Source organism: Gemmatimonadaceae bacterium (assembly GCA_035533015.1).
Taxonomy (GTDB): Bacteria; Gemmatimonadota; Gemmatimonadetes; order Gemmatimonadales; family Gemmatimonadaceae; genus JAGWRI01.
Window position 1 is genome coordinate 1 of record DATLUQ010000001.1, and the last position, 42875, is coordinate 42875.

A 42875-nucleotide genomic window follows, 5' to 3' on the forward strand; every position below is an offset into this window, starting at 1 on the left:
TCCCCGCCGTTGTTCACGCGGCGCGACGCTTGGATGGCGCTCGGCTTCACGGCCGCGACCGCCGCGGCGCTGCCTTTCGACCAGATGGTCGCGGGCAACCTCCAGCTTCCGGCCAACCAGAACGAGCCGGGTCTCGTTCGCTCGTCGGCGCTGTTTCGCAACCTGGCCGATCCGGGCACCGTGTACATCAGCGGCGGGCTGTTCGCGGTCGGGAAGATGTTCGGCAACGCGACCCTTACGGAAATGGGGCTCCATGCGAGCGAGGCACTGGTCGTGGCCTCGGTCGCCGGCTTTGTGCTCAAGGGTGCGGTCGGACGGCCGCTGCCACGCCAGCACAGCGCCGACGCTGACAGCTACAAGTTCGGCCGCGGCATTCGCGTGGACGGCAACTGGCAGGCCTTCCCGTCGGGGCACACGCTGGCCGCATTCTCGGTTGCCTCCGCCATCACCGCCGAGGCGCAGTGGCGGTGGCCGGCCGCAGCCGGGTTCGTCGGGGCCCTCACCTACGGTACGGCAGCCGCCGCCGGGATTTCGCGCCTATACAACAATGCGCATTGGGTGAGCGACATCATTTTCGGCGCCGGGATCGGGGTGTTCTCGGGCGTCAAGACCGTCGAGTACGCGCGGACGCATCCGAACAACTGGTTCGACCGCGTGCTCGCGCACGCCGGCGTATCGCCGGCGCCTGGGCGGGGAATGACCGTGGGGCTGCATTTCTCGACGTCAGGTGGCGCGAATCGCTGATCGCGGGCACTGACGGCCGTCGTCGTGCTACGGCCCTGACCGGCGCCGGTCGTTCATGCCGGCGAAGTCCGTAGAACTGTGCGCTGTGGCGGCGCGGCGCGGGTGGCCGGCCGCCAATTCCAGCGCCTCGCGATTCTCGAGCGTGATGCCCCGATGCGCCACACTGATCACGCCCTGACCCACCAGGTCGCCCAGCGCGCGAGACACTGACTCGCGGGTGGATCCTACCATCTGGCCAATGAGTTGGTGCGTGGGCGGCTTGGGGATGTGTACGCCATCTCCCTGATCGGCGAGTTGGAGCAGGAGGTGGCATACGCGCCCCGGCACGTCGAGCAGGATGAGCCCGCCGATCTTGTGGTCGGCTTCCTGGAGGCGGTTGCACAGCGAACGGAGCAACCCGAGCGCCACTCCCGGCATGGCCATCACGATGCGGTAGAGATCCTCGCGGCGTAGCGTGAGTAGCCGCGAGTCTTCCATGGCGATCACCGTCGTCGCCGGCGCGTCGGCCTCGAACAGCGCCATCTCGCCGAAGAACTCGCCGGCCTGGCGAATGGAGAGGATCACTTCACGGCCATCCTCGGCGATGAGCATGGACTTCACCTGGCCGGAGACGATCACGTAGAAGGTGTCCAGCGGGTCATGGCCGGAGACGATCAGGGCGTTCTTGGGATAGTCGCGCGGACGCGCCACACGTCCCAGCTCCTCGAGGTCGTTCTCGCGGAGTTGGCCGAACAGCGGGATGGTGCGGAGGTAACTGGTGACGGTCATTGGGGGAGGGCTCGTTCCATGGTTCGACGAAACGCAACCCGGGCCGGTCCCGGGCGCACGACGGCCACACCATGTGGACGCGGCGGCGCGCACGGCGTAACGTGGCCGCGCCGGTGCCCCCGATTAGGTTTCACCGTTCATGCTCCGTCCATCCGTTCGATGATCGTCGGCCACCTTGGCCTCGCCCTCGGCGCCCGCGCCGTGGACCCCGAGGCGCCGCTTGGCTGGCTCGTGGCCGCGACCATGGCGCCCGACATTCTGGACCTCACGATCGCCGCAGGCGGGTACTGCAATTCGGGCGGTGTCTACACCCATTCTCTCGTCGCCATTGCTGCAACCGCCTCCGTGCTCGGGGCGGCCGCGGCCTGGCAGACGCGCAGCGGCAAGACGGCGCTGGTTATTGCCGCTCTCGTCGTGTCGCACCTGCTCGCCGACTACATCGTCGGCCGCAAGGCGCTTTGGTTGGGAGGCCCGGTCTGGGGCTTCGATCTCTACCGCTGGCCGTGGGCGGATTTTCTGGTCGAAGCGACGACGATCGCCGGTGGCTGGTGGGCGGCGCGCCGGTGGGGCGATCTGCCGCGGTGGGCCAGTTCGAGAGTTGCCGTGGTGGTCCTCATATTGGCCCAGATGGGGGCCGACGCGGTGCAGAATGGCGGCGCGTCCCATGATGCGACGAGCTGTGCCAAGGCGTGGGTATTCGAGCGAGACCGCGTGGACCATCGGGAAGGCGAATACCGCCATCGGTGACAGCGGCCGGGCCGGCGAGTAAGATGAAGGGTCCCGTTCCCGCCTTCGAGCCCGATATCGTCATGCGTCCAATCGCTTCCGCGGTCGCGTTGCTGCTCGCGCTCGCCCCCGTCGCGCCCCTGCTTGCCCAGAGCGGGCCGCGGACGTACACCCACGCTGACACGCTGCGCGGGTCCAACGGCCCCGCGCGCGCCTGGTGGGACGTGACCTTCTACGATCTCAGCGTCCGCGTGGATCCCGCCGACAGCAGCATCAGCGGGTTCACGGGCATCACGTATCGCGTACTGCACCCCGACCAGGAAATGCAGATCGATCTGCAGGAGCCCATGCTGGTGGACAGCATGATCCAGAGCGGCCGCGCGCTCGCCTACCGGCGGGATGGCAACGCCTTCTTCGTCGCTCTCGTGGCGCCGCAGCGAACGGGGGCCGTGGACGCCATCACCGTCTATTTCCACGGCAAGCCGGTGGTGGCGAAGAATCCCCCGTGGGACGGCGGTTACATCTGGCAGCACGACAGCCTGGGCAATCGATGGGTGGCCACAGCCAACGAGGGGCTCGGCGCCAGCGCGTGGTGGCCCGACAAGGACTACCTGGCCGACGAGCCCGACAGCCAGCGGATCGCCGTCACCGTGCCCGATCCGATGATCGACGTTTCGAACGGGCGGCTGCGCAGCACCACGCACCATGCCGACGGCACGACGACCTATGAATGGTTCGTCCAGAACCCGATCAACAACTACGACGTCGAAGTGAACGCCGGCAGCTACGCGCATTACCGCGAGACCTATCAGGGCGAGGACGGTCCCCTGACGATGGACTTCTGGCCTCTCGCCTACCATCTGGACGCCGCCGAGCGCCAGTGGGCCCAGGCCGTGCCGATGATGAAGTGCTTCGAGCACTGGTTCGGGCCGTACCCGTGGTACGCGGACGGCTACAAGCTCATCGAAGCCCCGCACCTGGGCATGGAACATCAGAGCGGCGTGGCCTACGGCAATCATTTCGAAAATGGCTATCTGGGGCGAGATCTCTCGCACACGGGGCTCGGTCTGGCGTGGGATTTCATCATCGTGCACGAGAGCGCTCACGAATGGTGGGGCAACAACATCACCATGCGCGACCAGGCCGACATGTGGATCCACGAGGGCTTCGCCAACTACGCCGAGTCGATCTACGAGGAGTGCCAGGACGGAAAGGAAGCGGGGGCCCGGTACGTGATCGGCGTACGCCAGAACGTGCGCAACGACCGCCCGATCATTCCGGCCTACGGGGTGAACGCCGAGGGATCAGGCGACATGTACTACAAGGCGGGCAACATGCTGCACACCATCCGCCAGATCGTGAACGACGACGAGAAGTGGCGCGGCATCCTCCGTGGCCTGAACAGGACCTTCTGGCACCAGACCGTGACGGGGCAGCAGGTGGAGGACTATATCAGCCGGCAGGCCGGCATCGACCTCAGCAAGGTGTTCCAGGAGTACCTCACGACCACGATGATCCCCGTGCTCGAGTACCGAATTGCCGGCGATACGCTCTGGTCGCGCTGGTCGAACGTCGTTCCCGGATTCGACATGCCGGTGAAGGTCTGGTTCGGCGCCGGCCGGTCGGCATTCCTCCGGCCGTCGGAGCGCTGGGGCCCGGTCGCGCTCACGGGCGACCAGGCGCTCGCCCAGCCCGGCGATTTTGCGGTGGATGAGAACTTCTACGTGACGGCCAAGAACGTCGGCGCCGCCGCCGCGTCCCACCGGCCGTGACCGCGCGCCGAACGATCACCAACGGATTCCCGAACCCACGGAGTTGCGTTCATGTCTCGCCACGCTGACGGTCTGCGCGCCGCTATGGCGCTCGTGCTGGTCGCACTTGCCACGTCGTGTACCCTCAAGCAGGAGGCACCGTCCACCGGCGGCGCGCTGGCGCCGCTCAAGGTGGTCGACGTCGCCTACATGGACACGACGGTCAAGGCCTGCACCGACTTCTTCGAGTTCGCCAACGGCGCCTGGCTCAAGACCGACACGATCCCCGCGGCGTATTCGTCGTCCGGTGTGTTCAAGGACATGGCCGACCGCAACGAACTCGTGGTGCGTTCGGTGCTCGAGGATGCCGAAGCCGCGCGCGCCGCGCTGCCCGACACCAGCACGCAGCGCAAGCTCGGCACGTTCTACGCCACCTGCATGGACTCCACGGCCGCCGAGTCGGCCGGCATCGACCCGCTCAAGCCCACCCTCGCGGCGATCGACTCCATCAGCGGGCAGCCGTCGCTGCTCGCCACCGTGGCCCGTCTGCAGATGAACGGCGCCAACGTGCTGTTCAGCTATTACCCGTCGGTGAATGTCCACGATGCGGCGCACTACATCGCCGACGTCGATCGTGGCGGCCTGGGGTTGCCCGATCGCGACTATTACCTCAACCCTGCGGCGTCCGCCGACTCGATGCGCCGGGCATACGTGGCCCATGTCGCGCGGATGTTCTCGCTTGCCGGCGAAGACTCGATCGCCGCGGCCGCCGATGCCAAACGCGTGATGGCGGTGGAGACCGAGATGGCGAAGGCTCAGCTGTCCCGCGTGGCCCGCCGCGACCCCAAGGTGAGCGACCACCAGATGCCGCTGGCCGAGTTCGCGAAGCTCACGCCGAGCGTGCAGTGGGCGTCGTACTTCCGCGAGATCGGCGTCACCGCGCCGGTCGCCACGTTGAACGTCGACGAACCGGCGTACATGAAAGCCGTGAGCGCGCTGCTCGCGAGCCGCCCGCTCGCCGATTGGCGCGCCTATCTGCGTTACCATGCGGTGTCCAGCGCGGCGCCCTGGCTCTCGTCGCCGTTCGTCAACGAGAACTTCGCTTTCAGTTCGCGATTCACGGGCGCCAAGCAGCTGTTGCCGCGATGGAAGCGCTGCCTGCGCGCCACCGACGGGGAGATGGGCGAGGCGCTGGGCCAGGCGTACGTGGCCAAGACCTTCCCGCCCGAGGCCAAGGCCAAGGCCACGCAGGTCATCCACGACGTGCGCGCCGCATTCAAGGAGCGGCTCATGCACCTCACCTGGATGTCCGATTCCACCCGCGCGCATGCACTCGACAAGCTCGCCAAGATGCGTGAGAAGATCGGCTACCCCGACAAGTGGCGCGACTATTCCAAGCTGCAGGTGAGCGACCAGCCGTTCGTGCTCAACGTCATGGCAGCCGACCACTTCGAGTGGAGCCGGGTCGCCAACCGCCCCGGACAGCCGGTGGACACCACCGAATGGGACATCACCGTGCCGACGGTCAACGCGTACTACGACCCGACGAAGAACGAGATGGTGTTCCCGGCGGGCGCCCTCGTTCCCCAGACCTTCGACCCCAATGCCGACGACGGTGCCAACTACGGATCGCTGGGGGGCAGTTGGGCGGGGCACGAGCAGACCCACGGATTCGATGACGAGGGGCGCCATTACGACGCTCAGGGCAACCTCCGCGACTGGTGGACCGCCGCCGACGCCAAGCGCTTCAACGCCCAGGCCCAACTCGACGCCAAGCAATACGACGGGTACATCCAGGTCGATACGTTCCACGTGAACGGCGAATTGACGCTCGGCGAGAATATCGCCGACTACGGCGGTGCGCTCACCGGCTACGACGCGCTCGAGACCGCACTGGCGCGCGACGGCCGTCCGGCGTTGATCGACGGCTACACACCGGAACAGCGCTACTTCATCTCGTTCGCGCAGAGCTTCCGGTCGCATTCGCGCCCCGAGGAACTGCGCAGCCGCGTCACCGTCGACCCGCACTCGCCGGAGCGCTGGCGCGTGAACGGCCCGCTGTCCGACATGGAGGCGTTCGCCAAGGCGTTCGGCTGCAAGCCGGGCGATCCCATGGTGCGGCCGCGCGACCTCGTGCCGAACATCTGGTAGCCCTACACACTCCATCGCCCCGGTGGGGCCCTCTCCTCCCGGCATGCCACCGGCCGACCCACTTCACCTGGAATGTCCATGCGTATCTCGATTGCCACTGCCTGCCTCGTCCTCGTCGCTGCCACGGCGTCGGCGCAGACCAACACCGCGCTGATGGCGGTGGACCACTACGCCCGCTCGCACGACTACGACCTGATCCACCAGCGCATCGTCGTGTCCGATTTCAACTGGGACTCGACGTCGTTCAAGGGCGTGGTGACGACAACGCTCGTTGCCCGGCGTCCCGATCTCGATTCGGTCGTCGTCGACGAGGGCGCGCTGCTCCAGAACACCAAGGTCACGGGCCCCGACGGCCGGCTCATCCGCACGGCACGGCACGGCGACACCCTGGTCGTCTTCCCGCCCCACCCGGCGGCGTTCGGCGACACGGTGGTGTTCACGGTGGCGTACGACGGCAAGGTCGACAACGGGCGCGGCCTCACCTACATCACCCCCGACGGCCTCACGCATCGGCCCCGGCAGATCTGGAGCCAGGGGGAAGACATGAACAATCACTTCTGGTTCCCGACCTACGACTTCCCTAACGACAAGGCGTCGTGGGAAATCGTCGCGACGGTGGACAAGCGTGACGTGGCCGTGTCCAACGGCCGCCTTGTGTCGGACGTGGCGCACGGCGCAGTGCACACCATGACCTGGCGCGAGGATCTGCCGTCGGCGACGTATCTCGTGTCGCTCGTCATCGGCCCCTTTGCCAAGATCCACGACAACTGGAAGGGCGTTCCGGTGGACTACTACGTCTACCACGCCGACAGCGCGAAGGCGTGGCGGTTGTTCCACCACACCCCCGACATGATCGACACCTACTCGACGCTCACCGGCGTCAAGTATCCATGGTCCAAGTACGCCCAGACCACGGTGGCCGACTTCTTCGGCGGTATGGAGAACGTGAGCGCCACGACGCTCGTCGATTGGCTTCCCGACACGCGGGCGTACCTCGACCGCCCGTGGTACTTGTGGCTCCTCATCCCGCACGAGCTGGCCCACCAATGGTTCGGCGATTTCGTGACCACCGAGGACTGGGCCAACCTCTGGCTCAACGAAGGCTTCGCCGAGTTCATGCCCGGGCAGTACTGGGGCCGGAAACTCGGCGCGCACGCCGCCCAGGATTACTACAGCGACGAGTACCGCGATTTCATGACCATCGACGCTCGCCGGCCGATGGCGCTGGCGTCATATCAATCCGATAATATCTATCCCAAGGGCGCCCTCGTACTCCAGATGCTCGAGGACTATCTGGGGCCCCAGCGTTTTTGGGCGTCCGTCCATACCTACCTCACCGGACACGCGGCCGGCAACGCCACGTCGGACGACCTGCGCCAGGCGGTGTTGGCCGCCACTGGCGAGAACCTCGACTGGTTCTGGAGCGAATGGGTGTACGGCGCGGGCTATCCCAAGTTCGACGTCGCGGCCGCGTACGACAGCGTCGCCCACGCCGTCACCTTGCACGTGATGCAGACCCAACAGGACACCCTCAAGCCAGATCGTAACGGCGTCCAGTTCCACGTGGCCGACGTGTTCCAGATGCCGGTGACCGTGCGCGTCGGTACGGCGCACGGCGACGTGGTGGCGCATGCGCAGCTCGACGCGCGGGATCAGACGATCACCGTGCCGGGCGTGGAGAGCGCCCCCACGATGGTGGTGTTCGACGACGGCAATCACGTGCTCAAGGGGCTCACCTTCGACGAGCCCACGGCGTGGCTCGCCACCCAGCTCGCCCGCGATCCCAACCTCTGGAACCGCGAGTGGGCGATCGCGCAACTGGCCGAGCGCCCCGCCGATAGCGGCGCCGGTGAGGCGCTGCGCAATGCCGCTCTCCACGCCGACTACTTCCTCACCCGCGAGCAGGCGGTGACGGCCCTGGGCGCCTTTGGGGCCGGCGACGCGCTGGATGCGGTGGCGCAGGCGGCGCACGACACGTCGGCCGCCGTACGCGCCGCCGCCGTGTCGGCCCTCGGCCAATTGGGAGGCGAACACGCCATCGGATTGATCCGCGATGCGTTCGCGCACGATAGCAGCTACGGGGTGCGTGCCGCGGCCGTGTCGGCCCTGGCCCGCGCCGACTCCGCGGGTGCCCCGGCGGTGATCGCGCAGGCGCTCGCCACCCCGTCGTATCGGGAGGTGATCCGGCACGCGGCCCTTCAGGCGATCGCCCAACTCAACGACACGGCCCGCACGGCCGACGTCGAACGGATGCTGGACCTCGACGGCCTGCCGTCGCAGGTGCTCGGCGTGTTCGCGGCCCGCGGTGACGAGCGCGCGCTCGACATCCTGGTCCGCCATCTGAACGACGAACGAGCGGGAGTCCGCCGCTACGTGCTGCAGGGATTCCGGGTTGCGCTCTCGCGCCCCGACCACGCCGCCGTGTTGGCCCGGCTCGAGAGTGCCGTGGGCGGCCTGCGCTACGCCGATACCCGGAAAGCCGTGGAGGCGATGATCGCGGGCAAGTAACCGCCGGGGAGCGGCGGAGCCAAGGGGTTGTCAACCCGGGCGGGTGCCTACTGCCCGTCCGGGAGGCGGAAGATGGCCAGTTGAGGGCGTAGCGACGGGGTGAGCGCGCGCGAGCCGGGTGCCGAAAAGTGCAGTGTCACGGCGCTTGCCGATGCCGGCGTGTCGAGTCGGTAGAACGCGCCCGCGCCGGGCGGCATTCCGGCCGGCGTCGTGTCGCTGGTGATCGGCTTGAGCTGCAGCGGCATGGCATACGGAATCTCGGCCGACGCGCCCGAGGTCGTGAACAGCCGCGCCCACAGCTGGCGCAGATTGCGGGTGAGGAACCGGTCGGCGGAAGGCGCCGTGGCCCGCGGGAGCCCGGAGAGGCTGTCGGTGTAGAGTGCCAGTCCGAAGTCGGCGAACAGGATGGGGAACGACTGGCCCGAAGCCGCCTCGATGCCGGCCACGCCGACGGACGAGGAGTTCTCCAGCTTTCGGTAGATGCTCGTGCCGTACTGGTCGCCCAGCCAGTGCACGAGCGCCCAGTCGCCGCCTCTCCAGTCGAATCCGTTGTCGGCGTCACTGTGCAGCGTGACGCTCGCCGCGTCGGGCCCGAGCGCGTACTGGTACGAATCGTACACGAAGCCGTTCACGAAGCCCTGGGACGAGTCGGGGAACAACTGCGACGCATCGTGCCGGCACGCCGGCGGCGGGCACCTGTTCTCGTAATACAGCGAGCCCAGTTCTTCAGCCGCGATGCTCATCCCCTCGTCCAACCACCCCTGCTGCGGCGCCCCGCCGCCCAGGACGACGTGTCGCGAGAAGCTGATCAGATGCTGCAACTCGTGCAGGAAGGTGGCGGGCGTGCTGGCCATGACGTCGCCGACGGTGTGCGCGCAACTCACCTTGGCGCCCGGGTCGGGCACGATGGAATAGAACACCTCGCCGTGATTGGAATTCTCGTCCGACGAGCCGTCGAAATCCACCGGGTCGAAGAAGCCGAGCACATAGCCCAGGGTCACGCAGGACAGGCGCGGCGTATCGGCGTTGACCACCGGCGACATGAGCATGATCACGCGCCCGTTCTGATCCACGTCCGACGGCTGGCCGAAGGCCGCCGTATCGATCGGATAGAGCGTCTGGTCGAAATAGGCGCCGAACTGCTGCACCTGCGCGTCCGAGAGGCCCGGAAGCGGCGCGAGCGTGTCGATATACAGCAGCACGCTCCCGCCAACATGACGGAGCTGGGCGGCAACGGTCTTCCACGTGGCGCTCGCCGAGGAAAGCGATGACCGCACGTGGAAGGTGCGCACGCTGCCCACCGGGGGTGGCGCGACGCTCGCGGCGGCGCGAGCCGCGTTGGCGCGAACGGACGCGCTTCGAAACGCACCAGCGGCGGCCATCCGCGCCCCGTCCGCCCGGAGCGCGCCATCGAACGCCGCCTGCCGCGGGTTCGGATGCATCGAAGAGCGGGTGGCTCCATCCAGCGAGCCAGCGGGCGCGGGCGCGGCCGACGGCGTTGACGCGGCCGCGGCGGCATTGGCGGTCGAGAGCGTGTACGACACTGCGTAGTCGGCGCCCTGGTCGGTCGCGAACTGCGGGACCACGAGGTAGCTCGCCCCGGCGCCCGCCACCGTGACCGTCGTGCCGCCGTTGCTGCAGTCGACGCGCGCCGTCTGGGCAACTGCCAAGCGCAGGGTGTCGGCCACGGAACATCGGGCGATCGTCGCCTCCGCCGGTGGCGGCCTGGTCACGATGTCAGCGGTCGTGCCCCCGCCGCACCCCGCTGCCGCGGCGGCCAGGCCGACCGCGACGCGGCGGACACAGGCGGAGCACGTGCTGGAGGGGCAGGAGCGGGTCGTCAATGGCGAGGGCGGAGGCTGGGGGTGGGGCGGGCGATACCGCGTCGGCCTGGCGGAGCGTCTCGCGGCCATGCGAAAGTCAACGTAAGCATGTTCGGTGGGTTCCGCCACGAGAGCCGCGTGGGCGCGAAGGCGCCACCTCCCGGAGGCCGGTGGGCGACTCGGGCCCGCGCTCCGCGCGAACAATCTGTAGAGAACCGTCATGACGGAGGCACCTGGGGTATCGGGCCACTTGCGCCTGGCAATTCCTCGCGTAATCTCCGAGATTAGCGTGGGCGTTAATGACTCATCATCGAGGGCGATGGGGGACATGGATCCTTCCCGGGCACGGCGCCGCGACTCGGGCGGCATCGCTGGGCTGAGACGCTACAGTACGCTGTTCGGGGTCGCGTTGGCGGCGTTCGGCCTGGCCGAGGTCGGACTGTTTGCCCTGCAACGCTCGACCTCGCGATGGGCCGACCACAGTCGCGAGGTGGCCCGCCTCGCCCAGACGGGTTACGCCCTGGCTCTGGAGCGCGAGGAGATGGCCAACGCCTTCCTTCTCTCGGGTGGCCGCATGGTCCCGACGCCCGGCGAAGGCTCGCCCGCCCCCGTCGATTCCACGCTGGACTCTCTGGTCGTTCTCACGGCCGATAATCCTTCGCAGATGGCCCGCGCTCGTGAGATTGGTTCGACGTTTCGTGCCTGGGACACAGGCTTCGCTGCGCCCGCGCTTGCCGGCGCGCTCAGTCCCGCGGCGGCGGCCAATCTTGATAAGCCGTTGTTCGCGCCGCTGCGCACCGCATTCGCGGAATTCCTCACCGCCGAAGACGTCCTCCACGAAGACCGGGTGGGCCGCAGCCGCATTCTCGGTTGGCTCGCCCTCATCGCGATGTTGTTTCCGAGCGGCATTCTCGCCGCGCTGGTCGTGGCATCCGGCCGGCGGTTCGCGGGGCAGGCCGACCAACTCGCGGTACAACAGGAACTGCTCGAAGAGCAAGCCGTCGAGTTGGAGCAGCAGGTGGAAGAGCTGGAGACTTCCAATACCGAATTGGCGGAGGCGGCCGAGTCAGCGAACCAGGCTCGGGAGCGGGCCGAGCACGAGGCACACGGTCGCCAGCGGAACGCCGCGCTCCTCGACGCTGCGCTGGTCAGCTCGCCGATCGGGCTCTCGTTGCTCGATACCGATCTGAGGTACATCAGGGTGAATCCAGCGATCGCGGCGATTACCGGACTGGCACCCGAGGCCCACGTGGGGCGCACGCTCCGTGATGTGAATCCGGCGCTCAGTCGCGACATCGAGGCGCAGCTCCGTCAGGTGGTCGAGACGGACGAGCCGATCCAGAATCTGGAGATGGTGCGGCCCGGACCGCGCCCCGAAGCCCGGATCCGGTATCTGTTGCTCAACGTATATCCCATGAAATCCGAGGCCGGCGAAACGCTCGGCCTCGCGGTGGCGGCCCTCGATACCACCGAGCAACGGGAACTGCTGGAGCAGTTCCACCACGCGCAGAAGCTCGAAGCGGTGGGCCGGTTGGCAGCCGGTATCGCCCACGACTTCAACAATCTGCTCACCGTCATCCGCAGCTACTGTGACCTGGCGTTGCTCGAAATGGCGGACGGTGCCGCGGGACGGGATGAGATCGTGCAGATCCGGTTGGCGGCCGAGCGGGCCGCAGCGCTGTCGCGCCAGATGCTCGCCATGAGCCGCAAGCAGGCGATCATCCCGCGACCCCTGGCCGTCAAGGAGCTCGTCACCGAGATCGAACCGATGCTCCTGCGGGTGACGGGCGAGACCGTGTCCCTCGACATACGCTGTCAGCTGTCGGTGGGTCTGGTGCACATCGACCCCACGCACCTGGAGCAGGTGCTCATGAATCTCGTCATCAACGCCGTCGACGCGATGCCCAATGGCGGACGGCTGGTGATCGACGTGCAAGACACGGTGCTCGACGCAGAGGCCGTGAAGCGGTTCGTCGGGCTCAAACCCGGCGGCTACGTTTCACTCGCCGTGCGCGACAGCGGCACCGGGATCGACGACGAAACGCTGAGACGAATCTTCGATCCCTTCTTCACGACGAAGCCGCAGGGCAAGGGCACGGGGCTCGGTCTCTCCACGGTCTACGGCATCGTCCGCGCGGCCGGCGGGCACGTGCACGTGCTGAGCGACGTCGGGGCGGGCACCACGTTCACCGTGTACCTGCCGGTCGGTGCGCCCCGCGATGGCGAGCCCGCGCATACCACCTCGCGGACGGCGCCCGCGGGACCCGTGGCCGGTGGACATGAGGTCGTGCTCGTGGTGGAGGATGACGATCTTCTGCGCACCTCGCTTGCGCGGGCGCTCCGGCGGCGTGGGTTCCAGGTGCTCGAAGCCGCGCACGGCGGTGAGGCGCTTCGCGTGGCGCTCGACCACGACGGTGCGATCGATCTCGTGCTCAGCGACGTCCACATGCCGGGCATGGGAGGCCGCGATCTCGTCGCGCGGTTGCTGGCCGCCCGGCCACGGCTCAAGGCGCTGTTCATGAGTGGTTCGTCCGGGGAGAACGCGAACGTGGCGGGCGAACCGCCGTCCCGCGATGCGTTCATCGCGAAGCCATTTTCGATCGACGATCTTGCCAGGCAGGTGCGCGCGGCGTTGGACGCGTAGCGTCCGATCTTGGGACGGGCAATCCCATTTTCGACCATGCGGGTTCGATCCGGATTCACCGGGGAGTGTCCAAGCCTAGTGTCTGAAATGACTTAGAGAGATTGCGCCTCGGCATGGGCCTTGCTATCCCTGGGGGGTGTCTAACCACGAAACGTCCCGCGGAGATCCTCGATGCGCTCACCCTTTGTACGGCTCGCCGTCGTCGTCGCACTCGCCTTCCCGGCACTCGGCGCTGCTCAAGCCCCCGACGCCGGGCCTCAGGCCATCTCGCTGGACGACGCCGTGCGTCAGGCGCAGGCCAACTCATGGCAAACGGTGCAGGCAAGAAGCGCATCACGGGTGGCCGACGCGAACTTCAAGAGCGCGGTCGCGGCCTTCCTGCCCAGTTTGAGCGTCGGGCAGTCGGCCTACCACAGCGGAGGCGCGATCTTCCTTCAGGGGTCATTGATCCCCACGTCCAGCCAGTGGAGTTACAGCAAGGGGTATTCGGTGGGGCTCACGCTATTCGACGGGGGCGCGCGGTTCCTGAACTATGCGGCGGCCCGGGCGAACCTTGCGGCCGCCGATCAGAATCAAGTCATCCAGCGCTACGCGATCGCGCTGAACGTGAAGGAGGCGTACTTCGCGGTTCTCGAGGCGCGCGAAGCAGAAGCGGCGGCCGATCAGCAACTCGCGGAGGCGAACGAGCAGCTGGCCGTCACGCAGGCCAAGGTTGCGGGCGGCTCGTTGTCACGGGCCGAATCACTCACCAGTGCCGTGGCCGCGGGGCAGGCCAAACTCGCCGTCATCACGGCTCAGGGCAGTCTCGTGACGGCCAACGCCGCGCTCTCGCGCCTGGTCGGCGGAACCCGCGAAGTGACGGCGATGCCGGCCGATACGGCCCTCGTGCCGACGATCAGCCTCGACAGCGCAACGCTGGAGAAACTCGTACTCGAAGGGCCGAGCGTGCGCCAGGCGGCGCGGCTGGTGGACGCCGATCGGTCCAGCCGCTGGGCGGCGATCACGCGGTACCTCCCGTCGTTCGGGGTGGGCTACTCCTACAGTCGCTACTACGCCAGCGACCATTTCATGATTGGCGGCGGGTCTCTCGTGAATAACCACACCCTCTACTACTTCGCCAACTACTCGCTATTCGACAATTTTCAGCGCGAAGCCAACGTCATAACGGCAAGCGCGAACGCCGACAACGCCAGGGCCCAACTTCGCGATGCCCGCCTCGCTGCCCGCGAGAATCTCGCCCAGTACCTGGCGCAGTTCCGCACCGCGCAGCAGACGATCGACCTCCAGCGGTTAACGATCGAGTCGGCCGAGGAGAACGTGGCCGCCGAGGACGCCAAGTACCGGGCCGGCGCAGCGGCGCTCGTCGACGTGCTCACGGCGCAGACGGCGCTCGCCACGGCGCGCCAGAACCTCATCCAGGCGCGGCTCAACGCCCGCACCGCCAAGGCCCAGATCGAGGCGATCATCGGGAAGGACCTCGAATAGCCCTGGGCGCTTGACGCCCTCCGGTACGCGGGCGTATTTCCCTCGACCGGCCGCGGCTCCTCCCTCCGCGGCGCCGTTTCGTGTAGTACGACCCTTCTCGTGACGCGCCCCCGGGGCGCGTCGGGAGTCCTCTGTGGCCAAGAAGCGTTCCCCCGCCGACTCGCTCGGCGCCACCGACGGCCGGCCGGCGGCACCGTCCGAAAGCCCCGAATCGTCAGTCTCGCGCCGCGACTTCCTCGTCCGCGCCGGCCAGTACGGTTGGACGCTGTCCCTCGCCGCGCCGTTTCTGGGCCGCTCGCTGCTCCCGCGCGCGCTCGGGGCAGCGCCGCCGCGCTCCGCACCGCCGTTGGCGCGCGCCCTGGCCGATGGGATCGTCCGTACGGCGCCCGTCAGCGCGCCGGTCAATCCAGCGCTCTTCTCCGGGCTCAGGTGGCGCATGCTTGGCCCCTTCCGCGGCGGACGTACCGATGCGGTGACCGGTGTGCCGGGCCGGCCCAACGAGTTCTATTTCGGCGCGGTGAATGGCGGCCTCTGGAAATCCATCGACGCCGGGCGCGTGTGGGAACCGGTGTTCGACGACCAGCCGATGGCGTCCATCGGCGCCGTGGCCGTCGCCCCGTCGGCGCCCGACACGGTCTACGTGGGGAGCGGCGAATGCACTCTCCGCGACTCCGTGGGCTACGGCAACGGGATATACAAGTCCACTGATGGCGGACGATCGTGGACGCACCTCGGCCTCGCCGACACGCAGCACATCGGCAAGATCGCCGTGCACCCGCACAACCCGAACATCGTGTTCGTCGCGGCCATCGGACACTTCTACGCTCCGAATCCGGAACGCGGCGTCTTCCGCAGCAAGGACGGCGGCAAGACCTGGCAGAAGGTGCTGTTCAAGAACAACGACGTCGGCGCCATCGAGGTCCAGATCGATCCGTCCAATCCCGACGTCGTGTACGCCGGGCTCTGGAACACGCGCCGGCCCCCGTGGTTCGTGTATGCGCCCTCCAACGGACCGGGCGGTGGCATCTACAAATCCACCGACGGCGGCACGACCTGGAAGGAACTGACCAACGGGCTGCCCACCAAGGGCATGGGCAAGAGCGGCATCGCGATCTCGGCCAGCCATCCGAACCGCGTCTACGCCGTGATCGACAATCTCGAACTGCCACCCGGCGAGAAGCCGCCGGCGACCATCGGACCGTTCGGTGCCGGCGCATTGGGGCAGGGCGGGTTCTTCCGCTCGGACGACGGCGGGGCGCACTGGACCAAGATGTCCGGCGACCCCGCGCTCTGGGGCCGCGGCTGGTACTTCGAGCACGTGGTGTGCGATCCCCGGAACCCCGACATCGTGTACGTGTCCAACGTTGCCGTATCGCGCACCGAGGACGGCGGCAAGACCTGGGTCGCGCTGCGCGGCTCGCCGGGCGGCGACGACTACCATCAGGCGTGGGTCTCTCCCGACGACCCGGATACGATGGTCGTGGCCAGCGATCAGGGCACCATCATCACGCGCAACGCGCGCACCAGCGATCCGCGCGAGGTCACCTGGAGTTCGTGGCTCAACCAGCCCACCGCGCAGATGTACCACATCTCAGTGGATTATCGGTTCCCGTACTGGGTGACCGGCGCCCAGCAGGACAGCGGCGCCGTCGCGGTGTGCGTGCGCGGCAAGTTCGGCGAGATCTCCACCCGCGACTGGGAGCCGATCGGCGCCGGCGGCGAGAGCGGCTACACGGCCGGCGATCCGCTGCATCCGGGCATCATCTATGGCGGTACCGGAAACCGGTTCGACCTCGCGCTCAATCGCAACGTGCCGGGCACGACGGCGCCCGAGGTTCCCGACGGCGTCAAGGTCCGCACGGACTGGACGCAGCCGCTCGTGCTCTCCGAAGCCGATCCGCGCGCGCTGTATTACGCAAACCAGTATATCTTCAAGTCCACCGACTCGGCGCAGACGTGGACGCGCATCAGCGACGATCTCACGCGGCCGATCCCGAGCGTGCCGCCCACACTCGACGAGGCCGGCGCGGCGGACGTCGATCCCACGCGCGGCAACGGCGGCGTGATCTACACCGTCGCGCCCTCGCCGCTGCTCGTGCCGATGATCTGGATCGGGACCGACGACGGGCTGATCAAGGTCACGACCGACGACGGCAAGGAGTGGAGGGACGTCACGCCGCCCGCGCTCACCCCGTGGAGCCGCGTGACGATGATCGAAGCGTCGCACTTCGAGTTCAACACCGCCTACGCCAGCGTCGACCGGCACCAGCTCCAGGACTACGATCCGTACGTCTACCGGACGCGCGACATGGGTCATACCTGGGAGAAGATCACCGCGGGGCTGCCGGCGGGCGTGTACGTGCACACGGTGCGCGAGGACCCGGAGCGCCAGGGCCTGCTGTTCGCCGGCACCGAGCGCGGCGCGTTCGTCTCGTTCGACGACGGGGACCACTGGCAGTCGCTCCAACTGGGCCTGCCCACGACGTCGGTGCGCGACTTCGAGATCTATGCCGGCGACCTGATCGTCGGCACGCACGGTCGCGGCATCTGGGTGATCGACGACATCAGCACGCTCCGCCAGATCAACGACGCGGTGGCAGGTGCCGACGCGTATCTGTTCAAACCGGCCAACGCGTACAACTACGTGCAGGGCGGGGACAACGGTACCCCGCTGCAGAAGGACGAGCCGCAGACGCCCAATCCGCCGGTGGGCGCGTACATCGACTACTATCTGCGGTCCGACGCCCCCGGCGACGTGAAGATCGAGGTGTTGGACGAATCGGGCACGGTGCGCGCCACGTTCGGCAGCGGCGCCCCGGAAGCGCCGACCGGCGGCCGCGGTGGGCGCGGCGGGCGGGGCGGGGGCATCGCCAACGTGTCGCCGCTCTGGCAGCCGACCCCTGAGCCGTTCCAGACTTCGGCCGGCATGCACCGCGTGGTCTTCAACCCGATGGGCGGCGGACGTCGCGGCTTCGGCGGCGGTCGTGGTCGCGGCCGTGGCCGAGCGAGCGGGCCCACGCCGCCCATGACCGGCACGTTCACGGCCCGTCTGACCGTGAACGGCAAGACGTACGAACAGACGTTCGAGATGAAGGCGGATCCCCGGCAGATGGAGTAGCCGTCGCGCTGCCAACGGAATCTTTGCGTCACCACGGAATGCCCGCGGGCGCGGCTACCAACCGCACTTCGCGGGCATTACGTTGCAGTTGCACTGGGAGTTCGGGCATTGATCCACTCGCGAAATCTTCGTACATCCTTCGCCCTGCTGCTGGTCGCGCTCCTCGCGGCCTGCGGCGGACCGGCGCGCAACTCACAGGATCTGCACGGCGCCAGACTCCCCCATGCCATTGCGCGTCCGGACTTCCAACTCACCGATACCGACGGGCGTCCGTTCAATTTTGCGAAGGACACGAAGGGCACGCTGACGCTCCTCGCCTTCGGGTACACGCACTGCCCGGATGTCTGTCCCGTGCAAATGGCCAACATCGCCGCCGCCATGCGGCGCCTGTCGCGCACCGAGCAGCAGCGCATCCGCGTGGTGTTCGTGACCACCGACCCCCCGCGCGATTCCGCGCAACGCCTGCGTACCTGGCTCGACAGCTTCAATCCCGCCTTCGTCGGGCTCCGCGGCACGGAGGCGCAGATCGAGACCGCCGAGCACGCGGTGGGTGTCGCCATCGCCACCCGTGAGGCGAGCGCGCCCGGCGACACCAACTACACGGTGGGACACGCCGCGCAGGTCTACGCCTTCACGCCCGACGACAGCGCGCATCGCGCGTATCCCTTTGGCACCTTGCAGCAGGATTGGGCGCACGACCTGCCCGAACTGCTCCGCGGTGCTCACTGACCCTCTCTCCCGCGCGGGCCGTCTGACATGGTGACCAAGGTGCAATGGTGGTGTTCGGCCCAGGGCCTGCGTTGGAGCTGGAAGTGGCGCCCGTATCCGGGCATCTGGCTCGTCGTCCTTGCCATCGCATCCGGCTACTGGTCGCTCACGCGCCGTTCGCCAGACACGGCCGCGGCGCGGCGCCGCCGGTGGTTCGGGTGGGCCGGCGTGCTCATCGTCTGGCTGGCGCTCGATTGGCCGCTGGGCCCGTTGGCCGCGGGCTACCTGGCCAGCGCGCACGCCGTGCAATTCCTGGGGCTCACGATGATCGCCAGCCCGCTCCTCCTGCTCGGGCTCGAGCCGGCGTTGGCGGCAAGGCCGGAGCCGCGCGGCCCGTGGTGGCGCGTGCTCCGGTACGTCACGTCGCCGCTGGTGGCGGCGGTCGTGTTCAACGTCATCGCGGCCACCACGCACGTGCCGGGCGTCGTGGACGGGCTCATGGTGTCGCAGCTGGGCGCGTTCGTGTTCGATCTCGCGTGGCTGCTCGCCGGGATCGTGTTCTGGTGGCCGGTGGTCATGAGCGTGCCGCGGCGAGAGTTCCCGGCGCTGTTCAAGTTGGTCTACATCTTTCTCGGCACGCTCATCCACTCGGGCATCGCGATCGTGATGCTGCTTGCCCAATTCCCCATCTATGGCGTCTATCAGTTGGCGCCGCCCATGCACGGGGTGCCGCCGATGATGGATCTGCAGATCGCGGGCGCCATAATGGAATTGGGCGGCACGGCGATCGCGTTCAGCGTGATGACGGGGCTGTTCTTCACGTGGGTCAACCGCTCCGCGGCCGCCGACGAAGGCTAGCGCAGGTATCCGCCGTTCGAGTCAGCGTCCTGGCAACGCGGGGCCGCACGCCCGCTCGCAGCTGAACCAGGCCTCTGCATCCGGGTAGTCCAGAGTCATCGCCAGCCCCGCAAGCGCGTTTCCGCCGAGGGAGCCGTCGACTCGCGCGTCGGTCATCGCCGACATGAAGGTGTGAAAGTTGGCGTCGCTCCGCTCGGTGAACCAGACGGGGCCCACGGCGATGCCGGCAATCTCGAGGTGCGGCACGCGGATCATGCGGCTGTGCGTCACCACCTGCGCGCTGTCGATCACGGGCCAATCAGGGTGAGCAGCGTGCCATCGTTCGAAGACGGTGTGCGCGATCATGCTCGCGGCCCGGAACGCGGGCCCTCCATCGTGAACCGCGGCGAGCGCCGCCGGCGAGAGGAACGTCTCGGCACCGGTGTCGAGCAGCAGCGAGAGCGCGGCGCCGTCCACCCGCACCACGACCCGCGGGAAATTGAGATCGCGCCTCCCGAGCGCCAAGTGAAACCCGAGCGGCGTGGAATGGCCGGTGGCGGGGTGCCATCCGTTGGGACGGAGGGTCAGCGTGTGCGCGGGGTAGTCCCACGTCCACACGTGACCGGCAAACCACGCCTGCCCGACGATGCCGTCTCCCTGTGCCGGCCATCCCGGTATCTCGGAGACGTTCGTGACGACCGCCATCGGGACGGTGCCGGGAAACGGGGGCGCCGGCTCGCCCGCAGCCAGCGCGGGCGGATCTGCGATCCGCGCGCCCGGACCGAATTCGGCGGCCGCAGCGGAGTCGGGCGGACGTCGCACGCTGAGTCCGGCGCGGCGGGCGGCGTCCGCGGAAATGAGCATGCCGCCGCCCGTGTCCGTGTACAGCTCGAGCGCGGCGCCGTTCCGGGCGCGGACGATGACGTAGACGCGGTCGGCGTCGAAGCGCGTGCGAAGCACGCGGGACGGTTGCGCGATGCCAATCGGCCCCGGCGTCGGCGGTGCGAGAGACGGCGTCGTGACCGCGGCGAGCATGACGGACAGTAGATGGGCAATCGGGCGCATGGGGCTACCAGGCGATGCCGTAGTCCTCCCCGTGATTGCTCGATCCGCCCCACATCGTGTGATGCGCGAAGTCGAACATGATGGCGTTGATCGGCCCCGACGTCCGCTGCGTCGGCTCCAGCCTATAGCCCATCCGCTCGAGCGCCTGGCGCGTGGAGTCGGGCAGCGACGTGGCGATCATCATCCGCCCCGGCTCGTTCTCATGCATCCCGAACGACGACCGCATCTGATAACTGTTGATGTTCGGCGCCTCGGTGGCCTGCTGCACCGTCATCCCGAACTCCACCACGTTGAGGAAGAACTGGAGCAGATTCTGGTCCTGCGAGTCTCCGCCCTGAACCGCGAAGGCGAGATACGGCGTGCCGTCCTTGAGCGCGATCGTCGGGGTGAGCGTGACCCGCGGGCGCTGACCCGGCTGGATCACGTTGTACGGTCCGTCCTTGGCATACGTCACGAAGCTCTGCGCCCGCTGGCTCAACCCGATCCCCGTGTGACCCGCGATCACGGCTGGAACCCACCCGCCGCTCGGCGTCACGGATACGACCCACCCCTCCGCATCCGCCGCCTCGATCGACGTCGTGCCTGCGTAGAAGGCGTCGTCGAACGCCGAGTCCGCCGCCGTCGCGCGGTCGGGAAGAAACTCGGCGGCCCCCGACATGCGGCCAGGGCTCGTGTCCGGCTTCACCGGCGTCCGGTCCTGCTGTCCACTCCGCGGCTGCGCGGCCGTCGGCTCGAAGTCCAACGGGTTCCATTGCGCCAGCAGATCCTTGAACGGATTCGTGCCGCCCTCGTACGGATACGGGTCGCCGGGCTTCACCGTGGAGTCGTTGTGCGTCCAGTCGATCTGCGCGAACCGCGACTTCGCGTACGCTTTGGACAGCAGTCCCTTCACCGGCTCCACGGGGGCGAAGTACGGATCGCCGTAATAGAAGTCGCGGTCGGCGTACGCGTAGTTCATCACCTGATAGAGCGTGTGAATGTACTTCGGCGAGTTGTAGCCCATCGCCTTCACGTCGGTGTTCTCCAGCATGTTCAGCGCCTGAAGCATGACTGGGCCTTGCTGCCAGATCGGAAGCTTGTAGACCTCGATTCCCTTGTAGTTCGTGTGCAGCGGCTCCTCGATGTGCACCTTCCAGTTGGCGAGGTCGGCCATCGTGAACAGGCCGCCCTCCTCGCGCATGCCGCGCACCAGTTCGCGGGCGATGTCGCCCCTATAGAACCTGTCGTATGCCGCATAGATCGCTTGCTTGCGCGTCTTGCCCTGTTTGAGCGCCTGCTGCTCCGCATCCACGAGCTTGCGCCACGTCGCCGCCAGGTCCTTCTGCACGAAGATCTCACCCGGCTCGGGCCCCGGGTGCGCGGTCCCGGGGTGCGTGAACATCACGTCGCTGGCGTACTTCCATTGCGCGATCGTGTCCTTGTACTGCTGGATCGTGTTGCAGATCTGCGCCTCGATGGCGTAGCCGTCGGCCATCTGGATGGCCGGGGCCAGCACCTGCTTGAGCGACAGCTTGCCGTACTCGGCGAGCATCGTCAGCAGGCCGCCCACGGTGCCCGGGGTGACCGCCGCCAGCGGTCCGTACTCGGGCGGAAAGCGATAGCCCTTGCTGTGGTAGAACGCGGCCGTCGCTCCTGTCGGCGCCACGCCGAGCGCGTCCAGGCCTATCACTCTCTTGGTGTGAGGGTTGTAGATCAACGCCTGTGTTTCGCCGCCGCACGACAGCGTGTCCCACATCGTGCACCCCGCGGCGAGCATCGCCGCGGCGGCGTCCACCGCGTTTCCGCCCTCGGCGAAGATGAGCGCGCCGGCCGTGGCCGAGAGCGGTTTGCCGGTGATCGCCAGCCAGTGCGTGGCATGGAGCGGCGGCTTTTCGGTCTGTGAATACCGCGGGTCCTCGGCCTGGCGCGGTTGTGCCGGGCGGGGACGGCCGCTGCGCGCCTGCGCCTGGACCGACAGGGGTACGAGGGCGAGCGCGGCGGCCAGCGCAAACGACGGGCAGCGTCGAAGAACGGAAGACATCGGGCGCCTCACGGAATCGGTCTCGATTGGGCGGGCGGCACGATCACCATCGCCTTGCCGCCGAGCAGGGTGTTGAACCCGGCGACCTGGGCGCCGAGCAGGTTGTCGATGCGCGATTGAACGGCTGGCCACTGCGCTTCCAGGTCGGCGAGCCGCTGCTGAACGCCCGCCGTCACCGGCATGTACGAACCGTCGACGTTCCCGCCCAGGTACACCCACTGATCCACATAACCGTTGGGGAAGTTGATGATGTCCTGGCCGTTGGTGTGCTTGGTCTGTACGAGGTAGGTGCTGAGGGAGTCGAGCTGGCCGGCCAGTGCCTTGCCGACGGACGTTACGCTGTCGCTCTTCGGCAGATCCTTGGCGTGGGCCACGATGGCTCTGACTTGGTCGCGCACGTCGTCCAGCCGCTTGACGTCGTGGAAGATTCCATTCGCGCGCCGCTGGATGGCGGTGATCACCCGCTGTTCCTCGGCCACCTGGTCGGCGGTGAGGCTGACGCGCGGGTCCTGCTTCACCGTGAGCGCCGCGGTCATGGTCTTGCCACCGACGGTGAGGCGCACGGTGTACGGGCCCGGAGCCACGAGATGGCCGTTCGTGGAGCCGAAGAACGTCACGCCGTGCGGGGCGTCGAGCGGTGCCACCCGCAGGTCCCACACCGCGCGATGCATGCCCGGCGCGCCCGGAATGGCGCGTTCGCCCGGCTTCGGCTTGCTGTCGTAGGTGCGGAGGACAGTGTTGTTCGCGTCGAGAATATCGAGTTTGACCTTCGTGGAGTCGGTGCCCGCCGCGAGATCGTAATAGATGATCGCGCCGCTCGGGGGATTCGTGCCGACGTCGCCGCCCTGTCCTCCGAAGCCGCCGCCCCACTCGGTGAGGTACGCATCGCGAGGCGTGAACAGCTTGGAGTCGTTCGCCGGCACCCCGTCCGCACCCTGCTCCAGCGGACCGACGTCGTCCAGGATCCAGAACGCCCGACCTTCGGTGGAGGCCACGAGATCGCCGTTACGGAGCTGGAGATCCGTGACCGGCACCGCGGGCAGGTTGGCCTGCAGGCTCTGCCAGTGCTGTCCATCGTCGAAGGAGACGTAGGCGCCGGTCTCGGTGCCCGCGTAGAGCAGCCCGCGGCGCACCTTGTCGGCGCGCACCACGCGTACCTGGTCGCCGTCGCGGATGCCGTTCACGAGCCTGGTCCATGAGCGGCCGTAGTCGGTGGTCTTGTAGATCTGCGGGGACCGGTCGCCCCACTTGTAGCCGTCATAGGTGATGTACGCTGTGCCCGCGTCCCACGGCGAGACTTCGATGGCGTTCACGAAGCCACTGCCCAGCCCCTTGGGGGTGACGTTGCTCCAGTGCGTGCCGCCGTCGCGCGTGAGTTGCACGAGGCCGTCGTCGGTGCCGATCCAGATCGTGTTGCTGTCGTGGGGCGAGGGAGCGATGTAGTAGATCGTGTTGTAGACTTCGCCGCCGGCGCCTTCGTTGGTGATCGGCGCGCCGCCCCAGCCCTGGTGGGCCTTCTCGTTACGGGTGAGATCAGGGCTGATCGCCGTCCACGTCTGTCCCCTGTCGCTCGATCTGAACAGCACGTTGGCCCCGTCGTAGAGCACGTGCGCGTTCTCGGGCGACACGGCGAGGGGCGAACTCCAGTTGAACCGATACCGAATCGAATCGGACGGCTCATTCAGGTTCATCTGCGGATAGGCCATCACGCTGCGCGACAGGCGCGTCTGCCGGTCGAACTCCTCGAGCATGCCCTGATAGCAGTCGCCGTAGACGTAGCGCGGGTCGTTCGGATCGAACACGATGTGCGCGCTCTCGCAGCCGGCCACCGGATACCAATCGGCGCTCGTAATCCCGCCCGGTGCGGCGCTCGGGGTGGCGATCGATGTATTGTCCTGCTGGGCGCCATACACCCAGTAGGGATACTGGGCGTCGGTGTTCACGCGGTAGATCTGGCCCGTGGGCTGGTTGTCTTCGCTGGACCACGACGCGCCGCCGTCGAGCGAGACGATCGCACCGCCGTCGTTGCCATTGATCATGTCGAGGTGGTTGCGCGGGTTGATCCACAGATCGTGGTTGTCCCCGTGCTTCGCGGGGAGCACCTGGAAGGTCTTCCCGCCGTCGATCGACTTCATGATCTGCGCGTTCATCACGTAAACCGTGTTCTCATCCTGCGGGTCGGCCGTGACGCGGGTGTAGTACCAGGACCGCGAGCGGATGAGCCGCTCGGCGCTCAGGTGCTGCCACGTGTCGCCGTCGTCGTCGGAGCGGTAGAGTCCGCCGGTATCGGCGCTCGCTTCGATGATGGCGTACACCCGCTGCGGATTGGCCGGCGATACCGACACGCCGATGCGGCCCACGATTCCGGTGGGCAGCCCGTGCCCCGCGAGCCGGGTCCACGTCTCGCCCGCGTCGGTGCTCTTGTAGATGGCGCTGCCCGGACCTCCGCTCCGGATCTGCCACGGCAGCCGCTGGAAGTCCCAGATGGCCGCGAACAGGATGCGCGGGTTCGATGGATCGATCGTGAGGTCGATCGGGGAGACATCGTCGCTCGGATGCAGTACGAGCTTCCAGTGCCCCCCGCCATCGATGCTCTTGTAGACGCCGCGATCGGGTCCGTGCGTCCAGCGGTTGCCCTCGGCGGCGGCGTACACGACGTCGGCGTCCCGCGGATCGACCACGACTTGGGCGATCGACCTCGTGTTCTCGAGGCCCACCGACTTCCACGTCTTGCCGGCATCGGTCGACTTGTACATCCCGTCGCCCCATGTCGACGACTGCCCGCGCGGCTCGCGCTCGCCGGTGCCCGCGTACACGACGTTGGGATCGGCAGCGGCCACGGCCAACGAACCGATCGACCCCACCCGCAGTTGGCCGTCCGACACGTTGCGCCACGTCACGCCGGCGTCCGCCGTCTTCCAGATTCCGCCGCCCGTGGCCCCCATGTAGAACGTGAGCGGTTCGGATGGCACGCCCGCCACCGTGGTCACCCGCCCGCCGCGATACGGCCCGATACTGCGCCAGTGCAGGCCGCCGAACCGCGTGGAGTCGAACGTCGTGGCGCCGGTAAGCCGGTCTGACGGCGTCTGGGCACGCGCCGCGGCCGGCGCGGCGAGGAGGAGAAGGCCCGCACCGAGGGCGCAGACCGAGGAGCGGAAAGAGAGCATTCGCAGATCCGGTGGTAAAGAAGCGGTTCGCGGTGGCGTTGGAGGGAGGCCCGCGGGGGCGTGCAGAACATATCACGCGGCGGCACCCTGAGCGAGTCGCGCTGGCTACCAATCGCCGCGGTCGCACCCGCGGACGTACGCCGCGATCAATGAGAACGAGATGCCGCCGTAGCACACCAGCATGCTACTCCAGAAGGGAATCTGGGCCACGAGCGGATCGGTCATGTGGAACGACCACAGCATCAGAAACGCGCCGGCGCAACACCACCCGACGCACTCCCCGCACACGCGGATGAATTCCCACCGGTACAGACGCTCGATCTCGCGTTGCGCGGCGAGGCGCTCGGCGGCGATCCGTTCGAGTTCGGCCTGGAGTGGGGGGCGGCGGGCGAGAGCGGGCACGGGTCGAGGGGCGGGGGGAGGACCGCGGCTGGATCCGTCGTACCCGGTGCGGGCGCGGGGGTTCCGTTGCGCCGCCGCGCTACCCCGCGGGACCTGGCACGACGTCGTATACTATTTCCGTAAACATCGGCAGCCGCGCCGCCGAGATCACACGCACGAGGTCGGCCCGCTCGTGAAACTCCATGTTGTCGCGGTTGATGACGACGGTGTTCGAATCCCGGGCCGCCAGCCTGCGGAACTCCGCGTCGATGAGCCGGAACCGATGCACCATCATCGCGACGCTCTCGTGGGGCCGGTTCCGCTGCTTGATGTGCTTCTCGATGGTATCGGTGCTCGACGTCAGGCAGATCACCCGGTCGGGCTTCCACCAGTCGCCGATCGCGAGCACGGCGCGCAGTGCCGCGTGCTCCCCGGGCAGGTACTCCGCGATGTGGGCCTCGAGCGTGATCCGCGCGCCTTCGAAGAAGATCACGCGGCCCGCCCGGTCGTGCTCCATTGCGTCTCGGTAGTTGGCGTCGTACAACCGCGCGAAGTACGCCGTCACCCCCACGGCGTTCCGGCCCGCCTCGATGTCGGCCAGCAGGCGCGGATCCCACACGCCCTTCTCACCCTCGCCGTACGCCCCGTTGTGATACAGATCGGCCAATTGGCGGACGAGGGTGCTCTTGCCGATTCCGGGGCCACCCACGATTGCCACGCGCATGCTTGGTCTGTCCTCGATGGTTGGCGCATTCTAGCCCGCCGTCTTCGCTCTGGCAAAGGGGGAGCAGATGCGCGATCATCCTCGGACCATGCATCGTTACGCGATGGGGCTCGCCGTTGCCGTTGCGCTGGCCTCGGCGCCGGCCCGGGCCCGCGGCCAGGGCGATACTTTGAAGTACACCTTCCATTACGCGCGCGACGGCCAGGGGCCCCGCCTCGACGTGGACGTGGACTTCCGCGGGGACCGCAGCGGGGTCACCCGCCTGGAGATGCCGACGTCGTGGGGCGGCGAGGACAGCCTCTGGAAGGCGATCGTGGAATTCGACGCGGGCCCCGGCGTCACCCTCGGTCCGCTCATCGACGGCGTACGCATGGCGGGCCACCTGCCGGGCGCGCACGTGCACCTGCACTACGTGCTGCGGCAGGATTGGACGGGCCCCCTGCGCTATCCGCTGTACCACCGCGTAATCGTGGACAGCAGCCGCGTGATCTTCAATCAATCCAATGCGCTCGTGTTTCCGGACCGCACGTCGAGTGCCACGCCGGTGCTGCAGATCCGTTGGACCGGGCTGCCCCGGACCTGGCGTATCCTCACGAGCTTCGGCGCCAAGGCGATGTTCTCCGGGCCCGTCTCGTTGCGCGAGTTCTCCGGCGCGTCGTTCGCCGCCGGCGATTTCCGGCTCGTCAGCCCGCCCGACAGCGGCGGCGTGACCGTCGAAGCCCAGGGGCGTTGGCGCTTCTCCGATCCTGACTTCGCCCGGATGGTCCGCGCATTGTGGGGGGCCGAGACCGAATTCTGGGGCACGCCGGCGTTCGACAAGGCCTTCGTTCTCCTCCTGCCGATCACCGACCCCAACACGCTCGCCGGCACGGCATTCACGGCCGGATTCGTCGCCGCGGCCGACAGCACGGCCGACCTCGACCCCATGGGCCGGCTGCTCGCCCACGAACTGTTCCACCTCTGGAACGGACAGCGTCTCGCCGCCACACACGACGAGGCCCGGTACAAGTGGTTCACCGAAGGATTCACCGACTATTACGCCGACCGCATCTTCCGCGACCTCGGCCATTACTCCGATTCGGTGTACCGCGGCCGGGTGAACGCCGTGCTCCGTAACTACTACGGGTCACCGGCCCGTGGCGGTACGCGCGCCCAGGTGGCCGCCCGCTACTGGACCGACGAGCGGTGGAAGACCTACCCGTACGCGCAAGGCTACGCGCTGGCGCTCTATCTCCAGGCGAATCTCCCGCGCTGGTCGGGGTCGCCGTTCAACCTCGACAGCCTCATGGTCACGGCGTTCCATGCTGCTCACGGGCAGAACATCGAGGTCACCGATTCGCTGCTCGTGCGCCTCGTCCCGGCAACGGCGCGCGCCCCCTTCGACGACGCCATCGATCGGTACGTCGATCGGGGCGAGATGGTTCCCGCCGACTCCACCGCCCTTGGCCGGTGCGTCGCGGTGCGAAACGTGGCGGCGTTCACGTTCGACCTCGGATTCGACGCGCTCGCTACGGCGCGCGACCGCGTGGTGCGGGGTGTGCGGGCCGGCGGACCGGCAGCCCAGGCCGGGATCGCCGACGGCATGAAACTCCTGGGTTACCGGTGGGACGGTGGCGACCCGTCGAGCCCCGTGCTTCTCGAAATCGACGCCGACGGCGGCCCGCGGCTCGTGCGGTACGTTCCGCATGGCAATCAGGCGTTCGTGGCCCCGCAGTACGTGGCGACCCCCGGCGCGCCGGGGTGCCTGACGCTCGGCAACTAGCGCCGCTACTGCCGGGCGGGGCGCTCGGCGAGAAGCTTCGCGGCGAACCGCTGGCCCTCGCCGATGCGCTCGACTTCGACAGCGGTGGACTCGGCGATCTGCTCCAGCCGGGCGAGGCGCTCGGCGATTTCCGTGAGAGACTGAGCCTCGATCGCCGGATGCCCGCCGCGCCGCCGGTTGATCAGGGCGAGCGTCACCTTGGCCGAGGTGCCGAGCAGTGCCATGAGGCCCATGAAGGTCAGGAGGTCGATGAGCATGTTCTCGGTCACGGCGAATCCTCGGCTTGTGCGGTGTGAGCGGCCCTACGTTGCGGGCACGCGGCGTGTTTCCAGCGGCGCGGCGGGCTCACCGGCGGTCGGAGTAGCGCGTACGCGCGTCGACGATGTCGGTGCGCAACTCCCGCCGCGCGCCCCCGTAGACATTGGCGAACAGCCAGGCCATCTCGGCGGCCTGTTCATCGACCGGAAGTTCGCGGTGCCAAGCCTTGGGCCGGCCGTCGGTGCCGGGATTCCAACGGTAATGGCGTGCCTTGAGCAGGTCCTTGGTCTCGATCGGCGATCCTTCGGCCCAGATGCGCACCGTGCCGCGTCGCGCGCTGTCGAGCAGCAGGCGCATGGGGAGCGTGCCGTCGTCGAGTGGGCGAGCGAGCAGATGGACGACGGCCAGCGCGTCCTGGTCGGCGCGGTGAGCCCCGTAGAAGCAGCCGCAGCGCTTCATGAGCAGGTATTCGAGGCTCGACGACGACAGCCCCAGCTGGCGCCAGGGGACATCGCGCACCGAGCAGGCCCAGGCCTTGTCGCGGAACAACGCCAGGCGCCGTTCGGTGAACGGACGGTCGAATTCCGCGTTATGTGCAATAACTAATGATACGGACGCGAGGCACTCGGCCACTGCGGCCTCGTCGATGCGCTGGTCCGCCACGTCGGCGTCGGTGATGCCGGTGAGGGCCACGATCTCGGGGGGGATGGCACGGCCGGGGTCTTCGAAGAAATCGAGGACGCCGCCCACAGCAAAGATCTTGCCCGAGTCCGGGGCGTAGGTGAACGGCACGATCGAGAGTTGGATGATGGCGTCCGTCCGCCGGTCCATGCCGGTCGTCTCGACATCGATCGCGGCGGCCGTCTTCAAAGCGCCGTCGCCGGGCGATGGCGTGGCGTAGGCGCGGGGTGGTTCGAATCTCCTGAGTACCCGGTAGTCGGGGGAGGCGTCGAGCTGGGCCGCGAGATCGGCCAGCGAGGAGGAGGTCGGGTCGAGGGATTTGGGCACGGATGCCGTAGGGGCTCGGGGGTGGGGGCGGCCGGAGCGCCGCCGTGCTCCCTGTATTTGCCTCCGAACGGGCCGACGGGCAATCCCGCGCCTCCAGGTTGCGACGTGATGTCCGGACGCGCCATGCTTCCTGCATGCCATGCCACGTCATTGGCCGGGTCGCGGCCTGCTTGCTGCTCGCCGCGGGTGGGCTCCTGCCGGGAGCCGCCCGCGCCCAGTCGGCCGCCCAACTCGCCGTCTCCGATTCCTCGCCGTTCCGCCCGCTGGTGCTGCCCACCCCCACTGCCGTGCGCACGGGCAGCGGGCGGCCCGGCGCCGGCTACTGGCAGCAGAAAGTGGATTACAGGATCGCCGCCGCCCTCGATCCGCTGCGCGATCAGATCTCCGGCACCGAGACCATCCACTACCAGAACAACTCACCGGATTCCCTGCCGTATCTCTGGATGTTCCTGGAGCAGAATCTCTGCGCCCCCACGAGCATCACGAACGTGCTCGACCAGCCGCCGCTCAAGTTTCTCGACAGCGCATTCGATTTTTCCTGCCAGGGATTCGCCGGTGGGCTCACTCTGGACTACATCCGGGTGATGGGCCATGACGCCGCGCACGCCGTCTACGGCACCACGATGCGCGTGGACCTTGCCGCGCCCCTCGCACCGGGTGCGTCGATCGACCTCCAAGCCGCGTGGAGCTTCAAGGTGCCTGGGCAGGGCGGGGGCCGCATGGGGCACGACGGCCCGCTATATGAGATCGCACAATGGTACCCACGCATGGCAGTGTACGACGACGTCCACGGATGGAACCACGAGCCGTACATCGGCGCGGGCGAGTTCTACCTGGAATACGGCGATTTCGACGTCTCGCTCACCGTACCGTTCAGCTACATCGTGCGTGCCACGGGCGAACTGCGGAATCCGACCACCGTGCTCACCCCCACGGAGATCGCCCGCCTGGCGTTGGCCCGGAATTCCGACACCGCCGTCCACGTCATCACGAGCCTCGAGTTGAGCGACTTCGCCGCCATTCGCCCCGTGACCGAGGGCGTACTGACGTGGCACTTCACGGCGCACGACACCCGCGATTTCGCCTGGGCCGCCGGCCCCGACTTCCTCTGGGATGCCAGCGGATGGAACCACATTCTCATCGAGACGCTCTACCGCCGGAGCGCCGACAAGTGGCCCGAAGCCAACCGCATGGGCCGTGAGGCGATCAAGTACTTCAGCCAACAGTGGTACCCCTACCCCTACTCGCACGCCACGACGATCGAGGGGCCCATTCAAGGCATGGAATACCCGATGCTCACCTTCGTGCCCAACAGCCCCACCCGGGAGGACCAGCAGTGGGCGCTGGCGCACGAATTCGGCCACGAATGGTTCCCGATGATCGTGGGCAGCAACGAACGCCTGTACCCGTGGATGGATGAGGGGTTCAACACCTTCATCGATCTCCACAACGCCGCCCTCTATTTCGCCGGCACGGCCTACGGCGATACCATCGAGTCGCACCCGCTGCACCTCTACCCCGAGCATGCCCTGCCGGGCAACGAACAACCGCTCATCGAGAACCCCACGGAGGTGCGCGACCTGTTCTGGACCGGCTACGAGAAGCCGGCGCTGATGATGCAGACGCTGCGATTCGAAGTGCTGGGGCGCCAGCGGTTCGACGACGCGTTCCGCGCCTACATCAAGGCCTGGGCGTTCAAACACCCGACGCCCGCGGACTTCTTCCGCATCATGCGCGACGAATCGGGCATGGACCTCGACTGGTACTGGCGCGAATGGATCTACACCACGGCGCGCCTCGACCAGTCGGTGGACTCCGTGGTCAATTCTCCGGACGGCGCTCGGGTCTTCATCGGCAACCACGGGACCATGGTCATGCCGGTGGAACTGTCGCTGACCTTCGCCGACCGCGCCGTCACGACGGTGAGACTCCCCGTCGAGATGTGGAACCTGGGCCCCCAGTTCGTCTATCGCGTGTCCGGCGGGAAGGCGGTCGTCGCGGCCGAGGTCGATCCAGGGCGCGTCTTGCCCGACGTCAAACGGGACAACAACCGGTGGCAGGCGCGCTACTAGGCGCCGCGTCGTGCCTTCAGGACGGACCGGCGGCGCGCGGGTTCGCCGTTCCATTCGTTGCGCTGCACCTGTTCCCGTTTCGGGGGAACCGACTTCAATGCGGGGCTACGACGGGGTGCCCGACGCCTTCGTACGCCGTACGATCCGCGGGGCGGCGCTGAACGTTCCAATTTCGGCGGGGGCTACCCGAACAGCTCGATGCGCGCTAGACATCTATCGGGGAATGCGCATTCGAACGAGGCCGAGATGGCAGTTCAGAAAACACTGAATTTCCGCCCGATGCGGGTGGTGGGCATCCGCGCGCCCGGCGGGCCCGAGGTGCTGGAGGTCGGCGAACAACCGCGGCCCGGGCCCATCATGAGCGAGGTGCTGATCCGCGTAGCAGCGGCCGGCATCAACCGCCCCGACATCCTGCAGCGCAAGGGCGCCTACCCGGCGCCGCCCCGGGCGAGCGAGATTCCGGGACTCGAGGTGGCGGGCACGGTCGTCGACGTCGGACCAACGGTCACGGCGTGGAAGGTGGGCGACGAGGTCTGCGCCCTGCTTGCCGGCGGCGGATATGCCGAATACTGCCTCGCGCCCCAGGAACAGTGCTTGCCCGTGCCCAAGGGGCTGTCGATGGTCGAGGCCGCGTCGCTCCCCGAGACCTTCTTCACGGTATGGAGCAACGTCTTCGACCGCGGGCGGCTCGCCGCGGGCGAGGTGCTACTGGTCCAGGGCGGGGCGAGCGGCATCGGGGTGGCCGCCATACAGATGGCGAAGGCCATGGGCGCGCGCGTGTTCGCCACCGCCGGCACACCTGAGAAATGCGCTGCCTGCGTCTCCCTGGGCGCCGAGCGCGCCATCAACTACCACGCCGAAGACTTCGTGGAGGTGGTGCAGGCGTCCACCTACCGGCGCGGCGCCGACGTGATTCTGGACATGGTGGGCGGGGCCTACGTGGTGCGTGAACTGTCCCTGCTCGCCGACGACGGACGGCTGGTGTTCATCGCCACGTTGGGCGGTGCCCACGCGGAGTTCAATATCCGGCAGGTCATGGCCAAACGCCTGACGATCACCGGTTCGACGCTGCGCAACCGGTCGCCGGAGTTCAAAGGCGCCATCGCCGCCCAGCTTCGCGACAAGATCTGGCCGCTACTCGAATCCGGCGCCATCAAACCCGTGATCTACGCGACGTTTCCGTTTGACCAGGCGGCCGCGGCCCACGCGGAACTGGAAGCGGGCCATCACGTGGGGAAGATCGTGCTCGACTTGACGCGGTAGGACGCCAGACGCGCAGCGTGTTTTTCGCAGGCATCCCGCCTACCCAGCTACTGCTTCGCCCTCAAATACTGCTCCGGCCAGCGCACATCCACGCCAAGTTCCTTGGCCGCGTGGAGCGGAAAGTATGGATCGCGCAGCAGCTGCCGCGCCAGAATCGTCGCGTCGGCCTTGCCCTCGGCCACGATGGCGTTGGCCTGCTGCGCGGTCGTGATCATCCCCACGGCGCCCGTGGCGATACCGGCGTCGCGGCGGATCTGCTCGGCGAACGGAACCTGGTAGCCGGGCCCCACGGGAATCTTCGCGTGCGCCACATTGCCCCCGCTCGAGCAGTCGATGAGGTCCACGCCGATGTCGCGCAGAGCGGCGCTCAGCACCAAGGACTGCTCCAGATCCCACCCGCCTTCGCTCCAGTCGGTCGCCGAGATACGCACGAACAGTGGCAGCCGGTCGGGCCACACGTCGCGTACCGCGCGCGCCACCCGTAACGGATAGCGCATCCGGTTCTCCAGGCGCCCGCCGTACTCGTCATCACGACGATTGCTGAGCGGCGACAGGAACTGATGCATCAGATAGCCGTGCGCCATGTGGAGCTCGATCACGTCGAACTCCGCTTCGAGCGCCAACCGCGTGGCGGCCACCCACTGGCCCACCGTGTCGTCCACCTCGCGCGTCGAGAGCGCGCGCGGAACCGGGTAGTGGTCGGCGAATGGAATCGCGCTTGGCGCCACCGTCTGCCACCCGCCATCGGCGATCGCCACCTCGCCAGTGCCCTCCCACGGCACTCTCGTCGATGCCTTCCGGCCGGCGTGCGCCAGTTGCACGCCCGGCACGGCTCCCTGGCTGCGCACGAATCGCGTGATGCGCCGGAACGCGTCAGCGTGCGCGCTGCTCCAGAGGCCGGTGTCCGCCGGAGAAATGCGCCCCTCCGGGCTCACCGCCGTGGCCTCGGTGAGCACCAGGCCGGCTCCTCCCACGGCGCGGCTACCGAGGTGCACCATGTGCCAGTCGTTGGGCAGGCCGTCGCGGCTCGAGTACTCGCACATCGGCGACACGAAGATGCGGTTGGGGAAGGTGATGTCGCGAATCGTGAACGGGTCGAACAGCGGGACAGTGGACATGGAGGCGATGGCGGTCGGAGGTGGTCGAGTGACGCGTCGGGCCGGCGTAGTAATAGTAGCAAATGCTCCCTCGGATTCCTCGAGCCGCGATGCCGCCCGATGGACGCGGCGTTGGTTAATGGGTAGCGTTTCCCATGCTAGATTTTGCCCCCCGGTTCGACGAGGCTGCTGCGGCGCGTGTGGCGCGCGAGCGGTTCGGCCTCGACGGCACCGCCCGTGCACTGTTCAGCGAGCGCGACCAGAATTTTCTCATCGATGCTGGCGCGGCCGGGCGCATCGTGCTCAAGATCGCCAACGCCACGGAGGACCCCGCGGTCGTCGACGCGCAACAGCGGGCGCTCTCCCACCTCGCGGGGCAGGTGGACTTCACCCCGCGCATCGTACCGGCGTCGGACGGCGAACTGGTGGTGCGGCTCACGGATGGCGAGGGACGCGCTCACCTTGTCTGGGCCATGACCTGTCTGCCCGGCTCTCCGCTCGGCGAAATGGTGCGACCGTCGGCCGCGCTGCTCTCCAGCCTCGGGCGCAGCGTGGCGCGGCTGGATACCGCCCTGGCCGGGTTCGACCATCCGGCGGTGCATCGTGACTTCGCATGGGATCTCGCCCACGCCCGGCGTGCGATCGACGAACGGCGCGCGCTCGTGCGCGACGCGCCGCTCGGCCGTGCGATCGACGACGCGTGCGCCGCCTTCGACCGGTGCACCGCGCCGCACCTCGGATCGCTGCGGCGCTGCGTCATCCACAACGATCTCAACGACTACAACGTGCTCGTCGGCTGGGGGGGCGCCCCCGGCGCCGCCGACCAGCGCGTCACCGGGATTGTCGATTTCGGCGACATGATCGCAAGCTATGCCGTGGCCGATCTGGCCACCGCGATCGCGTACGCGGTGCTCGATGCCCCCGACCCGCTCGCTCCAGCGGCCACGGTGGTCACGGCGTACCACGCCGTTCGGCCCCTCACTGAAGCGGAGCTTCGCGTTCTGTACGGGCTCGTCGCCGTCCGGCTGTGTCTGAGTGCGTGCATGGCCGCGGTCCAGATGAGTCAACGCCCCGACAACGCGTACCTGGGTATCAGTCAGCAGCGCGTGCGCCGCGCGCTGCCGCGGCTGGCGGCGACGTCGTTCCCACTCGCCGAAGCCGTGTTCCGTCACGCGTGCGGGCTGGCGCCGGTCCCGGCGAGTGCACGGGTGGTCTCGTGGTTGGACGCTCACGCGGCGGACTTCGCCCCGGTGCTCGGGGTCGATCTTCGTACCGGACCGAGTCTCGTGCTCGACTGGAGCGTGGGCAGTCCGGACGTCAGCGGCGATCCCGCCGAGCGCGATGAGTCGCACCTCACGCCGCTCGTGCTCGACGCCATGCGCCGGGCCGGCGTGCGCGCGGCCGTGGGACGGTACGACGAACCGCGGCTGCTCTACGTGACGCCCCTGTTCAGCGGCGGCGACCGCGTGACCGACGAGCGGCGTACGATTCACATCGGGCTCGACCTGTTCGCTCCGGCGGGCACGCCGGTGTTCGCACCGCTCGCCGGCGCTGTGCATGCGTTCGCCGACAACGCGCAGCCGCTCGACTACGGGCCGGTGGTCATTCTGCGGCACCAGACGGACGACGGCACGGAGTTCTTCACTCTGTACGGCCACCTGGACCGCGCGTCGCTGGCTGGGCTCGCCGTGGGGCAGGCGGTTGCGCGCGGCGCGCGCATTGGCGCCCTCGGCACCGCGGACGTGAACGGCGGATGGACACCGCACCTGCACCTGCAGGTGATCGTCGACCTGCTCGGGTTCGGACTCGATCTTCCCGGAGTCGCGCGGGCCAGCCAGCGCCCGGTGTGGCGCGCCGTGTGTCCCGATCCCAATCTTCTCGTCGGCGTGTCCGCCCGCCAGTTTCCGCCGCCGGAGCGCACACCCGACCAGACGCTGGCTGCACGCCGCGCGCATTTCGGCGGCAATCTCAGCCTGGCCTACCGCGCACCCCTCAAGCTGGTGCGCGGATGGAAGCAATACCTGTTCGACGACAGCGGTCGCCAGTACGTGGATGCCTATAACAACGTGCCGCACGTGGGCCACGCGCACCCGCGGGTGGTGCGCGCGGCGTACGATCAGATGCGGGTGCTCAATACGAACACCCGCTACCTGAACGACGTCGTGGTGGAGTATGCCGATCGGCTCGTCGCCACCCTCCCGGCGCCGCTCGGCGTCTGCTACTTCACGAACTCGGCGACCGAAGCCAACGATCTCGCCCTGCGCTTGGCCCGGGCGTACACCGGCGCGCGGGATCTCATCGTGCTCGAGGCCGCCTATCACGGCAATAGCAGTACGCTAATAGACATCAGTCCGTACAAGCATGCCGGCCCGGGGGGCGCTGGGGCGCCGCCGTGGGTACACGTGGCGCCGATCCCCGACGACTTCCGCGGACCGTTTCGTCGCGCCGACCCCCACGCGGGGGCCAGGTACGCCGCGCGCGTGGGTGAACTGGCCGAGGGGGTTCGGGCCGCCGGCCGCCCGCTGTGCGGCTTCATCGCCGAGACCTGCCCGAGTGTCGGCGGGCAGATCCTGCCGCCGGCCGGCTATTTCTCCGAGGCCTATCGCCACGTGCGCGCGGCCGGCGGTGTGTGCATTGCCGACGAGGTCCAGACGGGTCTGGGGCGCCTGGGCGCGCACTGGTGGGCGTTCGAGGCCCATGGCGTGGTGCCCGACATCGTGGTCATGGGCAAACCACTCGGCAACGGCCATCCCCTTGCCGCCGTGGTGACCACGCGCGCGATCGCCGACGCGTTCGACAACGGGATGGAGTACTTCAACACGTTCGGCGGCAACACGGTCTCGTGTGCTGTCGGACTGGCCGTGCTCGACGTGATGCGCGATGAGGGGTTGCAGGACCACGCCCGCCGGGTGGGCGAGCGGTTGCTCGCCGGCCTGCGCCCCCTGGCCGACCGGTACGAACTCGTGGGGGACGTGCGCGGCTCCGGGTTGTTCCTTGGCGTCGAACTGGTGCGCGACCGCGTCACGCTCGAACCGGCCGCGGCCGAAGCGGCGTACGTCGCCAACCGGCTTCGGGAACGCGGCATCCTGCTCGGTACCGACGGCCCATACCACAACGTCGTGAAGATCCGCCCGCCGATGCCGTTCGACGAGCATGACGCCGATCTGTTGGTCGAGGAGGTCGACCAGGTACTGCGCGAACTGCGCGGCGCGTAGCGCGCCTCAGTGCGTGAATAGCAACGGCGCCAGGGCGATGAAGTTGCGCCGCCACACCTGCCATTGGTGGGCGCCCGGTGTGGTCACGAAGGTGTGGCGCACGCCGTGCCGGTCGAGCAGCGTCGCGAACAATTTGTTGGGCGGGAACCACGTCCGGTCGTCGGTGCCGCAGGCCGTCCAGAGCAGCTTGAGCGTGTTGTTCGTTCGTGTCGAGTCGTCGAGCACCCGGCCGAACGCCTGGTCGAGCGCCGCCTCCTGTCGCGGGATGGCGGCGCTGAACCCCGCGACCCAGTGAAACAGGGCCGGGTGCGTGAGCCCGATCGTCAGTGACTGATTGCCGCCCATCGAGAAGCCCGCGATCGCGCGGTGGTCGGCGTCGGGGAAGACACGATAGGTGTGCTCCACCAGCGGCATGACGGCGCCCAGCAGGTCCTTGCTCACCAGCCGAGCGTCGGCCTCGGGCGGCTCGTTGAATCCGAGCGTGGTCGCCACCTGCGGGTGTCCGTACGGCATCACGACCACCATCGGTAGCGCCTTGCCCTGGGCGATCAGGTTGTCGAGGATGAGATTGGCCCGTCCGGTGGTGGTCCACCCCGCCTCGATGAAGCCGGCGCCGTGCAGCAGATACAGCGCCGGGAAGCTGTCGCGGCCGGCCTCGTATCCCGGTGGCGTGTAGACGTAGACAGCGCGCAGGCCGCCCAGGGCCTCGGAGTCGTACCAGTTGATGTGCACCGTGCCGTGCGGCACGGGTCGCGGATCCCACAGTTGAGGGCCGTGGCCCGGCACCTCGATCAGGCTCGACGACGTGCGCGGGCCCAGCGTGACGCTGGGGTTAACGGGATCGGGGACCGTCACGTCATCGATCTGGAACGTGTAGTCGTAGAGGTCGGGCGCGAACGGTCCCATCGTCACGCTCCATACACCGGCGGAGTCCTTGGCCATCGCCTGGCGAGGCTGGTCCTGGATCATGTCGCCGCCCACGCTCACGTTCCCGGCCATGGGCGCGAATACGCGAAAGGTGATCGTACGATCGGCGTGCACTTCGGGCGAGCGCAGCGAGGCCGGGCGCGGCGGCTGTTGAGCGCCGCTCGCCGAGGTGAGCACGGCCAACGCGGCGAGTGGCGTCGCGAAGATCGGCAGGAACCTCCGCCCCATCGAGGCGGTAGAGAGGGCGAGAGGAGCAAGCACGGCGTGCCTCGGAAATGGAAACGCGGGTGGGGGGAGGAAAGGGAACGTGGGAAAACTCGTCCCGCGCGATTCACGCGCAAGGGATGCGCGCCACTCCTCGCGAAAAATGACGCGAGGCTGTCGGATCACAGTGAAAATTCAACTTGTCAAAGGCGGAACATCGCCGTATACTCGACTGTATACAATGGCGGCCGTCGTGGACACACCGCGGTGGAATTCACCGCTCAGTCGGAGGAGCACTATGCAGTCCCAGTGTGCAGTCCAGCCGCCAACGAAATCGCGGAGCCTCGTCGGGCTCGCGGTGCTGGCGCTCGTCGCCGTGTGGGGCGTGCGCCCGGCCGGGGCGCAGCAGGCGGGATATCTGTTTCACGCCCCGACCACCACCTTCACCGTGCGTACGGGGTACGATTTCGCGAGCGCGAACAGCGACATCTTCTCCACGGTGATGAACGAGTTGACGCTCAACCGCAGCGATTTCAGCAGCGCCACGATCGCCACCGATCTCGCCTTCACTCTCAGTCCGCAGGTGGACGCCGAATTCGGCCTCGGGTACTCGCGCTCGGCGGCGCAGTCGCAGTTCCGGGGGTGGCTTGACAACAACAATCTGCCCATCCAGCAGAGCACCGAGTTCACCCGCGTGCCGCTGACGGTGGGCCTCAAGGCCTATCTCCAGCCAAGAGGCCAGTCGATCGGAAAATTCGCGTGGGTGCCGGCCCGATTCGCGCCGTACGTCGGGGCCGGGGTGGGCACCATGTATTACAAGTTCCGCCAAGGCGGCGACTTTGTGGACACGTTGAGCACGAACGTGTTTCCTAGCGTGTTAACGTCGTCGGCATGGACGCCGATGGCCGATGCATTCGCGGGAGCCGACTTCACGATCAATCCGAACATGGCCTTCACCGCTGAGGCCCGCTATTCTTGGGCTCAGGGGCAGATGGGCGGTGATTTCTCCGGCTTCAATCGGATCGACCTGTCCGGGGTGGCGATCACCGCGGGTGTCACTTTCAGGTTCTGAGGAGAGGGTCCTATGAAGAACCGAGCAATCAATGCCACACGTGCTGCTGCCGGGTTGCTGGTGCTGGCCGGCGCGATGCTGGTAATGACGGCGCTTCCCGCCGCGGCGCAAGCGGCGACGCGCACCGACAGCCGCTGGGACGCCTGGCTGGGCTGCTGGGAGCCGGCGGCTACTCCCAGCGCGGCGAAGCCGGCGCTCATGTGCGTGGTTCCGGCTGCGGGGGCGTCGGCCGTGGACATCGTCACGGTGACCGACGGCAAGGTGACCAACCGCGAGCACATCGAAGCCGATGGAAAGCGAGTGCCCGATACCCGCGACGGTTGTACGGGCTGGCGTAGCGCGGCGTGGTCGCGCGACGGCGAACGCGTGTATCTCCATTCGGACTATACGTGCGACAATGCGGTCCACCGCGGCTCCACGGGGCTGATCGCCATGTCGGTCGACGGCCGGTGGATGGACGTGCAGGGGCTGGCGGCGGGCCGCAACTCCGGCGTTCGGGTGCTGGTGTATCGCGAGGCGACGGATCCCGGCCCGCTCCCCGCCGACATCGCGTCGGCGGTCGGCGATCGAGCGATGGCAGTGGCTGCGGCACGCGTTGCGGACGCGGCGCCGCTGAACACCGAGGATATCATCGAAGCGTCTGACCATCTCGACGCGCCGGTGGTGGAAGCCTGGCTGGCCAATCGCGGCGAGCAGATGTCGGTGAACGCGAAACAGCTCGAGACGCTCGCCAAGGCGGGAGTGCCGGGGGGCGTGACGGACGTGATGGTCGCGCTGGCCAATCCCGATCAGTTCTCGCTTCGTCCGTCGAACGGCAGTGCCGCCGCGACGCCCGCTACGGCCGGGCCGTCCGGGTTGGCCGGTGAGGCCACGAACCTCCCGGCGTGTCCCTATTCCATCTACGGATGGGACACCGCCGGCCGGTGCGTGTACTCGCCGTACTACGGCTATGGGGCGATGGGTTACTCGCCCTACGGGTACTGCTCGCCCTACGCGTCCTACGCATGCGACGCGTACTCGCCTTACGGGTACTACTCGCCGTACTCGGGATACGGCTACGGTTACGGCTACGGCGGCTACGGCGGCTGGTATCCGGGATCGCAGCCGGTGGTCGTGGTGGTCAATGGATCGAACGGCGCCGCGGGCCACAACGGCCACTTGGTGAAGGGGCGCGGGTACGTCCAGGACGGTTCGTCGGGCACCAGCGGTGCACGCCCGTCGGGCCGGACGGCTGGGTGGTCAGGATCAGCGGGCGCGTCGCAGTCGGCGGGCTCCAGTGGGGCGTCGTCCGCCGGATCATCGGGCGCGCGCACGGCCCACCGCACCGGCGGTGGCGGCGGTTAGCGGCCGCCCACCGCTCGCCCCGCGAGCACGGTGACGTTGTCCGTGCCACCGCGGGCGAGCGCCAGTTCGACGAGCGAGCGGCACAGCTGCTCCGATGACTGCATGCTCATCACGTGTCCGGCGATCTCCTCGTCGGACACGTGTTTCGTCAGGCCGTCGCTGCAGAGCAGGAGCACGCTCCCGCGTTCGCTGATGTCGAGGCGCGTCACCTCGGGGGTGGCTTCTGCGGCGCCGATGGCGCGGGCAAGCACGTTCCGATAGGGCGACGATGCCGCGCGCTCGGCGGGGAGTACCCCCATGTCCACCAGGTCCTGCGCCACCGTCTGGTCGCGCGTGACCTGGCGCAGCGTGCCTTCCGAAAAGAAATAGCACCGGCTGTCGCCTACCTGCAGCACGTAGGCTGACGGCCACACGGCCACGACGAGCGTGAGCGTCGTGGCCATCACCGCGGGCAAATCGGCCGCGGCCGCTTGGCGCTGCACCACGGCGTGAGCTTCGGCCGCCGCCTTGCGGAGGGCGGCGAACAGTTGCGTGTCCGACCCGCTCACCACGGCGTAGCAGCACTCCATCGTGGACGACACGTAGCCCATGATCGCCTCGACGGCCAGCCGGCTCGCCTGGCCGCCGTCGCTGCCCCCCCCGACTCCGTCCGCCACGAGCATAACCGTGGCCAGGCGCTGCCCGCGCGTCGGCAGCCGGTCCACCTCGGGCAGGCTCGTCCCGTGGATCACGACCTGCGGGTGCACGGTGCCGAGCAGAAAGTGATCCTGGTTTTCGTCGCGCACGAGGCCGGGATGCGTGAGCCCGTAAAGATCCAATTCGTGATCGCGCGGACGCTCCGCCGGCGCCGCGATCACCGCGCCCGAGAGGGGGTTGCCGCGGCTCATGCGACGATCCCCGAGTTGCGGCCGGTCAAGAGTCGGCGCACCTACTGCCCGCGGCGGCCTGACTTGGCCGACGTCGCGCGGGGCTTGACCAGCGGCGCTGGCCGGTGGACCGGCGCGATGAGCTTCTCGCCTTCCGCTTCGGGTTCACGACGTGACGGCTGCTGCTTGCGCGAGAAGTCGGGCACGTTGGTGCGATGCTTTTTCACTGGAGCCTCCTGGCGACGGGTGTCCCTTGGGAAAGTTGGCGGAGCGGGGCGGATTGGGCCAGGGTCAACCTGATTGGCAGGAAACCGCGGGCCTGCACGGAGAGCGGGCAGGATGAACCGGCCCGCCGCGCCGGCAGCACGGCGGCCCAGCGGCGATGGGCGGTGAGGGGTTCACTTCGCCCAGCAGGCGCGATAGCGTTCCTCGCCATGACCCCTCGTATTGCAGAACTCGCCGACCATGTCGGGCAGACAGTCACCGTGCGTGGCTGGGTGACGCATGTCCGGTCGTCGGGCAAGATCGCCTTCGCCGTGATCCGCGACGGTACCGGCACCGCGCAGGCGGTGTTCGTGAAGAATCAGCTCCCGCCCGAAATCTGGGCCCGGTTCGCCGAGCTGACGCTCGAAACGTCCGTGGCGGTCACCGGCGAGGTGCGTGCCGAGCCGCGAGCGCCGGGCGGCTACGAAGTGGGGGTGAAGGACCTCGCGATCGTGGGGCTGAGTCCCACCGACTATCCGATCCAGCCCAAGGAGCACGGGATCGATTTCCTGCTCGACCACCGGCACCTGTGGCTGCGCAGCCCGCGGCAGCGGGCCATCGCGTCGGTGCGCAACGAGCTGGAGCAGGCGATCCACGACTTCTTCTACGCGCGGGGATTCCTGCGTGTGGACACGCCGATTCTCACGGCGGCGATCGGCGAACGCAGCGGCTTGTTCTCCACGGAGTATTTCGAGGAGGGCACGGCGTATCTGGCGCAGACCGGCCAGTTGTACGGCGAGGCGGCCGCCGCGGCGTACGGCAAGATCTACACGTTCGGGCCCACCTTCCGCGCCGAGAAGTCCAAGACGCGGCGGCACCTCACCGAGTTCTGGATGATCGAGCCGGAGGTGGCATGGAACGACTCCGAGGACAACATGAAGTTGCAGGAGGACTTCGTGTCGT

General features: G+C 68.1%; 30 protein-coding genes. 17 read left to right on the plus strand and 13 right to left on the minus strand.

Annotated elements, in window-relative coordinates:
* The coding region (locus tag VNF92_00005) for a phosphatase PAP2 family protein (GenBank protein ID HVA56252.1) at positions 1-744 on the plus strand (744 nt) is incomplete at its 5' end.
* Positions 745-771: 27 nt separating this feature from the next.
* Here the strand turns inward: VNF92_00005 and VNF92_00010 are convergent.
* A complete protein-coding gene (locus VNF92_00010; GenBank protein HVA56253.1) occupies positions 772-1512 on the minus strand; it encodes a Crp/Fnr family transcriptional regulator in 741 nt (246 codons plus the stop codon).
* Between the two features lie 159 nt (positions 1513-1671).
* On the opposite strand from VNF92_00010, the gene VNF92_00015 reads away from it, so the two are divergent.
* From VNF92_00015 to VNF92_00030, 4 genes are all read left to right on the plus strand, one after another.
* Entirely contained in the window at positions 1672-2259 is a 588-nt protein-coding gene (locus tag VNF92_00015) for a metal-dependent hydrolase (GenBank protein ID HVA56254.1), read from the plus strand.
* A 62-nt stretch (positions 2260-2321) separates the two neighbouring features.
* On the plus strand, positions 2322-4010 hold the full coding sequence (locus VNF92_00020; protein HVA56255.1) for a M1 family metallopeptidase: 1689 nt from the start codon (positions 2322-2324) through the stop codon (positions 4008-4010).
* A 51-nt stretch (positions 4011-4061) separates the two neighbouring features.
* Positions 4062-6140, plus strand: a complete 2079-nt coding sequence (locus tag VNF92_00025) for a M13 family metallopeptidase (protein HVA56256.1) — start codon at positions 4062-4064, stop codon at positions 6138-6140.
* 78 nt (positions 6141-6218) lie between these two features.
* The gene (locus tag VNF92_00030) at positions 6219-8648 is read left to right on the plus strand and encodes a M1 family aminopeptidase (protein HVA56257.1); all 2430 of its coding nucleotides are present in this window, start codon (positions 6219-6221) and stop codon (positions 8646-8648) included.
* Positions 8649-8695: 47 nt separating this feature from the next.
* Here the strand turns inward: VNF92_00030 and VNF92_00035 are convergent, their stop codons facing one another.
* The gene (locus tag VNF92_00035) at positions 8696-10336 is read right to left on the minus strand and encodes a hypothetical protein (protein HVA56258.1); all 1641 of its coding nucleotides are present in this window, start codon (positions 10334-10336) and stop codon (positions 8696-8698) included.
* Positions 10337-10799: 463 nt separating this feature from the next.
* On the opposite strand from VNF92_00035, the gene VNF92_00040 reads away from it, so the two are divergent.
* The 5 genes from VNF92_00040 to VNF92_00060 all read left to right on the plus strand — a co-directional run bounded on the left by VNF92_00040 (position 10800) and on the right by VNF92_00060 (position 19284).
* The gene (locus VNF92_00040) at positions 10800-13115 is read left to right on the plus strand and encodes an ATP-binding protein (GenBank protein ID HVA56259.1); all 2316 of its coding nucleotides are present in this window, start codon (positions 10800-10802) and stop codon (positions 13113-13115) included.
* A 171-nt stretch (positions 13116-13286) separates the two neighbouring features.
* Positions 13287-14600, plus strand: coding sequence for a TolC family protein (locus tag VNF92_00045; protein ID HVA56260.1), 1314 nt, complete (start codon positions 13287-13289; stop codon positions 14598-14600).
* A 133-nt stretch (positions 14601-14733) separates the two neighbouring features.
* Positions 14734-17718, plus strand: coding sequence for a hypothetical protein (locus tag VNF92_00050; protein ID HVA56261.1), 2985 nt, complete (start codon positions 14734-14736; stop codon positions 17716-17718).
* A gap of 108 nt (positions 17719-17826) precedes the next feature.
* The gene (locus VNF92_00055) at positions 17827-18447 is read left to right on the plus strand and encodes an SCO family protein (protein HVA56262.1); all 621 of its coding nucleotides are present in this window, start codon (positions 17827-17829) and stop codon (positions 18445-18447) included.
* 27 nt (positions 18448-18474) lie between these two features.
* Entirely contained in the window at positions 18475-19284 is an 810-nt protein-coding gene (locus VNF92_00060; protein HVA56263.1) for a cytochrome c oxidase assembly protein, read from the plus strand.
* Between the two features lie 21 nt (positions 19285-19305).
* Here VNF92_00060 and VNF92_00065 read toward each other — a convergent pair whose 3' ends face one another.
* From VNF92_00065 to VNF92_00085, 5 genes are all read right to left on the minus strand, one after another.
* On the minus strand, positions 19306-20328 hold the full coding sequence (locus VNF92_00065) for a hypothetical protein (GenBank protein ID HVA56264.1): 1023 nt from the start codon (positions 20326-20328) through the stop codon (positions 19306-19308).
* Between the two features lie 4 nt (positions 20329-20332).
* Positions 20333-22348, minus strand: a complete 2016-nt coding sequence (locus tag VNF92_00070) for a gamma-glutamyltransferase (protein HVA56265.1) — start codon at positions 22346-22348, stop codon at positions 20333-20335.
* 8 nt (positions 22349-22356) lie between these two features.
* Complete coding sequence (locus tag VNF92_00075; protein HVA56266.1) at positions 22357-25515, minus strand: glycosyl hydrolase; 3159 nt, start codon at positions 25513-25515, stop codon at positions 22357-22359.
* A 105-nt stretch (positions 25516-25620) separates the two neighbouring features.
* Positions 25621-25917 carry a hypothetical protein gene (locus VNF92_00080; GenBank protein HVA56267.1) on the minus strand — a complete coding sequence of 99 codons (297 nt, stop codon included), beginning with the start codon at positions 25915-25917 and terminating at the stop codon, positions 25621-25623.
* A 79-nt stretch (positions 25918-25996) separates the two neighbouring features.
* Positions 25997-26620 carry a hypothetical protein gene (locus VNF92_00085; GenBank protein ID HVA56268.1) on the minus strand — a complete coding sequence of 208 codons (624 nt, stop codon included), beginning with the start codon at positions 26618-26620 and terminating at the stop codon, positions 25997-25999.
* An 88-nt stretch (positions 26621-26708) separates the two neighbouring features.
* Here VNF92_00085 and VNF92_00090 point away from each other — a divergent pair, with 88 nt between their 5' ends.
* Positions 26709-28382, plus strand: a complete 1674-nt coding sequence (locus VNF92_00090) for a hypothetical protein (GenBank protein ID HVA56269.1) — start codon at positions 26709-26711, stop codon at positions 28380-28382.
* Between the two features lie 5 nt (positions 28383-28387).
* Here the strand turns inward: VNF92_00090 and VNF92_00095 are convergent, their stop codons facing one another.
* Entirely contained in the window at positions 28388-28651 is a 264-nt protein-coding gene (locus tag VNF92_00095) for a hypothetical protein (GenBank protein ID HVA56270.1), read from the minus strand.
* 76 nt (positions 28652-28727) lie between these two features.
* A complete protein-coding gene (locus tag VNF92_00100; GenBank protein ID HVA56271.1) occupies positions 28728-29648 on the minus strand; it encodes a 3'-5' exonuclease in 921 nt (306 codons plus the stop codon).
* Positions 29649-29782: 134 nt separating this feature from the next.
* Between VNF92_00100 and VNF92_00105 the strand changes: the two genes are divergently transcribed.
* Positions 29783-31720 carry a M1 family metallopeptidase gene (locus VNF92_00105; GenBank protein ID HVA56272.1) on the plus strand — a complete coding sequence of 646 codons (1938 nt, stop codon included), beginning with the start codon at positions 29783-29785 and terminating at the stop codon, positions 31718-31720.
* Positions 31721-31966: 246 nt separating this feature from the next.
* Positions 31967-32983 (plus strand): NAD(P)H-quinone oxidoreductase, encoded by a 1017-nt coding sequence (locus VNF92_00110; GenBank protein ID HVA56273.1) that lies wholly within the window; start codon positions 31967-31969, stop codon positions 32981-32983.
* 47 nt (positions 32984-33030) lie between these two features.
* Here VNF92_00110 and VNF92_00115 read toward each other — a convergent pair whose 3' ends face one another.
* Positions 33031-34101: an NADH:flavin oxidoreductase/NADH oxidase gene (locus tag VNF92_00115; GenBank protein ID HVA56274.1), complete on the minus strand. Its 1071-nt coding sequence runs from the start codon at positions 34099-34101 to the stop codon at positions 33031-33033.
* Between the two features lie 134 nt (positions 34102-34235).
* Between VNF92_00115 and VNF92_00120 the strand changes: the two genes are divergently transcribed.
* Positions 34236-37295 carry an aminotransferase class III-fold pyridoxal phosphate-dependent enzyme gene (locus VNF92_00120; GenBank protein HVA56275.1) on the plus strand — a complete coding sequence of 1020 codons (3060 nt, stop codon included), beginning with the start codon at positions 34236-34238 and terminating at the stop codon, positions 37293-37295.
* 6 nt (positions 37296-37301) lie between these two features.
* Here the strand turns inward: VNF92_00120 and VNF92_00125 are convergent, their stop codons facing one another.
* A complete protein-coding gene (locus VNF92_00125; protein ID HVA56276.1) occupies positions 37302-38483 on the minus strand; it encodes an alpha/beta hydrolase-fold protein in 1182 nt (393 codons plus the stop codon).
* Positions 38484-38724: 241 nt separating this feature from the next.
* On the opposite strand from VNF92_00125, the gene VNF92_00130 reads away from it, so the two are divergent.
* Together VNF92_00130 and VNF92_00135 are read left to right on the plus strand one after the other, a co-directional pair.
* Positions 38725-39498, plus strand: a complete 774-nt coding sequence (locus tag VNF92_00130) for a hypothetical protein (protein HVA56277.1) — start codon at positions 38725-38727, stop codon at positions 39496-39498.
* A gap of 12 nt (positions 39499-39510) precedes the next feature.
* A complete protein-coding gene (locus tag VNF92_00135; protein ID HVA56278.1) occupies positions 39511-40842 on the plus strand; it encodes a hypothetical protein in 1332 nt (443 codons plus the stop codon).
* Here VNF92_00135 and VNF92_00140 read toward each other — a convergent pair.
* Entirely contained in the window at positions 40839-41729 is an 891-nt protein-coding gene (locus VNF92_00140) for a protein phosphatase 2C domain-containing protein (protein ID HVA56279.1), read from the minus strand. The two genes, VNF92_00135 and VNF92_00140, sit on opposite strands and share 4 nt — an antisense overlap.
* A gap of 41 nt (positions 41730-41770) precedes the next feature.
* Positions 41771-41935: a hypothetical protein gene (locus VNF92_00145; GenBank protein ID HVA56280.1), complete on the minus strand. Its 165-nt coding sequence runs from the start codon at positions 41933-41935 to the stop codon at positions 41771-41773.
* A gap of 207 nt (positions 41936-42142) precedes the next feature.
* On the opposite strand from VNF92_00145, the gene VNF92_00150 reads away from it, so the two are divergent.
* Positions 42143-42875, plus strand: a 733-nt coding sequence (locus VNF92_00150) for an amino acid--tRNA ligase-related protein (GenBank protein HVA56281.1), incomplete at its 3' end; no start/stop codon positions are given.

What these genes read in the sequence shown, in the direction of transcription:
- VNF92_00010 (HVA56253.1), bottom strand. Translation starts at nt 1,512, where the DNA reads ATGACCGTCACCAGTTACCTCCGCACCATCCCGCTGTTCGGCCAACTC.
- VNF92_00015 (HVA56254.1), top strand. Translation starts at nt 1,672, where the DNA reads ATGATCGTCGGCCACCTTGGCCTCGCCCTCGGCGCCCGCGCCGTGGAC.
- VNF92_00020 (HVA56255.1), top strand. Translation starts at nt 2,322, where the DNA reads ATGCGTCCAATCGCTTCCGCGGTCGCGTTGCTGCTCGCGCTCGCCCCC.
- VNF92_00025 (HVA56256.1), top strand. Translation starts at nt 4,062, where the DNA reads ATGTCTCGCCACGCTGACGGTCTGCGCGCCGCTATGGCGCTCGTGCTG.
- VNF92_00030 (HVA56257.1), top strand. Translation starts at nt 6,219, where the DNA reads ATGCGTATCTCGATTGCCACTGCCTGCCTCGTCCTCGTCGCTGCCACG.
- VNF92_00040 (HVA56259.1), top strand. Translation starts at nt 10,800, where the DNA reads ATGGATCCTTCCCGGGCACGGCGCCGCGACTCGGGCGGCATCGCTGGG.
- VNF92_00045 (HVA56260.1), top strand. Translation starts at nt 13,287, where the DNA reads ATGCGCTCACCCTTTGTACGGCTCGCCGTCGTCGTCGCACTCGCCTTC.
- VNF92_00060 (HVA56263.1), top strand. Translation starts at nt 18,475, where the DNA reads ATGGTGACCAAGGTGCAATGGTGGTGTTCGGCCCAGGGCCTGCGTTGG.
- VNF92_00065 (HVA56264.1), bottom strand. Translation starts at nt 20,328, where the DNA reads ATGCGCCCGATTGCCCATCTACTGTCCGTCATGCTCGCCGCGGTCACG.
- VNF92_00070 (HVA56265.1), bottom strand. Translation starts at nt 22,348, where the DNA reads ATGTCTTCCGTTCTTCGACGCTGCCCGTCGTTTGCGCTGGCCGCCGCG.
- VNF92_00075 (HVA56266.1), bottom strand. Translation starts at nt 25,515, where the DNA reads ATGCTCTCTTTCCGCTCCTCGGTCTGCGCCCTCGGTGCGGGCCTTCTC.
- VNF92_00085 (HVA56268.1), bottom strand. Translation starts at nt 26,620, where the DNA reads ATGCGCGTGGCAATCGTGGGTGGCCCCGGAATCGGCAAGAGCACCCTC.
- VNF92_00090 (HVA56269.1), top strand. Translation starts at nt 26,709, where the DNA reads ATGCATCGTTACGCGATGGGGCTCGCCGTTGCCGTTGCGCTGGCCTCG.
- VNF92_00105 (HVA56272.1), top strand. Translation starts at nt 29,783, where the DNA reads ATGCCATGCCACGTCATTGGCCGGGTCGCGGCCTGCTTGCTGCTCGCC.
- VNF92_00110 (HVA56273.1), top strand. Translation starts at nt 31,967, where the DNA reads ATGGCAGTTCAGAAAACACTGAATTTCCGCCCGATGCGGGTGGTGGGC.
- VNF92_00115 (HVA56274.1), bottom strand. Translation starts at nt 34,101, where the DNA reads ATGTCCACTGTCCCGCTGTTCGACCCGTTCACGATTCGCGACATCACC.
- VNF92_00120 (HVA56275.1), top strand. Translation starts at nt 34,236, where the DNA reads ATGCTAGATTTTGCCCCCCGGTTCGACGAGGCTGCTGCGGCGCGTGTG.
- VNF92_00130 (HVA56277.1), top strand. Translation starts at nt 38,725, where the DNA reads ATGCAGTCCCAGTGTGCAGTCCAGCCGCCAACGAAATCGCGGAGCCTC.
- VNF92_00135 (HVA56278.1), top strand. Translation starts at nt 39,511, where the DNA reads ATGAAGAACCGAGCAATCAATGCCACACGTGCTGCTGCCGGGTTGCTG.
- VNF92_00140 (HVA56279.1), bottom strand. Translation starts at nt 41,729, where the DNA reads ATGAGCCGCGGCAACCCCCTCTCGGGCGCGGTGATCGCGGCGCCGGCG.